General features: G+C 44.5%; 41 protein-coding genes, 2 tRNA genes and 1 pseudogene (1 of these 44 running past the window's edge). 27 read left to right on the top strand and 17 right to left on the bottom strand.

All coding sequences use genetic code 11. The annotated features are described in order from the left end of the window. The 3 genes from LZZ85_RS13160 to LZZ85_RS13170 all read right to left on the bottom strand — a co-directional run. Nucleotides 1-1,385: the 5' portion of a SusC/RagA family TonB-linked outer membrane protein gene (locus LZZ85_RS13160; RefSeq protein ID WP_237872416.1), read on the bottom strand. It extends 1,966 nt beyond the left edge of the window; the window shows 1,385 of its 3,351 coding nt (coding positions 1-1,385); it begins with the start codon at nucleotides 1,383-1,385; the stop codon falls past the left edge of the window. A gap of 350 nt (nucleotides 1,386-1,735) precedes the next feature. Further along, nucleotides 1,736-2,755: a FecR family protein gene (locus LZZ85_RS13165; protein ID WP_237872418.1), complete on the bottom strand. Its 1,020-nt coding sequence runs from the start codon at nucleotides 2,753-2,755 to the stop codon at nucleotides 1,736-1,738. Nucleotides 2,756-2,982: 227 nt separating this feature from the next. Then, nucleotides 2,983-3,567 (bottom strand): RNA polymerase sigma factor, encoded by a 585-nt coding sequence (locus LZZ85_RS13170; RefSeq protein WP_237872420.1) that lies wholly within the window; start codon nucleotides 3,565-3,567, stop codon nucleotides 2,983-2,985. Nucleotides 3,568-3,847: 280 nt separating this feature from the next. Between LZZ85_RS13170 and LZZ85_RS13175 the strand changes: the two genes are divergently transcribed. The 11 genes and pseudogenes from LZZ85_RS13175 to LZZ85_RS13210 all read left to right on the top strand — a co-directional run bounded on the left by LZZ85_RS13175 (nucleotide 3,848) and on the right by LZZ85_RS13210 (nucleotide 16,981). Beyond that, nucleotides 3,848-4,267, top strand: a complete 420-nt coding sequence (locus LZZ85_RS13175; RefSeq protein ID WP_237872422.1) for a hypothetical protein — start codon at nucleotides 3,848-3,850, stop codon at nucleotides 4,265-4,267. A gap of 434 nt (nucleotides 4,268-4,701) precedes the next feature. Beyond that, a complete protein-coding gene (locus LZZ85_RS13180) occupies nucleotides 4,702-5,529 on the top strand; it encodes a DKNYY domain-containing protein (RefSeq protein WP_237872424.1) in 828 nt (275 codons plus the stop codon). Between the two features lie 628 nt (nucleotides 5,530-6,157). Then, a complete protein-coding gene (locus tag LZZ85_RS13185) occupies nucleotides 6,158-8,494 on the top strand; it encodes a VWD domain-containing protein (protein ID WP_237872426.1) in 2,337 nt (778 codons plus the stop codon). 139 nt (nucleotides 8,495-8,633) lie between these two features. Next, nucleotides 8,634-8,884, top strand: a pseudogene (locus tag LZZ85_RS28810) (abortive infection family protein); the annotation flags it as partial. 1,243 nt (nucleotides 8,885-10,127) lie between these two features. Further along, nucleotides 10,128-10,721 carry a hypothetical protein gene (locus LZZ85_RS13190; protein ID WP_237872429.1) on the top strand — a complete coding sequence of 198 codons (594 nt, stop codon included), beginning with the start codon at nucleotides 10,128-10,130 and terminating at the stop codon, nucleotides 10,719-10,721. 140 nt (nucleotides 10,722-10,861) lie between these two features. Beyond that, entirely contained in the window at nucleotides 10,862-11,722 is an 861-nt protein-coding gene (locus LZZ85_RS13195; protein WP_237872431.1) for a hypothetical protein, read from the top strand. 6 nt (nucleotides 11,723-11,728) lie between these two features. Then, nucleotides 11,729-12,808: an ImmA/IrrE family metallo-endopeptidase gene (locus LZZ85_RS13200; protein WP_237872433.1), complete on the top strand. Its 1,080-nt coding sequence runs from the start codon at nucleotides 11,729-11,731 to the stop codon at nucleotides 12,806-12,808. A gap of 448 nt (nucleotides 12,809-13,256) precedes the next feature. Beyond that, complete coding sequence (locus LZZ85_RS13205; protein ID WP_237872435.1) at nucleotides 13,257-14,369, top strand: hypothetical protein; 1,113 nt, start codon at nucleotides 13,257-13,259, stop codon at nucleotides 14,367-14,369. Nucleotides 14,370-15,318: 949 nt separating this feature from the next. Further along, nucleotides 15,319-15,417, top strand: coding sequence for a transposase domain-containing protein (locus tag LZZ85_RS28815; RefSeq protein ID WP_432422769.1), 99 nt, complete (start codon nucleotides 15,319-15,321; stop codon nucleotides 15,415-15,417). Between the two features lie 401 nt (nucleotides 15,418-15,818). Next, nucleotides 15,819-16,031 (top strand): RNA polymerase sigma factor, encoded by a 213-nt coding sequence (locus tag LZZ85_RS28820; RefSeq protein WP_432422770.1) that lies wholly within the window; start codon nucleotides 15,819-15,821, stop codon nucleotides 16,029-16,031. A 164-nt stretch (nucleotides 16,032-16,195) separates the two neighbouring features. Continuing rightward, complete coding sequence (locus LZZ85_RS13210) at nucleotides 16,196-16,981, top strand: hypothetical protein (protein WP_237872436.1); 786 nt, start codon at nucleotides 16,196-16,198, stop codon at nucleotides 16,979-16,981. A gap of 106 nt (nucleotides 16,982-17,087) precedes the next feature. Here the strand turns inward: LZZ85_RS13210 and LZZ85_RS13215 are convergent, their stop codons facing one another. The 6 genes from LZZ85_RS13215 to LZZ85_RS13230 all read right to left on the bottom strand — a co-directional run bounded on the left by LZZ85_RS13215 (nucleotide 17,088) and on the right by LZZ85_RS13230 (nucleotide 23,333). Next, entirely contained in the window at nucleotides 17,088-17,975 is an 888-nt protein-coding gene (locus LZZ85_RS13215) for a DUF4145 domain-containing protein (protein ID WP_237872438.1), read from the bottom strand. A 315-nt stretch (nucleotides 17,976-18,290) separates the two neighbouring features. Continuing rightward, nucleotides 18,291-20,060, bottom strand: a complete 1,770-nt coding sequence (locus LZZ85_RS13220) for a DUF6119 family protein (protein ID WP_237872440.1) — start codon at nucleotides 20,058-20,060, stop codon at nucleotides 18,291-18,293. 244 nt (nucleotides 20,061-20,304) lie between these two features. Next, nucleotides 20,305-20,436: a hypothetical protein gene (locus LZZ85_RS28440; RefSeq protein WP_255724100.1), complete on the bottom strand. Its 132-nt coding sequence runs from the start codon at nucleotides 20,434-20,436 to the stop codon at nucleotides 20,305-20,307. Between the two features lie 171 nt (nucleotides 20,437-20,607). Continuing rightward, a complete protein-coding gene (locus LZZ85_RS28825; RefSeq protein WP_432422768.1) occupies nucleotides 20,608-20,799 on the bottom strand; it encodes an HNH endonuclease in 192 nt (63 codons plus the stop codon). A 39-nt stretch (nucleotides 20,800-20,838) separates the two neighbouring features. Then, nucleotides 20,839-21,387, bottom strand: a complete 549-nt coding sequence (locus LZZ85_RS13225; RefSeq protein WP_237872441.1) for a hypothetical protein — start codon at nucleotides 21,385-21,387, stop codon at nucleotides 20,839-20,841. Between the two features lie 395 nt (nucleotides 21,388-21,782). After that, a complete protein-coding gene (locus tag LZZ85_RS13230) occupies nucleotides 21,783-23,333 on the bottom strand; it encodes a hypothetical protein (protein ID WP_237872443.1) in 1,551 nt (516 codons plus the stop codon). A 150-nt stretch (nucleotides 23,334-23,483) separates the two neighbouring features. On the opposite strand from LZZ85_RS13230, the gene LZZ85_RS13235 reads away from it, so the two are divergent. Further along, nucleotides 23,484-24,575, top strand: coding sequence for a relaxase/mobilization nuclease domain-containing protein (locus LZZ85_RS13235; RefSeq protein ID WP_255724106.1), 1,092 nt, complete (start codon nucleotides 23,484-23,486; stop codon nucleotides 24,573-24,575). Between the two features lie 3 nt (nucleotides 24,576-24,578). Then, the gene (gene mobC / locus LZZ85_RS13240; RefSeq protein ID WP_237872445.1) at nucleotides 24,579-26,558 is read left to right on the top strand and encodes a conjugal transfer protein MobC; all 1,980 of its coding nucleotides are present in this window, start codon (nucleotides 24,579-24,581) and stop codon (nucleotides 26,556-26,558) included. A gap of 328 nt (nucleotides 26,559-26,886) precedes the next feature. On the opposite strand, the gene LZZ85_RS28830 is transcribed toward mobC, so the two are convergent. Further along, entirely contained in the window at nucleotides 26,887-27,198 is a 312-nt protein-coding gene (locus LZZ85_RS28830) for a sigma factor (RefSeq protein WP_432422771.1), read from the bottom strand. Between the two features lie 429 nt (nucleotides 27,199-27,627). Here LZZ85_RS28830 and LZZ85_RS13245 point away from each other — a divergent pair, with 429 nt between their 5' ends. Both LZZ85_RS13245 and LZZ85_RS13250 read left to right on the top strand, forming a co-directional pair. Next, on the top strand, nucleotides 27,628-28,317 hold the full coding sequence (locus LZZ85_RS13245) for an endonuclease domain-containing protein (RefSeq protein ID WP_237872446.1): 690 nt from the start codon (nucleotides 27,628-27,630) through the stop codon (nucleotides 28,315-28,317). Nucleotides 28,318-28,366: 49 nt separating this feature from the next. Continuing rightward, the gene (locus tag LZZ85_RS13250) at nucleotides 28,367-32,941 is read left to right on the top strand and encodes an AAA family ATPase (RefSeq protein ID WP_237872448.1); all 4,575 of its coding nucleotides are present in this window, start codon (nucleotides 28,367-28,369) and stop codon (nucleotides 32,939-32,941) included. Nucleotides 32,942-33,353: 412 nt separating this feature from the next. Here the strand turns inward: LZZ85_RS13250 and LZZ85_RS13255 are convergent, their stop codons facing one another. Next, nucleotides 33,354-33,506: a hypothetical protein gene (locus tag LZZ85_RS13255; RefSeq protein ID WP_237872450.1), complete on the bottom strand. Its 153-nt coding sequence runs from the start codon at nucleotides 33,504-33,506 to the stop codon at nucleotides 33,354-33,356. Nucleotides 33,507-33,650: 144 nt separating this feature from the next. Between LZZ85_RS13255 and LZZ85_RS13260 the strand changes: the two genes are divergently transcribed. Next, entirely contained in the window at nucleotides 33,651-34,634 is a 984-nt protein-coding gene (locus LZZ85_RS13260) for a hypothetical protein (RefSeq protein ID WP_237872452.1), read from the top strand. A gap of 120 nt (nucleotides 34,635-34,754) precedes the next feature. Here the strand turns inward: LZZ85_RS13260 and LZZ85_RS13265 are convergent, their stop codons facing one another. After that, a complete protein-coding gene (locus tag LZZ85_RS13265; protein ID WP_237872454.1) occupies nucleotides 34,755-35,027 on the bottom strand; it encodes a hypothetical protein in 273 nt (90 codons plus the stop codon). A gap of 616 nt (nucleotides 35,028-35,643) precedes the next feature. Between LZZ85_RS13265 and LZZ85_RS13270 the strand changes: the two genes are divergently transcribed. Further along, nucleotides 35,644-35,916: a helix-turn-helix domain-containing protein gene (locus tag LZZ85_RS13270; RefSeq protein ID WP_237872456.1), complete on the top strand. Its 273-nt coding sequence runs from the start codon at nucleotides 35,644-35,646 to the stop codon at nucleotides 35,914-35,916. Nucleotides 35,917-36,037: 121 nt separating this feature from the next. Here the strand turns inward: LZZ85_RS13270 and LZZ85_RS13275 are convergent, their stop codons facing one another. From LZZ85_RS13275 to LZZ85_RS13290, 4 genes are all read right to left on the bottom strand, one after another. Then, complete coding sequence (locus tag LZZ85_RS13275) at nucleotides 36,038-36,388, bottom strand: tyrosine-type recombinase/integrase (RefSeq protein ID WP_349291743.1); 351 nt, start codon at nucleotides 36,386-36,388, stop codon at nucleotides 36,038-36,040. Nucleotides 36,389-36,755: 367 nt separating this feature from the next. After that, a complete protein-coding gene (locus tag LZZ85_RS13280; protein WP_237872460.1) occupies nucleotides 36,756-37,346 on the bottom strand; it encodes a phage integrase SAM-like domain-containing protein in 591 nt (196 codons plus the stop codon). 308 nt (nucleotides 37,347-37,654) lie between these two features. After that, nucleotides 37,655-37,727, bottom strand: a tRNA-Ser gene (locus LZZ85_RS13285). A 55-nt stretch (nucleotides 37,728-37,782) separates the two neighbouring features. After that, nucleotides 37,783-37,856: transfer RNA gene (locus LZZ85_RS13290), tRNA-Pro, on the bottom strand. Nucleotides 37,857-38,003: 147 nt separating this feature from the next. On the opposite strand from LZZ85_RS13290, the gene LZZ85_RS13295 reads away from it, so the two are divergent. The 10 genes from LZZ85_RS13295 to LZZ85_RS13340 all read left to right on the top strand — a co-directional run bounded on the left by LZZ85_RS13295 (nucleotide 38,004) and on the right by LZZ85_RS13340 (nucleotide 47,396). Beyond that, nucleotides 38,004-39,269, top strand: a complete 1,266-nt coding sequence (locus LZZ85_RS13295) for a dihydroorotase (protein ID WP_237872462.1) — start codon at nucleotides 38,004-38,006, stop codon at nucleotides 39,267-39,269. A gap of 4 nt (nucleotides 39,270-39,273) precedes the next feature. Beyond that, complete coding sequence (locus LZZ85_RS13300; protein WP_237872464.1) at nucleotides 39,274-39,768, top strand: DUF4199 family protein; 495 nt, start codon at nucleotides 39,274-39,276, stop codon at nucleotides 39,766-39,768. Between the two features lies 1 nt (nucleotide 39,769). Beyond that, on the top strand, nucleotides 39,770-40,711 hold the full coding sequence (locus tag LZZ85_RS13305) for a glycosyltransferase family 2 protein (protein WP_237872466.1): 942 nt from the start codon (nucleotides 39,770-39,772) through the stop codon (nucleotides 40,709-40,711). Beyond that, nucleotides 40,711-41,838 (top strand): glycosyltransferase, encoded by a 1,128-nt coding sequence (locus LZZ85_RS13310; protein WP_237872468.1) that lies wholly within the window; start codon nucleotides 40,711-40,713, stop codon nucleotides 41,836-41,838. The genes LZZ85_RS13305 and LZZ85_RS13310 overlap by 1 nt, the downstream gene beginning before the upstream one ends. A 163-nt stretch (nucleotides 41,839-42,001) precedes the next feature. Further along, nucleotides 42,002-43,024 (top strand): GHMP family kinase ATP-binding protein, encoded by a 1,023-nt coding sequence (locus tag LZZ85_RS13315; protein WP_237872470.1) that lies wholly within the window; start codon nucleotides 42,002-42,004, stop codon nucleotides 43,022-43,024. 34 nt (nucleotides 43,025-43,058) lie between these two features. Next, nucleotides 43,059-43,631 (top strand): D-sedoheptulose-7-phosphate isomerase, encoded by a 573-nt coding sequence (locus tag LZZ85_RS13320; RefSeq protein WP_237872472.1) that lies wholly within the window; start codon nucleotides 43,059-43,061, stop codon nucleotides 43,629-43,631. A 156-nt stretch (nucleotides 43,632-43,787) separates the two neighbouring features. Further along, the gene (locus LZZ85_RS13325) at nucleotides 43,788-45,026 is read left to right on the top strand and encodes a DUF2264 domain-containing protein (protein ID WP_237872474.1); all 1,239 of its coding nucleotides are present in this window, start codon (nucleotides 43,788-43,790) and stop codon (nucleotides 45,024-45,026) included. Between the two features lie 74 nt (nucleotides 45,027-45,100). Further along, nucleotides 45,101-45,691, top strand: coding sequence for a hypothetical protein (locus LZZ85_RS13330; protein WP_237872476.1), 591 nt, complete (start codon nucleotides 45,101-45,103; stop codon nucleotides 45,689-45,691). Nucleotides 45,692-45,813: 122 nt separating this feature from the next. Further along, complete coding sequence (locus LZZ85_RS13335) at nucleotides 45,814-46,551, top strand: energy transducer TonB (protein WP_237872478.1); 738 nt, start codon at nucleotides 45,814-45,816, stop codon at nucleotides 46,549-46,551. A gap of 218 nt (nucleotides 46,552-46,769) precedes the next feature. Further along, nucleotides 46,770-47,396, top strand: a complete 627-nt coding sequence (locus LZZ85_RS13340) for a hypothetical protein (RefSeq protein ID WP_237872480.1) — start codon at nucleotides 46,770-46,772, stop codon at nucleotides 47,394-47,396. 192 nt (nucleotides 47,397-47,588) lie between these two features. On the opposite strand, the gene LZZ85_RS13345 is transcribed toward LZZ85_RS13340, so the two are convergent. After that, a complete protein-coding gene (locus LZZ85_RS13345) occupies nucleotides 47,589-50,405 on the bottom strand; it encodes an outer membrane beta-barrel protein (RefSeq protein WP_237872482.1) in 2,817 nt (938 codons plus the stop codon). Nucleotides 50,406-50,646 lie beyond the last annotated feature (241 nt).

Genomic DNA, 50,646 nt, shown 5'->3' on the forward strand with positions numbered 1-50,646 from the left:
GCAAGATCGAGCTGCAGTGTAAGATCATCACTGATCTTTGCATCGATATTTGATTGAAGATTGTAACGTTTGTAATTTCCACCGTTTCCGCTTTTCCAGATAGCTCCCTGGTCAACGAAGCCGAGGAAGCCGTAATATTTGATCTTATCGCTTCCGCCGCGTACAGAGAGGTTATGTTGTTGTTGTGGTGCAAATTTTCTGATCAGCAGGTCATACCAGTCGGTATTAGGGTATTGCGGATCGGTGCCATCATAGAACCGCTGAACCTGTTCCGCTGTATAAGGCGCACCGGCATCTGGCCTGCCTGAATTCAGCCATGCTTCTCTTGACATCTCGGTGATCTGTCCTGAGCTTGACATTTTTGGAAAAGCAGTGATCGCCTGCGCAGTATAAGAACTATTCAATGAAATAGTGGGTTTGCCCGATCCACCACGTTTGGTGGTAACCAGTATTACACCATTTCCAGCTCTTGATCCATATATCGCAGCGGAACCATCTTTCAGAATGGTGATCGTCTCTATCTGGTTTGGATCGATATTATTGAATTCAGTTTCTACTCCATCAACGATGATGAGTGCATTGCCAAATCCCCGGATGCTTAATGCAGCTGCATCAGCGCCCGGTTGTCCGCTTGATTGAAGAGAGATCAAGCCAGGAAGTCTTCCGGCAAGTGTATTCGCTGTGCTGGCAAGCGGTGCAGTGGTCAGTTCAGTTCCTTTGACCGTAGATACAGCGCCGGTCAGATTCGCTTTTCGTTGTTTACCATAACCCACCACCACTACATCATCCATCTGCCTGATCTCTGCTTCCATCTGTGCGTCCAGTTCGGAGCGGCTGCCAATCATAACTTCCAGTGGTTTGAACCCTGTACCGGTGATCAGCAAAACGGAATTCTCTTCCACATCGGGCAGCCGGTATTGACCCGCGTCATTGGTAACCGCTCCACGCTGCGTTCCTTTGATCGTGACAGAGATGCCGGATAATGGTTGTCCGTCTGTACCGGTGATCTTTCCCGTGATATTTTTTGTTGTATCGATCAGCGCTGAAGGCAACTGGGCAATACCCCGTTTTTCAATCACGATGATACTGTTCTTATTAACGGTATACTCAAACTTCGAGTTAGCAAAAAGAATGTTCAGCGTTTGCCGGAGTGTTCTTTTCTGCCGCGGAATACTCAGCGGCGAAGCCGATGCGACCTGGTTTTCGATGAAGGCAAACCGAAAAGGCGTTTGCTGTTCAATCTTCTTAAAGGCGGTTTTCAATGGTTCATTTTCCAACCCAAGCGTCAGAAAAGTTGAATCCAGTTCCTGGGTTTTCCCCGGAGAAGCAAACAGGATAGAGACCCCGGTAAATAAGATAGCACACAGCAAGCTCGTTAGTTTCATAACAAATGACCAATGGTTAAAGGTGGTGCATTTGACAGGGGATCGCCGCAAATGGCGTCCCATGGCAAGAAAATCCATAATTTTACAGCAGTTTTAAATGTTTACGCGAATGTTTGAAACAACCGGCTATTCTGATCTTCACTCAGAGTAGCCTTTTTTGTCACGCAGAGAGGTTAAAGGTTTAAAAGTTTAAAGGGTTAAAGGGTTATTAGTTTTAGCGTTTGATAGTTTAAAGGTTTTGCCGCTTATTCTTCCCGAAATAGTTCAAGTTTTATCGACTGTTGAGAGATCTCATTCAGGTTAAACTTTGAAACTATTAAACTATTAAACTTTTAAACTTCTCACCCCCCTCAGCGGCATCCTGCTCCTTTGATCGCTACTCCTCCAGCATCTTTCTGCCATGTGGCGCTGGTGAGCGTGCAGACAACGTCGAGCACTTGTTCAAGTCCGTTATCGCTCAGGAATGTTCCGGAGAAGCGGCAGTTGCGCATCGCTTCATTTTCAAAACGGATGGAAACGCCGTATCGATTGGCGATCATGATCGCAGCTCTTTCCCAGGTGATATCTTCAAATACGAGATCTTCAGCTTTCCATTGCATGATGTCCTTTACTTCCACTTTTGATTGCGATACTTTATGCGATTCAGTATTCACCATTATCTGATCGTTCTTCGTGAGCAGACCGAGCACTTTTTTGTTTTCCATTACCTGCACCTTGCCACTGACCACGGTTACGGCAACATCTTTTTCCCCGGGAACGGCTTTGATATTAAAAGAGGTGCCGAGTACCCGCGTTACAATGCTGCCTGTATGTACAAGGAAAGGTTTTTCCGGGTCATGCGTCACTTCAAAGAATGCTTCACCTACAAGATTTACTTCCCTGAACTCTCCATTGAACACTGGCGGGTATTCCAGCCGGCTGTTTCCATTCAGGGTGACTTTGGTGCCATCAGGCAGACTGATCACCTGGTGAGGATGGGTACCGGTTTCGATCTTATTGGCATTCGCCAGTTGTTTTTCCTGTTTTTCCTGCCTGAATAAAAAGAACAATGCAAATACCAGTAATACAGACGCGGCTGCTGCCACATACCGCGGCCATTTGCGGCGATAAAGCGGCAGGATCTTCGGACCTGTCTCGATCAACGCTGCCCGTTGCATTATTTCTTCGTACGTTTTGCCACTGTTCATTCGGGTTTCATTCCATTTATCCGGCGTATCACTGTCCCAATACCGTTTGATCTCATCAGACAAAAGATCATTATCAGATAACTCCGACGTCAATTGCCAGAATTCCTGTAGCTCTTCCCGTGAGCATTCATTGTTGATATATTTTTTAAAAAGTAATTGCAGTCTCAACGGATTTGAGGACATAGATAAAGTTTAATTATCTAAAGGACGTTGAAACGGATGGGGCAGGACTAGTGGGAGGGGAGGTTTTTTTTGAAAAGGCGGGACGTTTGACAGGTTTGGGAGGTTTGTCAGGTTTGATAGGTCCGGAAGTTTTAAAAGTTAGATATAATGATTAGGTCCGTTGTGAGAGATAAAGTACCGCGAACACAACTCTCTGAAACCTATCAAACCTGTCAAACCTCTCAAACCTACTTCGTCAGGAAAACCGCCACCAGCACATAAGTCTCAACATCGTTTGCCCTGAGGTGTTTTTTAATGCTTTTGATAGCTTCGATCATATGATTTTTGACGGTGTGGCGGGAAAGGTTGAGTTTCTGCGCGATCTCATCGTGGGTGAGTCCTTCTTCGCGGCTGAGGGTAAAGACCAGCCGGCGTTGGGGTGATAGTTGCCTGGCGGCATTGCGTAAGATCTCTTTGAGTTCGAGATCATGCAGCCGCACATCGGCGGGTATGCCGGTTCCCTGTTCCATTTCCCGCTCTATAGCTTTCTGGAGTTTGGCGTTGCGCGCTGCGATCCGGAAGAAATCCATCGATTTGTTGTAGCCGACTTTTTTCAGGAATGCATCCATATCACGGATATCGAGGATAAGCTCTCTGCCTGCCCATAATTTTACGAAGATGTCCATCATAAGTTCTTCGGCAACCTCTTTTGATTTAGTGATACCGAACAAGTGTGCAAACACTTTTTTGTGATAGCGGTCAAACAAGATCCGGAAAGATGGCTCATCTCCTTCAGCGATCTTTTTCAAGAGCGTGTATTGATCATCCTGCATGTGGCAAAGCAATTTGGAAAGTAAATGTAGGCAAATATAGTTATTCGGACGAGAGGAGCGAGGGTATGCTGTCCTGAACTGTCCTACCTATTTTTATTTAAGGCTTATTTTCAGCAAAGTTGTCAACATTCTGTGCTATGCTCAGGAAGACTAAAAACAAGATAGCCATTTGATTATTCGCGATCATAGCTTTTCTTCGCCGCCAGATTTTTTAAAATGTCTTGATCTGGATAACTTACAACACGTTTTACAATTGGCCGGTAAAGCAACGAATACTTTCATGAAAGCGCTCGGTAAAAACATACATGTAAGTAAGGTGATCGACAGTTGGGAAACTACTGAACTCATCGCCAGTCGGACTATCCTCCACCCAAATGGGTTCAACGGTTTTTTGCATTACCACGACAATGCGCATTCCAGTTTTGTACTCAGAGGTTGTGCGGAAAAGAAGATCTCACGTTATGAGCCAGCCAGGCTAGGTCACCTGGCCCCTGCGGGAGAATTGCATCAGATCACCAATGTCAGGCATCCCTCTTACCATGGCAATTTTGAGTTGCCACCCGGCTTTTTTTCCATCTATGATATCAGCTCTTCCACCATCGGCAAGGCGATTGATCATCATCCAGGTGTACGTTCCGTTATGCTGAAGGTCTTAAATTTTGTCGGTTTTTCTGAATTGGACAGGAGCGACAAGGCATAAAAATGAGACTGGAAATGAAAAACTGTTGAACGCGGACAAACCCTCATTTTCAAACTTTTCTTAATCCAAATCATTTATCTATAAACGAATCGGGGCAAAGAGATAGAATATAAATTGCAAGTTTTTTGTTTTGCTTGTTTGTTTTCATCCCTCATTCAACGAAAAGGATTAAATTTTTACTGATTGATACTTCCTGCCAGCGGTTGCTGTGCAAGCAGCAAATGCTTTGTATCTGCCATATCCTGCTATCTGCTAAGTAATGCGTTCACCAACTACTTTGTGCTGGCTGCAGTGATGATATCAGCATTACTTTGCATTTCAGCTGAAGAGCATAGCTATTCCGAATTAACTTATTAGCTCCGGGAATGTTTTCTTCTCTGAGAAAATAATCTTCGCAGGAAAAAAATAACAGAGTCAATATCATGTTTAAACTTATGAAGTGGCTTATTAAAACGATCTTGATACTGGCGGGTATTATTCCGCTGAGCCGTTGCAGTTCCGGGTACAAGCAGAAAGACGGAAAGCTGACTTTCAACGGCAAAGAATTGACCGGTGACGGTTGGCAGATCCTCAACACTTCATTCGCTGTAAATGACAGCATCATTTACTATAAAGAAAAAATTGTAGAAGATGCAGATGCAACTTCCTTTGAAGCGCTGGACGAACATTATGCTAAAGACAAAAATAATGTGTACTACTGCGAGGAATACAGGGATGGACAAACTTATTATACTACAAAAAAACAGACAATTGTCACCTTGGGAAATGCATCGCCCGCGTCGTTCCAAGTTTTGGGTGATAACTATGCCAAAGACCATAAACACGCATATTACAAGGATAAACCTTTTAAAGTAAGAGAACTCGCCAGTCTTGAAGTCGTCACAATGCGATTTGTGAAAGATCGATACGGGGTTTACCTTGATCAGAACCCCGTTAATAATGCAGATCCCAAAAGTTTTCGTATTCTAAACTCAAATTACGCGAGCGATACAAACCGTATTTATTACTATGGATATCCGAGTGACGTCCATAATGGCATTCACGAAATAAATTGCGACCGGCAAACATTTTCGTTATTAGCGTATCCGTATTCACAGGATAATAAATCTGTATATTACCTTTATACAAAAATCCCGGGTTCGGATCCAGCAAGTTTTGTTGCGTTGGAAAGTGGATATTCGAAAGACCGGGTAAATGTTTATAAAGATGGTAAAATAGTAAAGGGAGCAGAGCCTGTTACTTTCACGGTGCCTACCGAGTAAAGCAAGATTAAGCGAACTTTCATTAAATCTGCAACCATGCTCCAGGCGGGAAAATTATATAAAATGCATTGCCTGTTAGTGTCAAGCCTCGCGACTTGTTGGAAATTGTACGGGAAAACGACTTTCACAGATCCACCGCAAGAAGTGGCTATTTTTCCCTGATCTAATTTTCTATGTTCAATGGCGTTCAATACCTCGCCCGGAGCCAGGGCTGCTACTCGCTACGTATGTAATCCTTCACATTCCTTGTCCCTATCATATTGCTTTTTCATTTGCACCTGCTGTTTTGTAGTGGATTGCATCTTCAAAAACTGAAGTCGCTTGAGAGCGATCTCGTGTAATCCCAGTGATGTTGAGACTATGTAAAGACTCAACGCTTTTTAATAAGGACTCTGTTAATACGGGTCTTCTTGATAATATAATAAATATTAGCGTTTGACGAAGCTGAGATCGCCAGATTAACCCTGTTTTCCTCAGCAAGATTAAACGTTCTGCCGTCGCGACCGCTTCGTTAGATTGCCCTGAAGCATCGTCCTCAGTCAATTCACAAGGTTTTTTGTCCGGATTACTCAACCAGTGGACTCTTGAATGTATGTTGATAAGATCTTTGCGGGCAAACCTTATCAACATGAAAGTAAGAACCGGCTCACACAAGTTCAGGATACGCTTTGTTTTGTCCCTCATATTTCTGTCCTGTATCGCATTCCACGCTTGTACGAAGAAAGATGCTCCGCCGGAGAATCCGCCCATACCTCCATCAAAGCCGATCAGTCAACCGGATAAATATATCATCACGTCAGTAAAAGGCGCTGATAAGAACCTGGGTCTGCTGATCAATGATCCTCTTTCAAAAATGCAGTATGCCGCATTTGGATCAAAGGATGATCATGGTAAACCCGATACCATCTACCTGATCGTTGAAACGCATGCGGAAACGGGTGGTTGGCTATCGCATGAACTTAATGAAGACTATACGCCGTCTTCCACCACTACATCAACGGGTCATACCATCGAGTATGAGGATTTCGACAATAACACAAAGACAGGATCTGTCACTATCAAGAATACGGCAACAGGTGCCATCATTCACAATACCGGCAAGATCAAATTCAATGATGATGTCTGGAATAGTTTTGAACGAATAAAAGAGCTTAACAAGCAAAGGCCCGGTTTCCCTCCCCACTGGCAAAGTGAACTCGTTTATGTTGGGTCTGCGGCCTTTGGATGTATCATGGGCGTTGCGGGATTGAGTACGGGTAATCCACTGGCCCTCGGCTGGGGAATCTATAATACTTATCAGAACTGTAAATCTTTTGCAGAAGCTGCCAATAATATCCTGAATGGTCAGCCGGCTTTTGGTTGTATTTCTACCATGGATAACGTGAACGCCTTATCCGGTTTCGCCGAAACCATTTCGCAGGGAGGCGGCTTAGGTTCTCTTGCCACCGGACTGGTGCCTGCCATTATGAATTACGTGGCGCAAGATGGCGTAGCAGGTCAGTGTGAGGACGAAGATGAACCGGATGATCTGCTGCCTGCCGGGGGCGGCCAGGGAGATCCGCATATCTATACGCCGGATGGCAAAACCTATGACTTTCATGGTTTCGGAGAATTCATCGCCATGAAATCTCTTACAGATAATTTTGAAGTGCAGGTCCGCCAGGAAAAACTGCCCTACATCAAAGCCCAGGCAACAGTGAACCGGGGTGTAGCCGTGCAAACAGGGACCGACATCGTTTGCGTTACTGTTGCGCCGCAAAGACTATATATCAACAACCAGTTGCATGATTTCAATTTTCAGGCCCTTTCACTCCAGCAGGGCGCTTCACTCGAAATGAAACAGGAGGGGCCGTTCCCGATACTTGTCATCCGCTCGAAATATGGAGACCTTGTAAAAGTGAGATTGGACCAAACGTTCAATGGAAGCATGATCGATTACAAGATCCTTGCAGTGAAAAGCCGTGCGGGAAAAACAAAAGGACTGCTGGGAAATGCAGATGGAAACAAAGACAATGATCTGCAGTTGGCAAACGGACAAGTGATCGAATATTCGTTTGAGAATATCTATCCGGCTTTCGCCAACAGTTGGCGCATCACACAGTCCAATTCGTTGTTTTACTATGAACAGGGAAAGAATACATCTTCTCACACACAATTGGATTTTCCATCAAAACCCGTTGAAATAACAGCAGAGAAATTGGCTTGGGCGGAACAGATCTGCAAAACCGCCGGCGTTACACTGCAGCCTGCGCTGTGCAATTGCACGATGGATGTTGCCGTGTCTGACGACCCGGTGTTCTCCTCCTCTGCATTATGGGATCAGATCACGTGGATGCCTGGTTCAGCGCCCTTCGACATGCAACACACGGCACTGCAGGGCGATGCAAAATTGATTGATGGCCGGCTGCGGCTGACGCCAGCGACTGTATTTACTTCCGGGCAGGCATTTCATACAACACCGGTTACAGGTGATTTTGAAACAACGTTTTCATTCCGGCTTCCGGTTTCAGGCAATGGCGGCGCTGATGGCTTCGCGTTGCTGATCGCCAAAGAAATCCCGACCCTCAAGATCAACACCTATCCGGGCTCTGCAGGTAAACTCGGATATGAAGGTGTTCCATCATCGCTTGCCGTGGAATTTGACACATGGCCTGACGCAGGCGAAAATGGCAATCACGTGGCCATCCACACAAAAGGCATACAACCCAACAGCACGCATTATTCCAATGCTAAGGTTTATAATGGGAATATACCCGAAATTCAGGGGCTGGTAATTCACAAGGCGAAAGTGAAATATACAGGAAATAAGATCACCGTATGGCTTGATGGCAACCAAGTACTGGAATACAACGTGAATCTTTTCACTTCACTTGGTTTGTCAGATAAATTCTTCATAGGCCTTGTTGCTTCAACCAGTGGCTCTTTCCAGGAGCATAATATCCTGGAATGGAAACTTACCCAATAAATTCTCCCACAACAAGCCACGGCAAAACGGCAACGATCAACGTGTAAAGTAGGGACGGAATACAGAGTGTCATTCTGAATGCCTAAAGGCTTCTGAAAGTACATTGAAAGTGATTTGCAAAGAATAAAACTGGCAATATTGCACTACTGATACTGCGAGCAAATTGGTAAAGATCTGTCTGGACAACCAAATGATTCCATCATTTACCCAAACACAGTTCAATTCGATACAAAGTCTTCCTGAAAGTGGAATTGCAAGTATAGAAACAGGCTAGGGGGTCACGGACATGGCCAAGTTCCTAAAAAGGTTGAGGATGAAATAACGCGCTATGCCTTGAATCTTACAGGTTCTAATATAGTTTTTCTTGTTGAAGAAAGTGGAATAAGATAGTTATCAAACCCTGAAGTTTTTAAACAAAAAACAATAGGCGGACATTGTGCGCATGCCCGCTGTTCATAGTCTAGCTTACCTGTGACGATTCCCCAAACTCTCAAGCGTAGGAATATACACTCTATTATTTCAGCAACAAAGAAGGTTATATGGGATTAAGCGTTGGTGCGAGAATAATTTGGAGGCATTAAAAGAGTTAAGACCAGATTTTAACTTTAGTGCGTGGGTAGAGTTGGATGCGTATGCCCGACAGGCAGTCTGGCAACACCTCAAAGAGCATTTTTTCATTTATGTCACAGTAAATAGAAATCGGCTACGAGCAATTTTCTCTTTTTTTCGCGCTTTGAGTTGCAATCTCGACGGGTGTGACAATTCGTCTCGGTTCTTACGAAAAGAAATATCACACGTTCATCTGGGAATATCACTTTGCGGCATCCAGTGCATCATTACGACTAGATTCGAACTGGTCTCGTAATGAGTTATATATCAATTGTCTTCCATGACCATTTGCAAAAGACTCATGGAATGACTCAAGAAACTTTGATTTTTATGAAGAGCTAGTCAAATTTACATACTTTGACGCATTTTTTATTTTAAGAATCAGGAACGGAAGTTTCTGATAATAGGTTGTTTTCCTTAACTCCGTCTCTGTCTCAGTGCGCTGATAATCCTGATGGCTTACGATGCCTCACATGTTGTATAAGGAATGGTTTATCAGATTTAGTCAAAAATCCGATTCAATTTCTTTGTGAAAGGGGCGCGAAATTATATCGAATATTGCACAACTAGTCTGTCAGCACGGCTCAATCGCTACAATCGTTGTGTGTAGGCACCGGCTTATGAAAATCATTCTGCTTCCCGCTTTCGCTCCATCCCCCTCTGATTTTTTTATTCTGAATTAATTGGATGCATACTCTGGCATAATTACAGCAACAACAAGGCGGAGTTGGACCCAAGTGTTCAAAGCAGGGTTCACCAAAATGAGTAAAGCTGAAAAGCTTCAGTGGCCAAAATAATCGATAACATAACGCATCTGGTGTTATAGGTACCGGGACGGGTCTATATGGCTAATTGATCGGTAACTCCCTAAAGAATGTAAAAGGTGAATTGATCTATTGCGCATCTACAATAGTATGGATTGATAGTAATCTCAAAATAATCCACTCCGGTCTTTCTGGACTCTATATGCCGAAATGTATTAATATGTCACAGCGTTGCCGTATATTGAACGCAAACCTTAAATATGAAAAAGTCCATCATCTTAATTCCAGTGCTGACTTTTTTCCAATTAGCGGGAAAGGCGCAGACCCAGGTGCAATACCGGGAAATCAATTATCTCAGTGATGATGGGTTCACAGTCCCATTGAAAATTAAAGTCGGTACCCGTATGGCCATCAAGATTACCAATGTCAACAAGCGGTTAGTGGATATCGGAAAAGAAGTTAAGACTACCAATTTTCATGAAGAAGTGCCCAGCATTTTCGAGATGTTTTCCAAAATAAAAATTACAGCACCTGCGACTGCGGGAGCACCCGGAGCGGCTCCGGGAAGTAAGCCGTTTGCGAGACCTGCTGATATAACAGCTTCCAATATTCCTGATAGCCTGAAAGCTAAAATTGTTGAAGCTGGTGTCGTTTATGCAAAGTTGTCCGGCACGGTAAAAGATAGAGATGCACAGTTGAATAAATATGTGGTTCTGTATAAGATTTTTAAGACGGTCCTTGATTACCAGTTGACGCTTCAGGGGCTTCAGAATACCTGTGATCAGCCCTTTGATACCATTTTACACCTAGTAGCCGGAGAAACCATACGAACATTTTTCCTGTCAACATGCTAATGGAAACCTCCGATCGGACATTGTTGGGAGACTCTAATTATACGGTCAATAAAGGTATTTTGACCAGGTACATCAACGGGAAGCTCAGTGATGAAGATGATCTTTCGACAGCCATTTCAAACGATTTCCTTCCCAGTAAAATGGATGCACTAAATACAGAAGTGAGTGCGTACAATACCTTGTTGACGAACCTGCTTCAAAAACTTAAACCATCTCCAAGGTTTAACCCAAACGAGGAAGCAAAAAAAGTAATCGCCACTCTGAAAGAGACAAATCTTTCGGGAGACTTATCTGACCTCAAGCAAAAATATGCCAGTAACGATTTTGCAAAATTTGCTTCTAATGTAGAGGCATTTCGCACCACCGGAAAAAAGGACTTTTTTGCGACGTATAATTATTTTACCGTGAGCAATTGGACCTATTATGTTGACCCGAAAACTATCGAAGATGACTTGACCATCTTCTCTGTCAACATCACCCCAAAATCGGATGTTGCCTGTACGCCCTTTACGAGATCCTATGAGTTGCGGGTAAAAGCGAAAAGCGGAATAAAGCTTGATTTCAGTACAGGCCTGTTCGCGAATTTTGGTGGTAGCAAATTTATTGATCAATCGTATCAATATGACTCTGTGCCTGGACAACCAGATCGCTACAAAATAGTTCGCAATAAGGCGAAAAATAGTGTATTCCCTTCTATTGGCGCACTCATGCACATTTACAAACGATCCGGTAACGATGTAAATCTCGCGGGCGTGTTTGGCGTAAGTACCCGAGATCTTGATAAGATTAACTATCACCTTGGGGGCTCGCTGATTTTTGGAACAACAAGACGGGTTATTTTGTCCGTTGGTGCGACCTGGACAAAAACGACATTAATCAATGATAACTATTCGGAAGGTCAGGTCGTAGCTAAGGCAGACGCGCCCACAACAATACCTACTGACACCTTCAACCGTTTTGGCGGCTTCGTCGCATTTACCTATAATCTATCTGCAAAATAAAGTGTTATGAAAAAGGCTCTTCTCACGTTTGTTGCAGTTTTGGCTACCACCGCGCTTGTGATTGCACAAGACAGTTCTTTGATGGTATGTTCTTTTAATTGCACGGCTGATTACAAGACCCTTATTGAAAACTGTCTTTCAACCACCGTTCGACCAGTTATTAAGGCTCCGAATGTAAATCCCTATACCGAGTTCGATGCCATTATCAGACAAATAAAACTGACCAATGGAAACCCATATCCATTGGTATACCGGTTTAGTGCCTGTACGGAGGTGTGTAATGCTTCGTCTATGTTAGATAAAGAAAATAATCAGGTTATTTATTACAATCAATCCTTTCTGAATGAAATACGCGGAGAAAATGCAAGCAGGATGTGGGCGATCCGAAGCATTATTGCACATGAAATCGGTCACCATATCTATAATCATACAGATTCGAAAGATAGCTTAATAGATAATGCGGTTCGTCGCCAAATGGAAAGACGGGCAGATTTTTTCTCCGGCTACGTGATTAGTTTATTTTCAGATGCAACCGTAGAAAATGCGCTGGAGGGGCTTCAATTGCTAAATAATACAGATTATTTTCCGGCTGATGCTGCTCAAGAAGAGGGTGCACCTTATCCCATCATGGTGAACCGAATGGAAGCCGTTACTGATGGGTTTAATCAAGCAAGAGCGGGAGATATGAAAATTGCGTTCTTCGCGCAGATTGATAGTATAGCACGCGTGCTTAGTAAAAAGTACCGTCGGTCACAGATTCTACGCGTACTGGATCAGGAAATTTCGATGGGGGATTTTCAAGCGGCAAAACAATACATAGAGCAATACTTGACCGATCCGGAGAGTAAGATCAATCAGGATTTCCTCTTAAAGTACCGCTCCGAGTTGGAACAGAAATATCAGGAATATCAGAAAAGCGAAAGTCCGATCCGGCCAGTGAAAAAACTGGAACCAACTTCGGCCGCCGTTCTTCGCGAAATCATCCAGGAATCGGAGAGAATTAAAGCAAGTCCCCCAGAAATAAAGAAGCTGAAAAAAGAGCTGAAAAATATCGAACGTAGTGGTGTTGATGTAGACCTTCGGTAGCAGTAACGACTAATATTGGAGCTGTAGGGAGGTAAATAGGGGATAAAGAAAAGTTACCTATAAAGTGAAGTGTTCCTCATATATTATGAGCTGCCTTTATTGTTAGGGGTGATCGGCTTTTCGTGTAATTACTTTGCGAAGCATATCCTCTACACCGCAACACTTCTTGCAATTGTATTTCAGATACTGCAGGAGCCAACGCGTAAGTTTGTTTATTATTCAAAGAATCTGTCGATTGTTTCGATAGCATTGTATCATTCGAAGCAGTGCTTTGGCGGTTTTTGCAAACGCAACTTTTTTGCGTCGGACTTATGTTAGTGATCCTTTACGATTACTATATCGCAATCGTAGCGGGTTGAAGAAATATGGTGTATAGAAATCTTAAGTATCTGAATTAATAAATATATTTAGTCCGTCTCTTATTTCTAAACCACCTTTTGCCTTATCCATGGATAATATTTTTGAAATTGCCGCCAAGATTTCAACGCCACTAGGTCTTGGAGGACTTGCGTTAGCAGGAGTGATTTACGTTAGCTCCCAATTTGCAAATGGCAAATCTAACCAAAATGAAACAGTTGTTAAATACTTGTATCGCCTGGCTTTATTATGCATTTGCCTTGGTTTTGCTGGCTGGGTACTTCAGCTAGTTTTTCCTTCGAAAGCGAAAAAATTTGTAACAGTCAACCTCTATTTAGACAATCACCCAGCTCAGAATGTATTAATCAAAGGCAACAATCTTGAAGACAATAAATCAACTAATATATACGGATCGGTTGAATTGGAAATGAGAAAGTTCCCGGAAGATAGTTTGATACTTCTTACAATGCATTCGATAGAATTGAACATTGATACGACGATTCAAGCGAAATATCAACCTACCTTGAGTTTTTTTCTTCAACCCAGTTCCAGACCGGTCGGAAAGAAATACAAAATAAACTTGAATATTTATCAAAACGACCGGCCAGTAATGGGCGTAATGGTTAATATAGACAATGCCCGTGCATCTGGTACTAGTGATCAATTTGGTGCAGTGCAACTTGAGTTTGATAATGTTCCACCGAACACTCCACTCCATTTCTCGTTGACTAACAAAGACCATGGCATCGACACTACAATGGACATCATGTTTGAGCCGAGTATTGCCATTCATTTGAAGAAACCTATAAATGTGCCTTCTGGGCTTGTTCAAAAATCACCAGCATTTTATGAACACCTGGAAGAACTTGAAAACAGGATCTATCGAATGGAAGCTGTTATGAAATTTATCAATGCATCTCCCGCAGATAGTATGAAGCAGTATCATTCGCATGGCTTGAATGCGGTATTCAATGGAGCAAAGGGATGGTATCAGCCGGCATCTCCGCAATTTGCAGAAGTCCCGTTAACCGCCATTGTTAGTTGGTTTCGCACTAATGGGTATTCCAACACACTAGCAGACAAAATCCTATCCGAGGTGCGAGAAGCACCAGAACGATTGCAGACCAACGGCATCTATCGGTACAAGGAGACATCAGAGTTTATCCGTTCGATGAAAGCGTATCGGGCTGTTTTTGCCAAGTAACTCCTGACATGACTTAAGTTGGTAGATTGTACTGCACAGTCTCATTGTTTACTTAAGATGCAGATTTTACCAGCAAAGCAAAACAGGATCAGGGAGGTTGTTCATCAATGACGCTATTAGGTAGTATCCTTCAGCTTTTTTGATTACAGACGTCTTGAGCCAGGTCGGCCCTAAGGATCACGACATGATTCTACAATTTAGCGGCGTATTCAATCCTCACCTGCTGATAGCGGAGGATCGTGAAAGTTTTTTTGATTGGGGATAGGATTACATGAAAATTCCCTTCCAGTTTAATCGGACTAAAAGGCATATTTGCCTTCTCTTTTGCTGATTGAAAGATTTCGATAGCGAAAGCTCGACCTATTTGAGACTAAAGTCCCTCGGCGGAAAGACGAGCTTTATCTGCAAGAAGCTGCCGAATAAAAACGCTTTCTTGAATCGCATGGTGATTACTATTACGCAGCTTAACTATTCTGGAAAAAAAGCTGCGATGATGACGCCCTGGGAGAGTGAAGTGCTGCTTCCGACACTGGTCGTGGTGCACTATTCAGATAGTAAATGTGGCTTAGTATTTTTCATTGAGCCCATCCTCCCCGGCTTTTTAACACTAACAATTAACGAACCTTTCGCATTACTTTCCCTTCGGTCTTTTACGGCGCATTAGTTCCGCGATATTGCTGCATACTTTTTTGGTCACGCTATCCGTGCGTTCATAACTGCGCAAGCAACCTTTCTCGTTGACCCTCATTTGCCTTTGCCTGATTTGAAGGAGGTGCGGACGAAGGAAACTACCGTCACAATTGTTCCATCGATCGTATGGTCCGCTGACCTATTGGTCGAAATCGAGCAGACATCAACCGGCGAAATGTGGTTGGCAAGCTCTTTTCGGAACTCTTGAATCAAAGTATTTGCCGGTTTAAACTTTCATCGTATTTTCAGAACTCCTCGTATTGAGCCCTATGCCTGGCTGAAAGAAGTACTACACAGCATCGCAGATCACCCGGTTAATAAAGTAGTTGAACTTCTCCCACATCGATACAAAAAATAATCAGCTCTCAAAAGGTGTACTTGCCCGGATGCTTACCGTATTGCAATTTTTCTTAGGCAGTATAGTGATCACAAGGAGAGGAGTCGTGTCCTCTCCTTTTTTATGTGGAGCTTTGTGAAGGGAAGAACCGCGCAGGTTCAAATACGGTAACAAACGGGTGCGGAAGATAGGATCAGCGAAAAGCGATTTGGTTCAGCTGATCATTTCATCACAGCCCCGATCGCAATATTTTACGCATGTTACAGTGGTAAAAACAAGTGAGTGGTGAAAGTAACCGACCAGACCGACGACCAATTAGTAGACCGCCTGGGGCAGGGTGATAGGGAAGCATTTACCGAACTCTATAACCGCTACCAGCCCGTGCTACAAGCGTTTCTATTGAAATTTACCAAGGGCCAGACCTGACCGAAGACCTGGTGCAGGACATCTTTGTAAAGCTCTGGCAAAATGGGCTGCAATTGGGCGTGCGCAGTAAATTCTCGGCTTATCTGTATACCACGGTGCGCAATAAGGCGATCGACCACCTCCGAAAAATTGGAGACCGCGGAAAGCTGGCAAAAGGATGCCCGGGGACCCATGTCCGCCGTGGCGGGGGAGCAGGAGACCCGCGATAGTGGAAGGATCTTAACCGCTTGTGAGTAGTCCGTCAGTGGTTGTTTTATGTCTATTTTAGACAAAGACTTTTTTGCATTTCTAGCGTGTTTTTATTTGAACATTGTAGCAAACTTTCGATGTGTTTCCTTGCACTAATTGTTGGAGCGACTTAACTTTAGATACTATGCAGATAGCCTCCAGAGAGTTATATGAACTACTGAAATCAAAGGGGATTAAGTTTTTGCACCATGCGAATACCGTCCGAACCGCCTTGACTTTTATTCAGGAGGACGCGTTGCTTTCGAGAGCTTATGTAGAGGCGAACCTACTTGATCAAACGGAGCAATATTCCGATGGAGATGATAAGCGGCTAGGAATCTGGGACGCTGTTTTTGTAGATGGTTGGGATCTTCATAAAGAGTTTGGGCGAAATAATTATGGCCCGGTTTTATTTAAATTTCCGATCGAACTATTACTTGACCCCGCTTTCCGTTTCGTTCGGATAACAAAAACTAATCCGGCGAACTGGACAGGTCAAGAAACAAAATTTTTCAAAACTATCGAGGAGGTGAATGATAAGTATCTTATCGAAGGGAAGTTTGATCGCATGAAGGATGCTGGTGTAATGTTTTTAATAGAGAAGCCAGAAAAGACAATCACGTTATCTAAGTATTGCACGCAGATCATTCTGGATGACCCTGATATCGAAACGCTGGTGGATGGAGAGTCAAAGTCAATCTTCGAACGTGTGAAATCGACCTTAGAGGATGCCATCACCGGGTCGCCTTTGAAAGAGATTACCATTTCAAAACGACATCCCCATAATCCAACACATGGATGTTATTACATATACCGTACGATGTATCACAAGGATTTGGAAGAGTTTCATAAATTGTTCAGGAAAAAACAGTCAGCTGAAGAATCTGCGAAGGACAATAGCATAGCAAGAGATCCGGGGACAGAAAAGTAGATCCTTTGCAATATTTGCTTCGAATATTTATGACAAGTTTCTGATTAGCAATTATGTTCCTGTGTCGGTAAGTAACGAGATCGATTTTTTGATTTTCATTAACAACCTAAGCGTCATCCTTATGAAATCTAGCTAGAAGTTTAGAGCCGATCGATACGATGTTTTGTGAATCGATTATCGGGAAATGTGGCAAAGTGCCTATATAGTTGTTATATTGACGGTACCATTCTTCAATATCGCCGAGGTCGTCTGCAAGTGGCGGCGATAGTTGGAATATTTCCCTTCCATTTTCGTCGAAGCCGCCGACACCGTTTTGCGATAAGCGAACTTCAGTGCAGTTGAAATAATAGGCCGTGGTTGGTTGAATGGGATCTCCCGCAGCATATTGCGCGGGGATTTTAAACAGTGGTTTGTATACGAAATGATACCGATTCGGGGTTTGTTTATTGTTGAGGAAAGCTATCAAAAAAGCGTACACACTTTGTCTTTCTTTGCCCGGAATTTGCAAAGAAGCGCCGTGTTGAACAATCCTATTGAGTGCACTATTTAACCGGGATGTCTCGCGTTTTCTATCTGCCCTTAAATCCTTGTCTTCGTACAGGTCATTAATCAGTCCTGATGCTGCTGTAATATGCCAGGATATGATGCTTCCTCCAAAAGAATGTGCTTCGGGATGTGCAAAATGGTTACGTATGTAGCGAAGCTGGTCCAAATAGTCCGCTGATTCTGTTTCAAAATAACCATTCTCAAGGAACCACTGTAAATATCGTTTAAGGCTCCATTGAGCGGGGTTGGCGAATCCCGCTGTTGCTAGTTGTCGATATCGTTTCTTGAGTGCCAGCTCTAATGCGAATAGTGCTTTCATGCAAGCTAAATCGAAGAACTCATATTCGTAATAAGCTAAATCGACTAGTCGCTGAACCAATTTAAACACACCTTTTACATCGTCGTCTACAACAGGTTTTAGGTAGATACGTTCTGATACCTTTTTCAAGTACCTTTCATAGGATTGAATCTCGAACATCGTCCATCTGGGATCGGGGTTAGGAAGCATTGACTCGGGGATGTCAGTTATGAAGCTAAGATGTTACATTGGCATCCGACATGATATTCCTGATCGACAGAAAGATGCTCCACGTCATGGACAAAGCGAATTCGTTCTTTGCCGCACATCATCCAAGTTTCATAATTAGTATCGTCAGATGATTGACCATCTTCCCGTATGTCAAATACAGTAAGTAATATCCACCCCTTGTACGGTATAACTATCTGGTCACAACGTTTCATTTTGATCTGGTTTTGAAATGGCTTAAAATTTACCTAGCTGAACAATTTTGAATCCATAATTCAGTAATCGCAGCTCCTGACTTAATTCAATCAGCGAGTATTTCGCAATATTTGAATTAAATTTCTTTAAATCTGTCCTAAGTGAACGGGACTCCAAGGCTGTATCTACGAAAGCAAGGCAAAAGGTTAGTTTTGGCATCCGCGTTTGATTGAACAAATCCGTAATGCCCTTGCTGGGGAATTTTTGCGACGCAATGAGTTTCCTCATTTCGCTCTTTTTTCCTGGCCTTTTTGCGGTCTCCTCTAATTTTTCAAAATAGGCAAAGTCGCTCTGTACGGTCTCTCGGACTCGCTTGGCTGCTATTGAAATCTGTGCGGTCAAGTCGCGGATTGTGTTTTTGAATCCTTTCTTTACGTGTACGAAAATAATTTCATCCGGCGAATATAAAAGTATGTCACAGCATTCAATATTCTCCGGGGTGACGGTGTCCAGCACCAAGGTTCCTGGTTTCCCTATATACGATTGGTTAAACACATCTTCGTCTTTACTAGTGTCAAATTTGTTCGTTAGCAGGCTTTCATCCCATGCGTCTTTCAAAATTCCATCGCACTGAATATTTAGATCATTAATAAAGCTCGGCTCAATTCTATACCAGCTTTCATCAATGTGAAAATATGAACGGCCATTAACGGTGATTTCACCATTCAAATGATCAAAGATCGACGCAAAGGAGACCCGCGTGCCTGCTTCATTGAACGAGCCTATTTTTCGCATTAATACGAAATGTTTAAATTGGTAAACATCTTCATCTTCTATACTTTTTTTCTCTTTCAGTTTATTGATAATTGTATTCCAAGAAGGTCTGTGAAAAAACTCAATTGATTCACTTGCGCTTAAATCTATTACATACTTTTCGGCAGTCAGATATTCCTCCATTTTTTCACTGCATATTTCAAAGTCTGGAATTTGGCCTGCTTTATAGTCGGCGTATACCTGTAGTATGAGTGCCTCATCAAGTTGTTTCACCAATTTTTCGAAGCGCTTACCGCGTAAATGAACTACCTTGTTGAGGGTGAACTTAGCATCCTTCCGCTGTATCAGTTCGATTTTTTTGATCAGGTTCAATAACTCATCAAAGTTGATCGCCTTATTTATCTTGAAAGAAGATTTGGCCAGACACCCAGCATTTTCTTTTTTAATATCTGTCTTTGAAAACCCAAATGATTTTATCAAATGCTCCCGGTTCAACTCTGCCTGCACCTGTTTAAAAATTTGACCAAAGCTGTTTTCGTCACTGAATCGCTGGTCCCCACGATAGAACCTGCTTTGCCCCATGACGATACCCGTTACCCCGCGTTGTTGTATTGAACGAATGACCCTGCTATCTCTTTCAAAAAGCTTAACGATTATTTCCAGGCCAAAATCTGGTTTTGTAAACCGTTCAATTTCAAAGCTGCCGTATCCGCCGGCAATAGCATAAATACGTTTTTTGTAAGCGATAAAGCCAATAAATGAGTAAATGTTATTGTTTGCTTTCAGAATGCGATCTCCCTGATCAATAATCGGAGAAAGAAACTTTAACCAAGTAGGAGGATAAAATTTATGAAATTGATAAAAATTTACCGTGTAATCTCCAAATTCCTGTTTATTTAAGGTTATTTCGCTTAGACTAATTCCTTCTTCGTTTAAACGCCGGATAATTTCTCCTATAGTATCGTTCTCGTCGAGTTTCTCAAATTCTTCACGTTCGATTTCGTAAATAGTAACCGGAAGCCTGTTGGAAAGAGCCATAATTATGAGATAAATATTATAAAAACCGAATTATGCTTTTGAAAGCAGTGTTTTAACCTATTTGGGATAATTTCAGCACTCTCGGAGTGAGAATTATTAGTGAATCTCTAACTCTATGGTCTTTGATTTTTGCCTCTTCAGAGATTTTATTAGCCTTCCCAAAAATAGTTGTGATCGCTGAATCAAGGGGACTGCTAGCTGTCATTCAGGATTTTGATTCGCGTAGGTTGAATAGCTGCGTTCATTAAGCAGTTTTTCGGTAGTACAGTAAATTCTTATTAGCCGATTTGATCGTGCTGATGGCAATCATATACCTGTTCAGTAACCTGGAAATAACACCTACCGGCGAAGGAAAAAGATGTTCCTGCAAGTTCATAGTTAAGGAGTTGGTGGACAACCAAATTATTAAAAAGGATTTGATTGTGCAAGTAGTGGCCATTTTTGAATACTTATAGTGTGAAATGAATTATTCTGGTCATTTTGTACGTTGGGTGGACTTTGCAATACGCCTTGCAATAAAAACTTTTTCGAATATTTCAACAAGCCTTTATACAAACCAAGGTGCATAAAGCCTACCTTCCCCAGTGTTTCTGTTCAGCTTTCGCATATTACAATCCTTGCAAAGCAACTGAATATTGGTCGGGTCATTCGTTCCAAACAAATCCAAGGGAATAATGTGATCAAAATTCATAGATCCCAATGTATTGATGACGCCGGATAGGTCAGTTGAGCAGAACACGCAACGCCCTTTATCTCGATGAAAGATGGCCTTTTTAACTCACGCTGGAATTGCAGTTCTTCGAATTTTTCCTCCAATTGTCAAATCAGCTTGTTTGAAATGAAATTCCTGAAAGTTCTTAGCGATTACGGCGTTAAACTTTTGCAGTAAGTTTCTGTTTGAAAACAAGATGAAAAATATCTCTTCATACAATCGATCAGTAAGAAGAATAAAATTTTTTCGGTTACGCCTATACCAATTTATCACCGTCAGTTCTGTCGTCGCCGGGTAGTCTTGCTCGTTATATTTGATTCTCAAAAAATCAATAGGAATACCGTATTGACTGAACTGATCCTCTAAAAATGTCAATTCCACTACATCCTCGATCACTGTCTCCGCCATCCTGAGAAAATAGTGGTCATAATGATGAAGGAAGCATTTTCTGATGTAGTGATGCAGCAGCGTGTGTCGGTTGAAAACCATTGCTGGTTGCCTCAACGTTATTCGTTGTTGTTTCGTCGTATGGAAAATCAGTGGTACTCCAAAATCAATACCATCTTCTATAGTTGAAGCGATCTTATACACCTGGTTGAATGTAAATTCTTTCACTATGCTTGATTTATCTATTTTAAGTCATTACAATCACGATTAAAAACGTACCTGCTCAGTTATTCATACTTTGATCCTATTTCGGTCCATATTTGTCTTATGCTACTTATATAGCTCAATTCACTTTTAACTCCCTATCTGATCTGCCGGTTATGATCTGATAGAAGGCCGCTACGCAGCGTTGATTGATCCAGCCGATCAGACCTGGATAACCAGCCGTCGAACAATTAGTTATTATACCGATTTGTGCTATCGTTTGTGACAAAAAGCCTGAAAGTAAATCTGCATAAGCTAAGTATCCAAACCATAGAAATTGAACGCTGATGAAAAGTATTAGTTCATTTTGATACTATTGACATTGGAGTGTTTTCCGGATAGCCGATTCCAACTCAATTTCAGGAATAGACATTATAAACAAAGTGCACCAACTTTTTAATGCTTACTCCAAACTGATGTCCTGATTCATAATAAGACATCTCGATTCCTGGAAACGTGTGCACTATCCAAGTGTTGGGAATGAAATGCATCTCTGGCGTACAGATTAATTTCCGATAATCATCCACGATATCTTTCTTTTTATTTGGATTAACGAGAATGATGTATCCCGTCGCCGATAAAGACGTAAGATATCCCAGGGTTTGTTTAGGTAATTCCGCTTTATCCGAGTTCCACCATCCTTTAAATTCGATGGTCTTTTCTCCAAAAAATACGTTGGATATTTTCAAGTCAATTCTTCCGTTTCCTTTTAGCGGTTCGGCGTCAATTACGGCCTCTGGATATCGACCGGCAAAGAACGTTTTAAACCAATGCCTGAAATCTCCTTCTCGTTCAGCGACACCTTGTTTTATGTTTCTGATGCATTCGGTAGCTTCATCTTGCTTTTCTAATTCGATCATTCCGTCCAAAACATCTTTGATGAAATTGTTTATTTTTGCATTTGCCTTTTCAAGAATGGGTTTGAGTTTTGTGATAAAAACATCTTCAGCTTTCAGCCAGTCCGCCAGAAGCGACCGGTATTGTAGACTATCCTGACTTAGGGTATCATCATATTTTTTAAGTTCAAGTTCCCGATCAGCTAATAATATGTCTAGTGCTATTTGGTCTGTGTCACCCAGTTGATTTGTTTTATGTAATTCAAGGGCGTTAATAGCCTTTATCATGTTTTTCGTAGTCTTGACCAGAAAGTTTTGCATGTCCTTTACTTCCATGATTTGCATTCCTACCAATCCGGTATATCGATTGCTTTTCTTGGGTCCTTTCAGCACCGGCATTTGATTTTCAAAATATGGCTTTATGTTCTTAAATACGTATAACTGGAATGGGAAAATTGATAGCCACTCTTTATAGCAGCTGACCACAGCTCTCAAATCCGGTTTGTTCAATTTGTCGTGTGCACCCTCGTTTTGGATATGCAGGAGCAGCTTTGATTTTTTCTCTTTTGGAATTTTGGCTATATTATTCAAATAGAATTTCAAGTCATCAATATAGCGTCCGAGACCTACCGGAGCTCCATAACCTTCGGGTAGTTGTCCGTAACTACTTAATGTATAGTCAATATATTCTGTAATTGCTTCATACCAATCATTCTGGTCAATACATGTCGTGATGCAGTGGCACGTGTAGACGTGTGTGAGCATACACTTGATAGGAATATAGTAAAAATTGCTTTTTTTAAACCATGGTGCTTTCTCGAGCTTTTTGTGATTTTCACAGCAACCAGGAAATCGGATAAAATCATTTAAACAATTTTCCATTGTTCTACGATGATATTCACAACAATAAGGAAATTCAAACTCTAGTTTAAATCCAGGCAGAGGATTTGTTTTGAATTCTGCCATTTGGAAATCTTTATTGGAGAGCTCAAAGAAGTAGTCTTTTTCAGGGTCGAACTGAATATAGGCGTCAATGAAAGCTCCGGGGTTGATTAAGTTGATGACTTGTTCCATGTCCTAAAGATACTTCCGGTTTTAAAGATTTTTCGCAGAAACGCTATATAGAGAAAAGCTCGCGACGGAGTGCGGTGAATCAAGGAAACAATAGTTAAATCTAAAACTTTTTTTCGATAAAAATAATCGCAAAAGGTCAAACTGAATATCCTGAATGAAGCGGCAGGGACCAATGCGCTGCACATCTTTTTAGGTTTCGATCCATCGGAAAAAATAGCTGACGAAATCCAGATCGAAATAGCCCGGCGATACATGCGCGGGATTGGTTTTGGGGATCAACCATACCTGGTTTACCGGCATGATGACGCAGGCCATCCGCACCTTCATATTGTCACCACCAATATCCGCTTTGACGGCACGCGGATCGATTTGCATAATCTGGGCCGAAATGCATCTGCTCAAACGCGTAAGCAGGTAGAAGAGGAGTTCGGACTCGTCAAAGCAGAAGGCCGTGGCCAGCAGGCACAACCAATAGAACAGTCGATTCAAAGGCAAAAGGCGCAATATGGGAAACGCCCTACAAAGAGTGAGATCACAAGGGTGTTGAGACTGGTTATAGATCAATACGAATACAGTTCACTGGAAGAATTGAACGCTATTCTTGGGCTGTATAATGTAGTGGCTGATCGGGGAAGTCCGGGAAGCAAAATGTTTGAACAGGAGGGATTGGTATTTCAGCTGCTCGATGAACAGGGGGAGAAAGTGAGTGCCAGCATAAAAGCCAGCGCGCTCTATATGCAACCCACGCTGAAGAAGCTTCAAGCAAAGATGAAGCGCAATACCGAGTTGAAGAAGCCGCACGCAAAACGCGTTCGGAGTGCCATTGATTTTGCCCTGCTAAAAAAGAAGGCACCCGACCTAAATTATCTAGTGGGAGCGCTCGCCAAACTGCAGATACAAGTATTGTTCAGGCAAACGGGCGAAGGATTTATCTACGGGATGACGTTCATCGACCATCAGTCAAAAGTGGTGTATAATGGGAGTGATCTCGGCAAAAGCTACAGCGCCAAGAATATTCTGGAAAGATGTCAATTACCGGCCTGGAAACGCCCGGTATCACTACGGCCTGAGAGAAAATGGTTACCGCCTTTGCGATCGCTCAATCCGTTGACTTTATTCATTGATTTAGGTCGAATGGTGACGGAATGGATGGCCCCTGAAGTTTATAGTAGAACGTTTGTTGTGGACGGCATTCCTTACGCTTATCGAAAAACGAAGAAACGAAAGAGATTGAAAAAGTAATGTATGAATACAGGAGAGAATGAACAAGCGTTGCGCAAGATTATGGACCTGACCAGGCTTGGGAGCATTTTGGTATTAGGTTTACATTTTTATTATGAGTGTTACCGATTTTTTGTTTTCCTGGCATGGCAAACTACATTGACAGATCGCATCCTGACCAATCTTGTGCACACGGGTTTGTTTCGCCAGTTTGCGTATGCAAAGGCGCTGGCGCTGGTATTGTTGATCATTTCCCTCCTCGGCGTGAAGGCGAAGAAGCAGGAGAAATTAAAGACCAAAACGGCAGTATCTTATTTGCTGGTGGGACTGCTGTTATTTTGGTGCTCGGGTGCATTATTTCAGTGGGAGTTGAACGACTCAACGCTGACAATCGGCTATCTGGCGGTGACGAGTGTTGGTTTCTTACTAATACTCACCGGAGGAGTTTATCTGTCTCGGATTATCCGGACGCACCTGAACGATAAGGATATTTTCAACCGGGAAAACGAGACCTTTCCCCAGGAAGAAAGGCTGCTGGAAAACGAGTACTCCATTAACCTTCCTGCAGAGTATTACCTCCGTGGCAAAAAAAGAAAGAGCTGGATCAACATCATAAATCCTTTTCGGGGGGTGCTGGTTATGGGTACGCCAGGTTCCGGAAAGAGTTATTTCTTTATAGAGCACGTGATTCGCCAGCATATTCGTAAGGGGTTTGCGATGCTGGTTTATGATTTTAAATTTGATGATTTGTCACGGATAGCTTACAACACTTGGTTACATAATCAGGGAGCCTATGAGAATCCCTCAAAATGCTATTTTATCGATTTTGAACGTATTATTCACCGGTGTAACCCGCTAGAGCCAGCATCAATGAATGATATCACGGATGCGGCAGAAGCAGCTCGGACCATTTTACTTGGTCTAAACCGCGAATGGATTAAAAAGCAAGGTGACTTCTTTGTGGAATCGCCTATCAATTTTCTCACGGCGATCATTTGGTATCTCCGTAAATACAATGACGGCGAGTTTTGCACATTACCGCATGTAATCGAGCTGATGCAAGTCGATTATGACCGGTTGTTTACGATCCTTCGAACCGAAAAAGAAATTGAAGCCCTTATCAATCCTTTTGTTTCTGCCTACCTTAATGATGTGATGGAGCAGTTGGAAGGCCAGATTGCAGCTGCCAAGATCTCCATGGCGCGGCTAGTGTCTCCGCAACTTTATTATGTGATGTCAGGTAATGATTTCACCCTCGACATTAACAATCCGGAAGAGCCCAAAATTGTTTGCCTTGGTAACAACCCGCAAAAGCAACAAGTTTATGGCGCAGTGCTGTCGCTTTATGTTTCCCGGCTGATTAAAACCGTCAATAAAAAAGGAAAACTGAAATGCAGCATGGTGTTTGACGAATTTCCAACCATCTACCTGAACAACATTGACAGCCTTATTGCTACGGCAAGAAGTAACTTGGTTGCCACTACGCTGGGCATTCAAGACTTCAGCCAGTTGAAAAAAGACTACGGAAAGGATCAAGCAGATGTGATTATGAATATAACGGGGAACGTTGTTTCAGGGCAGGTAAATGGTGAAACTGCGAAGCATCTTTCTGAGCGGTTTGGTAAGATCATGCAAGATCGAACCAGTCTTTCGATTAATCGAACAGACACCTCAATTAGCAAATCGAAACAATTGGATACAGCTGTTCCTCCGTCCAGAATCTCTTCGCTGAGTTCAGGTGAATTTGTAGGTATGATTGCGGATGAACCACGGCTACGGATCGAACTTAAGAGTTTCCATGCGAATATTCTGCAGCCAATATTGCACAAAGATCAAAAGGAGTTCGCTATTTCAAGTGCGAGCGCGGTCGGGAAGCAGGCCGATGATGCCGCGATTCGATCGGTATATCTTCAATTGAAACAGGAAGTGGAAGGGTTGGTTGATTCGGAAGTTGAGCGAATTATTACAGATCCTGTTTTATCGATAAATTTAATAAAGAAGTGAAAATATCCTTTTCAAATATTATTCAGCGGAAGGTCTCCCTATTTACCTCAAAACTCGACTTTCTTGAATTTATCCCATTTTGGCAGGGATAGGTTTCAGTAGTATGACCCCAAATCCTGTGCGATCTCTAAAGGATCGGAAATTTCTTTGTTGTTTGGCCAGTCCACAGCATCAGGCCAGATGGAAGAAACTGTAGAAGGCCACGCTCGATAGCATTTTTCTCAACAGGACCAGCCCCCGTGCCTTCTGGTTGTATACCGTGCTTTCAGTAACATTAACTGCATTGGCGGTTTCGTCGGTGCTCTTGTTCTCCAGATAGGACATACGATCACCTTGCCGCATTTTTCCGGTAGCTGGGCGATCGCATCCATCGCCTGACGGTAGGTTTCCACATAGAGCTTTCCTTGTCGATGCCTTCCTGCATGTAGTGCAGCTCCACGGCCAGGAGCTGTAGGGGACGTGTGTTCCTGATATGCTTGAAACAGGTGTTGCGGACGGACATGTAGAGAAAGGAACGCCAGTCCTCCACACGGGACTTTAAGGGATTGCGCTGAAGTACCTTGATAAAGACTTCTTCCACCAAGTCTTCTGCCCGATGGCTGTCCCCACCAGCCATGTGGCATAGACACACAGGGCGCATGGTAGGTATGGTCGAATTCACTTTGGCGCATGTGGATCAGCGTTACCGCTATTTTGGCGTAGGGCTAAAGATAGGGGTTCCGACCTGAAAGGGCTGTCCCGCCTGCACCTGCTGCGGATTTAGCGACACCAGGCCTGACATTGCTGATAGCAGAAAGATCGTGGGTTTTCAAATGCCTGTTTTGAACGCTAACGCAATTAACGGGATGCTACTAATGAGCGGTTATTTTTTTGGGATGCGCTATTGATAGTGTTTTTTACTTTTTGCATATTTGTTTGCAAGCGTGCTAATTTAGATGACGGGACCTGGCGGATTGTCGGTGTTCCGCTTTTTTTGCAAGATCCACAAGTCCAGCGCTGTGGAAAATTAGCTACCAGACCTCCCGAACAATTTGTTGATCTTTATTGGTATCGAACTAAAAGAAATTTCATGTCAGATCAACAGACAAACAGCGGTAAAACCTATTCGACCTACACGGGCGATTTTTATTGGGATATCAAGGGAAGGCCTCAGACCGAAGTATGGGGTATTATCCGACAGCTCTACATGGAACAGCTGCCAAAGATGATAGTTGCACATGAAAGGAATAGCAGCTCATGGAGCGCCCATGACCTGGTAGACTGGAGGGCGACCTTCAGCCCCATCGAAGTCATCGCTTGGGACCTGATCAAATCGAGGCCCAACCTTGTACTTTATCCGCAGTTTCCAGTCTTCAATTATTTTATAGATTTCGCAAACCCCTTACTCAAGGTGGGACTGGAGCTGGATGGCAAAGAGTTCCATGATAATGCAACAGATAGGGAAAGGGACCAGATGCTGGCCAAATATGGTTGGAAGATCTACAGGGCTTCCGGTTCCCTGTCCATGAAGGATATCGAGCTGCATGAAGCGTTTCCGCATACAGGCGTGCGCACCGAAGCCGAACGGACAGTGTATCTCAGCGAATATCAAAAGTGGATGTCTTCTTCATTGAATGGCTTGTTGGAGGCAATCTCGATTTATTATTTCAATAAGGTACATGATGAGTCCCTTGACTTGATCATCTTCCAGACATTGCAGGATAGTTCACATACTGGGAAACAGCTGATCAGTCTAACGGAGCTGACAGAGCCTTTCTGAAAGGATACCGAAAAAGTTTGATTGAATGGTAATGTAGTCAATATAAAGAATGGCCGAACTTATTTATGAAACCCAAATGATTGGATTCTCCAGTGAACCGAAGCCGATGGCCATGGAGAATAGGTCATTCCCCTATAACGGGATCAGCGACCGGAGATTTGAAGAACTGTTGTTCAGCGTGGTCAAGGTCACCTTGGATCAACAGCCTTTTAGGGATTTCGACAAAATCGCATTGCTCAACGGAGTCCGGGAAAAAGGGCGGGACTGTGTACTGTACCGGAACAACAAGCAGTATGGACTGATTCAATGCAAAAAGTATGATCAGTTATTGAGCATTTCCATGCTTGGCGCAGAGATCATAAAATTCGTCCTGTACAGTATCAAGTATCCCGAGCTGATCCACGACAGAAATGATTTCACCTATTTCATTGCGGTATCAAAGGGATTTGCGAACGAATGCCATGATTTTATAAATAATTTTAACGACAGGATACTAAATGAGCCACGTCTTGCCAAATGGCTTTCAGATCATTTGGCAAGTGGCTCGCTTTCCTCTCTTGAGCTAAGGGAGTGCCAAGGGGATATCGATGAGATCCTGTCGAAGATCAAGGTGCGCCCAATATTGCCACAGGACATCGATCTATTGTTGTCGATGCCACAGGCTTCACACCTCGTCCCGCTATTCTTTCAGGTGAAGGTCATAGAGATTCCCGTCGGCGCCTCAAGCCTGCCCAATAATACCAGCGAAGTCCTTGGGAGGGAAAGATTGTTGCAGGAACTTGGAAGGGCTTCGGTAGCCCTACGCTCCGAAGCGAACGAATTCGATGATATTCCCGATTCGCATATCTGGCGTAATGAAACCGACAGGTTGCTAAAGTGGATCAATGCTCCCAAGGATCTGGACAAAAAGGATCGTCCTATGAACATCTGTCTACTTGCTGGCAATGCGGGCATGGGAAAGACGGTAATATTGAAAGATCTCTATGAGAGTTTGCATGAACAGGAGCTTCCCGTGCTCGCACTGAAGGCGGACAAGCTCTATACGGGAACAATACAGGATCTCCAACAAAAACTTCATCTCTCGGTTCCGGTGTTTGATTTTCTGGATCAGTGTGCGGCAAATTTTGAAAAGACCATATTGCTCATCGATCAGATCGATGCCCTTTCGCAGTCCATGTCTTCTGATCCCATCTACCTCCAGGTGCTGCGGGAAGTGATCGACACATTCGGATACAGTGACAGTTTCGATATCGTTATTTCTGTAAGGATTTTTGATCTCCATCATGACCCCAATCTCAGAGCCTATAGGCAAAAGCATTCGGTCCTGGTGGAGAAGCTTGGAAAGGAACAGGTGTTGGAGCAACTGCAAAAGATCGGTATTGAACAGTCTACGATCAGCGGAAAGCTACTTGACTTATTGTGTACGCCCAATAACCTCAACGTCTATGCCCGCATTGCCGGACAGGTCCAGTCCTCAGCAGCAATTTCGACACTGTTGGGTCTGTACACCGAGCTGTGGAAGCAAAAGCTGATTTTTGTTCCACCGCAGACCATGGTGGCACAAATCAGGGTTCGGGAACTGTTGTACCGGATGGCCAATGACATGTTCAGTTTCCAGCGGATCTCGCTCAGCGAGATAGGTTATCAGGATATGGCCCGGGAACTGGATTACGTGAAGAGCCATCGGCTGGTCAGATCGGAAGCAGGTCAGCTCCAGTTCTTCCATCAGACTTTCTATGACTACGTATTTGCCAAGTGTTTTGTCGAGCAGGATGGAGATCTTCCGACCTACATCGTGTCGCAGGGGCAGTCGCTCTTCATACGGTCGGCGGTCAGCATGATCATCAGCTATCTCCGGGAGTTTGATTTCAACAGGTACATAGGGCTGCTAAAACATCTCTTCGGCGACACGAAAACTGCTTTCCACATCAAGCATCTATTGGTTTCGCTGCTTGCCTACCAGGAGCAGCCAACAAGTGCTGAGTTCCAGTTGATGGCACAGGTTGCGGGAAAGTCCGTCGTACTGTCGACACTCTTCCTCCTTAAGGCCGGGGCAGGGCCTTGGTTTGATTTTGCACGACAGAATGGATTGTTGGCCATACCCGGCAGTGCAGACGATACAGCGGTGATGGATGTGGTGATGCCAGATGATGAAGGCACCAAGCTTGCCTACCTGGACTATAGAAGGAATGTCCTTTCATTGTTTGTCGCCCGGAATCTTGGGGATCGGGATGCCAACGCATGGCGTTTTTTGCATCAGATAGTTGATGCCAATGTGCTGTGGCATGTGGCACTATATCTCCTGGACTGGGGAACGCCCCAGGCCAAACAATTTGCCGAAAGGCTGGGCGGCCTTCGACCGAAAGACGTCAATGTTTATGGGCATGTACTTGAACAGCTTTTGCATTCTGCGCCGGAATTTGTCTTCAACAAAATGCTGGATGAGCTCAGGGAAGATACTACTGAAGATAAGTCCGCCGCCAACCGGTACAGGGACGGCACCCTGATGGAAAAACTCATAGGGATCATTCCGGGGAAGATGATCGATGGACTTTTTGCAATGATCCTGCCCAGGATCATTGGCGATGCATATGACAGTGGTAGCGCCCTGAAGAAAGATTATACATTTTCTGCCGTGCTTCTCTATGACGAACATCTTTACGGCAGAGAATATCTCTATCGCATACTTGCCCAATGTCTGAAGAATGCAGCCGGGAAGCAGGACCCTGCTTTCTACCGCTTTCTGCAGCTGAATGGCCGTTCGGTATATAAATCGGTTTTGCGCCTGTTGATCTTCGCTATGAAAGACCATCACGCGATCTATGTCCATGAGATCTTGGGAATGTTTAATTATCTGATGGATCATGACGCTCTCCCTGCCGGGAGTGATTTCGCCGGGGAATTCCGGTCGCTGTTTGCCCTGGCTTTTCCGCAAATGTCCGCAGACCAGCAGCAAGGTGCCGTGGAGCGGATCATGGCGATGGTGATACCGCACGAGTCTTATGTCTACCGACATGGCGACGTGCCCCAACGGGTGACCAGTGTAGGGCTTGGCAAGTTCGTAATGTTGCAGCTGTTGCCCTCAGGATATGTTTCAGCAAGGCCACAGTTGAAAAGAACTTTTGCCGAACTAAAACGACGTTTTCCATCCTATCACGAACTGCCGGTGTCTAGTGTGACCGCTGGGATCGTGCAGAATCCGATTCCGCAGCAGTCTGCGGAAAAAATGACCAACCAGCAATGGATCGAGTCTTTCAGGACCTATAACTCCGATGAACGTAATAGTCGGAGGCACTTTTTGAAAGGCGGATTATTTGAGCACGCCAATGCTTTTCATGATATTGTGAAGAGAGTTCCCTCTACAGAAAAAGTGGAGCTGATATCAATTGCGATCGCCACAGCGGACATTGATCCAACCTATCCCATCCACGGGCTTTTGGGGCTGACAAAGGCCGGGTATGATCCGTTAGTGGTGTTCTCGCTGTTCAAGCGGATATTGCTGGAATTGGAATACAGCGCCGACACCATGCCCTGTATTTTGATAGCAGGCTATCTTGTCAGGCAGGCAAGGGTGGATATCGAGGTAATAGATTTCCTGTTGGCGCAAACGGTGGTTATTCCTGGCCAGCAAAGAGTGCTCGCTTCGTATCCCGTCGGAGAAACGAGCATTAATGGTCTGGTGACGATGGGAATCAATTCCTATCATGGCAGCGCCATCCACGAGCTTACCCTACTCAGGGACAGCCGATATCTCGACAGGATAATGGTTCGGCTTGAAGAAATTTTTAAGGAAGGGCCAGATGAGTCGAAGGCTTGTGCTCTGTTCGAATTTGCCCAGCTCAATCACCTTGACACCGATCGGGCATTCGCTTTATTTGCCAGGGCTCTCAACGCAGAGGAGAACATCCACGTCCTTGCAGCGGGGATCTGGTCTTTGCAGTACATGTCCAACCATGACTTTTCCCAGCTAAGGCCTATGTTGGAAAAATTGGTGTCGGCCGATAACCTGGGCCGGGAGGATGCCGATAGATTGTCTGGAATAATACTGGTCCATTACCTGAAAGACAGCCAGGGTGCGGACATGCTGTTATTTACGCTTATGGAGCATTCTCCGGGGGCTTGTACCGCTATCCTTAGAAACCTGGTCAAATTTTACAATAACCCCAAGTACAGCAAGGAACAGATGAACACTGTTCTGGTCAGGCTTGCGGCGTTGGGCGACCTGTCACCGGACTCAAAATTCAGGATAAGGTTCAACGATATGGGCGCTATCATGCTTTCCGATATCGAAACATTCCTTGATGCCTATGTTGGCGGAGACAACTTTATGTTGACCGAGGATTTTGTCTCCTACCTACGTGATAGTACCGTTGTTGCACCAAAAAAATGCGCTACTATTTTTTTAAGGGCATTTGCAACTGGGCGGAGAGCTCCACGGTTGGGACGGGAAATATTGAATGATGAAGTTACGAGGCTGATCGTGGCATGCCTGCGGCTGATCAATGGTAATGATCCACAGAGCGAGACTTTACGGCGGGAGCTGATGGCAGCTTTCGACCTATTGCTGAGAGATTTCAGGTACCGTGTCAATACCGACAGGATTTTTGAGGAGCTGTCTGATTGACGACAGATTGGATTTGCCGTTCCCTGCGGTCGGGGTTTACGTTGCAATTCCTCATTACGTTCCATTGCATTGCGAGATTTACACGGCCATCCCTAGCGCTACGGGTCCAGTGTGCTGTTTGTTCCAAGCTTGCTGCTGATGCAACAAAGTTCGGCAAAGCCCTGCGGAGCGGCCAAAAGCCGCGACATAAACACAGCCCCAGCCACATATCTGCATTTATTCCGCTTGTCCTTTTGGCCTGCTGGGCCTTTTCCGCATGGGCCCCATAATTCATCCACTTAAAATGGTGATCATGGAGGTTTCATTCAACTTCTCCGAACATAGCGTAGCCGAAATCGAACTCGTTTACCGCACCAAGGTAAGGCATCCTTGGTGCCCAAGGTAGACTCGCAAAGTTCCTACCACGTGCTGATCAATCAAGATCGTCCGCTTCTTCGTCGCCAACAAACCTTTTGGCGTAGTATACCGATGCCTGATGATAAATGCGGAAGATGATCACAAAGCTCTCGTTGTTCCCCATGGAAATGGGAAAATGCAGGCTTTGCACAACATTGGTCGTATTCATCGGCTTTCGATAGCTGGGATTTATTAATCCAAAAAAACGCTGAATCTTTTGAAAGAACTATTTGATGTTAGTTGCCAATGCAGCAACGAAAGATTACATTCGATAGGCAATCAAAACCTTATTCACAACAACAACCGTTCTACCATGAACTCCCACCTGCTCTATTTTCCATACATCAATGTTCCCGACACGGGATGGACCTATCGTGCCATTTTATACTATGACAGCATCAGCTCCATCGTACCACAGGAGTACCACTGGGGCGATGAGGAATACGAGCCCTTTATGCGAGAGCTGATCAATCATAACCTGGTGGTTCCACTTGATCCCATGAACCAGATGGGCGATATTGCGATGGATGTAGCCAGAACACTTGTCAACTATATCCATTTACCAGAGTACGACCTTCCCCGTAAACGGGACGCGTTCCAACAATTGAGACACCATCCTGCCCATGTTCCGGCACGTATCAGCACGCAGAAATTTATGCATGAGCTGTTCTATCAATTGGAAAAGGAAGCACTTGCCTATCGTTACAGATCCAGATTTTATGATGTTGAACCTACGTTGGCCAGGTTAATGATGCTCCTGCTTACCAACCGTATTTCGCAACGGCATAACCTTAGCCCGGTTACCGACGACGGCAGGCACTTGGGCGTGCGGTTTGTGAACCAGGTAGGAGTGCAAGCGCCAGAAGTATTGAGACGGAGAGACAATCTTCTGCAGGGCATCATGCCCGGGCCGCAATTTATTGAACTGAGCAAGCTATTGGAATTTAAGATGAAATACCAATCTGAGCTGGAAGCGTTCAGGTTTATGGTAGAAGACATTGCACTGGACGAGCGCTACGATAATGAACACCTTTTGGAGAACAGGATAGGACATCTCAACCTCCTACGGGAACAACTTACCGCCCGCATGACAGAGGATAAGTTCGGAAAGATTGCTGGAACTACCCTGTCAATAGGAACAGATCTGCTGGCCGCAACTGCATCACTTGACCTTGGGGGTGTGATTGCTGTTGGCAAATCTATAGCGGAGGGTGTAAAGGGTATGCGTAGCAATCCGGAAAACATTTTCGATGCCACCGGCCTCAAATACTTGGCACTGGCGCATAAGCACCTTTGAGGATACGCATAGCGTATAAAATATGGGCGAGGTAAACTTTGATAATTACCGCAGCGGATTACTGAAGCGTGTAACTGTGTCTGATCCCTTATCAAGCCCACTGTGCTCAGGGCCGAAGCCCTAAAACAAACTGAGCTGAATCTTTGCATCCTGATAGGCAATGATATCGGCCAGGGTCTTGTTGATCACGGGGCTGGTTGTAGTTGAGCCTATCCTTGTTACCAACCAGTTTGGTGAAGCGTTCCTTGATACCGGCAAGATCGGCGTTGATGGCGGCCTGTCGTAAAACCGGTAGATAAAATCATAGCCTCCATATCGATCCCGTCGCAGCAACAAATGGTCAGGATAGCTTTCTGCGAGAATCAGGATCGTCCATAGTTCTTCTCTCTCCATTTCAACGGCTATCTTGATAGATTAACGGGAAAGGAGCGCCGTTAATCATTTGGTATGCGATCGATAACAATAATCGGTCTCAGTTGTCCGACAGATGGGAGAGAATTGTGGCGTTTCCCTGCGGGACCGCCATTTTCATAGCAAGTACTCATGCCCTTTTTGAAAATATTACTCTGCTTGTTAATAATGTTTCTAGTGGTTTTTCAAGATGTAAAGCCATGAATTTACTGTAGCGTTTGGTCAAGTCATTACCTGCTTGCAATTCTGTTAACTCACGAAAGCATGCTTACAAAGTTTAATGGATGGGTCATTTTTCTTACATATGTTGACAGTTCCTTTGTAAGATTCTCGAATAGATATTGTAATCCATTGAGTCGCGCTCGATGCCAATATAAATGAGAGAAATTGAATAGAGTAGGAGTTAGGGGATATTCCCCTCAGGAACCGAACTACTAATTCTTTCAGAACCGATTTCCTTTTTCATTTTCTTTCTATTGTAGATATTCATTTTATCTCAAATCCATTACATCAAACCTCCGTTCCCTCATCCACAACTTCAAATTTTGGATAGGTGATCCCCTCGAAACTTTGTTATATTCATTTAAAAATTGTGAGTATGGAAAGTGAGACAATAACAAAGGCAGACTTTGATCAATTCAAGCGCGAGCTAAAAGAAGAGCTGGGAGTGATACTTAGAGCTGTTATCCCACCATCAAAAACCAACATCTCAAAAGGGCTAAAAACAAAAGAAGTTCGAACTCTATTTGGCTGCTCTACTAACAAGCTAGTGGCTTTGCGGATTGCTCGCAAGATTAGAACCAAGAAGATCGGAGGTACTGTTTACTACCATCCTGAGGATATCAAACGAGTGTTAGAAGACGGTTTTTAATGCTTGTAAAAATGTGATGGAACTTCTGATCGCGTAGATCTGTGATTTGAAGCCGATAAAAAGGCGCTCCTTGCGCAGCGCCTTTTTTTGTTCTTGGACTTCAAATCACTCATTCAGCCTCTTAGGCACTGGTCTGCATCAAACCGTCCACACTCAGGCCGTGATCTTTAAACCGACTCAATTTTCCCGATCTTCCCGCTTGCCTCGCTATCCTCTTTTCTAACTGATCATCCAGCTCGATTGTGTCTTCTTCCACTTTCTCCTGATCGATCTCAGTAGAAATAAGCGTAGTAGTGATTTTCTTATGTCCCAGCATCATTTGAACAGTTTCGATCGGTATCCCATTTTTAATTGCAATGGCAGTAGCAAACGTATGTCTGGCTACATGAAATGTAAGCTTCAGTGTTACGCCACAAATTTCCTGAATAATTTTCAGCGCCCGGTTCACCTGTTGATTTGTTAGATAGGGAATATCCTATTCGATCCATCAGGCTGCGAAATATTCCAGTATTTCTTCAAAATTATTTCTGCGCGTTTTAAAATAAAGGCACAGCGCACATTCCGTCAGTTTTCGTGCGGTAAATAGTGCAAGCGATTCTACCATCATCCGATTCCTCGAAGTCGTCTTTTGTTAATTTCATAGCGTCTATGTAGGCGAGGCCGGTATAACATGAGTACAAAAAAAGGTCTTTCACCAATTGTAGGGTAAGATCGATGAATGGCTGCCTATCATCGCAATGACAAAATGGATTTTCAGCTTTTCAGGTTTTTTCCTTTTCACTCCGCAGCTATACTTCGCAACCGGGCTTGTTTGAAGCCACCTCATTTCAGTGGCCCATTCAAATGATGCGCTTGAATCGTTCCAAATGCTTTCCTAGTCCGTTTCCTTTACAAGGGCTATTCGGTTTTATGGGATTATCTCTCACGAACATCTCAAACTTTGTCATCATTTCTGTATCCAGTTGAGATAGGTACATGCCTGCGAATTTTTCATCGATAAAACGCTCCACATACCTTACAGTGGTATTGATATTCTTGAAATGACCATACTTCAACTTCGGTTCCCGATACTTTTTATAATCGGAGAGGAGATCTTCCATCTTTTTCCCTTTTAACTTTCTCTGCACACCCAGGTAAGATGATTTAACGGAAGCTGCTGTGATCACGTTTGGCTCATGTTGAAGGTCGCGGTATTTTTGCTTGATCTGCGATTTGATGAGGTCCAAGTTTTCGTTAATGGATTTGGCTTCGATACCTCGGCCATTCACTCTCTTTTGACTGTAATTCCAATCTTTCACCAACACTTTGTTCTTCGTAGAAACTTCCGCAAGTTCTCTATCGATAGTAATGATCACATAGATGAATCCAAATTTCTTGTCCGCTTGGCATTTTTTAATGTGGCACTCCACACTGAATGTTGCTGTTAGCATAACTTTTTACGTTTTAACTGTTCACGAAATGGTTGAATCACTCTTCACTGAAACCGGTAGATGCACGTTCGAATCCATTTCGCATCTACTCAGAACGTTTCAAAATATATAACACATCAGGCTGATAACGAGATTCTTACAAGCATTTTCTTGAGTACAAAGTCTGCGCCACAAAGACTCATGGAATGACTCAAGAATCTTTTGCTATTATTTGATATAAACGATAGGAGATTTAAAAGAAAAACCTCGCAAACGTCTAACATTTACGAGGTTTGATTGAATCTGATAACATTTGACATGCTATCTTGTCGGGAAGACTAGATTCGAACTAGCAATTTCTTGCACTCCATGCAAGTGTCCGCCGCGGGGGACTACGTCCCTCAGTATATTTTAAAATGAAAAAGACCCTTGATCATCTCAAGAGTCTTCTTCCAAGTCGGGACGACTAGATTCGAACTAGCGACCCCTTGCACCCCATGCAAGTGCGCTACCGGGCTGCGCTACGTCCCGAAAAAGACTCCAAACAGCCGAAACTGCTCAGAAGGGGAATGACGCCTAACCACTTCGCTCTCAAAAGCTCAGCAATCCGGCGGGGAGCAAAAGTAAGGCTTTTTAGCATTTTTCCGTACCAAAAACAACCTTTATCTTCGCACCTTAATGAAAATCCTCATTAAGCAAGCCCGGATAACTGACCCGGCTTCAAACTTCGACGGACAAACAGCAGACATCTTTATTGCAGACGGCGTGATCAAGGCGATCGGCACCCAGTCGAGCGAGCAGGCTGACCAGGTGATCGACCTCCCAGGCCTTCACGTGTCGCCAGGTTGGGCAGATACCTTTGCCAACTTCGGCGACCCTGGATACGAGTTCAAGGAAACCCTCGAATCGGGCTCAGCAGCGGCTGCCGCCGGCGGGTTCACCGATGTGCTCGTGATCCCCAATACCAATCCCTGCGTCCATAACAAAGCCAACGTAGAGTACCTCGTGCAGAAAAGCCATACCCTGCCGGTGACGGTGCACCCGATCGGGGCGATCACCCGGAACACGGAAGGCAAGGAACTGGCCGAAATGTATGATATGAAGAACAGCGGCGCCGTGGCTTTCAGTGATGGGACAAACCCGGTACAATCAGCCGGACTGCTCGTGAAAGCCCTCCAGTACATCAAAGCATTCAACGGGATCCTGATCCAGGTGCCCGATGATAAAAGCATCAATTCGCATGGCCTGATGCATGAAGGTATTATGTCCACCAGGCTCGGTCTGCCGGGCAAACCAGCTTTGGCGGAAGAATTGATCCTTTCCCGTGATATCAAACTGACGGCCTATGCCGGTTCACGTTTGCATGTGACAGGGGTAAGTGCTGCTGCTTCGGTTGATCAGATCCGCAAAGGCAAGAAAGAACAGACCGATATTACCTGCTCTGTGACGCCTGCGCATCTTTTCTTCACCGATGAAGATCTCAGCACGTATGATACAAATCTGAAAGTGAATCCTGTGCTGCGTACGCCGGCTGACCGCGATGCATTGCGCAAAGCAGTGGAAGACGGAACGGTGGATTGCATCGCCTCACATCACCTCCCGCATGAATACGACAGCAAGGTGCTGGAGTTCGAATACGCAAAGAATGGTATGATCAGCCTGGAAACGGCTTTTGCTGTTTTGACTACTGCGATGCCTTCTGTGCCGGTATCACGGTGGGTGGAATTACTGTCGATCAATCCACGCCGCATCTTTGGATTGCCTGCGGTATCCATCCGCGAGGGAGAAAAAGCATCCCTGTCTTTGTTTGATCCGAAAGCAAAATGGACAGTGACGGAAAAAGATATTCAATCAAAATCAAAAAATTCGCCGTTCATTAATAAAGAACTGACAGGTAAAGTGCTTGGCATTGTTCATAAGGGGAAGGCAGTTCTTAATAAATAGAATCATGAAGAAAATCAGTCCGCTTGTAAAAGGAGCGATCACCGGTGGAGTAATGGTGATTGTGGCATCGCTCTTGCATTACACGAACGCTTCGATGAATACAGGTTTGCAGTACCTTAGCCTGTTCCTGTTTGCCGGTGGTATCGCCTGGACGCTGATCGATTATTCAAAATCGCCGGAGTATACCGGCAAGTTTGGAGATATTTTCCAGCAGGGCTTTAAATGTTTCGTGATCATCGCGCTGGTGATGATCACTTACCTGAGCATTTTTATTAAAATGAACCCAAAGCTGAAAGAAGAACATCTTGCAGAGTACAGAAAAGAGTTGGTGAAGACGGAGACGAGCCGTACGCCTGCGGAGATAGACACGATGATCGAAACAGCGAGGAATGGTTATATCACCTCCATGGTGTCGACATCCGTTTTTCAATACCTGTTGCTGGGATCCGCCGTAACCCTTGCAGGAGCCGGTATTTTATTAATCAGAAAGAAACAATAGCATGGATATATCCGTTGTCATCCCTTTATTGAATGAAGATGAGTCCCTGCCGGAACTGACGGCCTGGATCGAAAGGGTTATGCAGGAGCATCAATACTCTTACGAGGTGATCTATGTCGACGACGGAAGCACGGATAATTCATGGAGTGTGATCGAAGAACTGCGTGCAAAGAACCATCACATCAAAGGGATCAAATTCCAGCGCAACTATGGGAAATCTGCAGGATTAAATGAAGGCTTCCGCGCTGCACAGGGTGATGTGATCATTACCATGGATGCAGACCTGCAGGACAGTCCGGATGAGATCCCTGAACTCCGCCGCATGATCATCGAAGATAAATTCGATCTCGTTAGCGGATGGAAGAAGAAGCGCTACGATAATAAGTTCACCAAGAACCTTCCCAGCAAATTGTTCAACGCCGCAGCAAGACAAATGAGCGGAATTATACTGCATGACTTCAATTGCGGCCTCAAATCCTATTCACGAAAAGTAGTGAAGAGCATTGAAGTGTATGGAGAGATGCACCGCTATGTACCTGTACTGGCGAAATGGGCAGGGTTCCGGAAGATCGGAGAGAAAGTGGTAGAACATCGTCCACGCAAATACGGCGTAAGCAAATTCGGATGGGATCGTTTTATCAATGGATTTTTGGATCTGCTGACGATCTTCTTCATGGGTAAATTCGGCAAACGGCCGATGCACTTTTTTGGATTCTGGGGAACGATGTCTTTCTTACTGGGAACCGGTGTATCTCTTTACCTGTTCATCTCCAAGCTCATTAATTATGAGTATCCCCTGACCAATAAACCCGGTTTCTATTTTGCGATTGCCGCAATGCTGATCGGTGTGCAGCTTTTCCTTGCGGGATTTTTGGGTGAACTGATCTCCAGAAATTCAGCAGGCCGCAACTCCTATCTTATAGAAACCAAAGCCGGTTTATAATGGCAAAGATCGTGATCATAGGTCCCGCACATCCCTTGCGCGGCGGGTTGGCTACATTCAACCAGCGGCTGGCAAAGGAGTTCAATGACCAGGGGCATAGCTGCTCTATTTACTCTTTTTCCTTACAGTATCCCGGGTTTCTTTTTCCCGGAACAACGCAGTACAGCGATGAACCAGCACCGGAAGGACTGGAGATCCATTCTGCGATCAATTCCATCAATCCGCTGAACTGGCTGCGTGTCGGGAACAGGTTGAAGAAGCTGAAGCCGGATGTGATCGTGGTACGTTACTGGTTACCCTTCATGGGACCTGCTCTGGGTACTATCCTGCGCCGGGTAAGAAAAAATAAACATACACGCATCGTTTGTATCGCCGATAATGTCATCCCGCATGAAAAACGCCCGGGTGATAAGCAGTTCACCAGTTACTTCGTGAAGAGTGTCGATGCTTTTGTAACGATGAGTGAAAAGGTGATGGCCGACCTCCGTGTGTTTGAAAAGACAAAGCCAGCGCAACTGGTGGAGCATCCGTTGTATGATAATTTCGGTCCGATCATTTCAAAAGAAACGGCGCGGAAGAAACTCGGTCTGCCGGTTGAGGGGAAGATCATTCTTTTCTTTGGATTCATCCGGAAATACAAGGGGCTTGACCTGTTGTTTGAAGCAATGGCGGAGCCGTCCATCAAAGCTTCCGGCATTAAGTTACTGGTGGCAGGAGAATTTTATGAGGATGATGCTCCTTATAAAGAACAGATCAGCAAATTGGGCATAGAAGATCAGTTGGTCTTAAAAACGATATTTATCCCGGATAGCGAAGTGCAGACCTATCTCTGCGCTGGCGATGCGGTGATACAGCCTTATAAGAATGCAACCCAAAGCGGAGTAACCCCATTGGCGTATCATTTTGAGAAACCGATGGTGGTAACGAATGTGGGAGGGTTGCCAAGACTGGTGCCGAATGAGGTGTCTGGACTGGTGGTGGAGCCGGATGCACAGTCGATCGCTGAAGGGATACTGCGGTTTTATGAATTAGGCGAGGATTACTTTATTCCTCACCTTCGTGAAGAGAAACAGAAGTACAGCTGGGCAAGGTTGACTGATGTGGTATTGAAGCTGTCTCAAAAATGAATGGCGTAGGAGTAACGCAAAGAGCGCCAAGATGCGCGGAGTGCGCAAAGAAACTTTAGAAGGTATTGTATTTCGTTGCGCACTCCGCGCATCTTGGCGCTCTTTGCGTTACTCCTACGCAGATCTGATTTAAAACAGTCAAAAGAAAAATCATCCTGCAAAAATGATATTCAGAAGTAAAGCTCCATTACGCATAGGACTAGCCGGTGGCGGCACAGATGTCAGCCCCTACAGCGATCTGCACGGAGGAGCTATTCTCAACGCTACGCTGTCATTATACGCAAACGCAACGATAGAATTATTGCCCGAAAACAAGATCATTCTCCACGCAATGGATCGTGATGAGCAGGAAGAATACGACTGGGCAACATCATTACCGATCAATGGAAAGCTCGATCTCCTGAAAGGTGTTTACAACCGCATTCAGAAAGACTACGGCATTCCGGAGAAAGGGTTCCGCCTGTCAACCTTCGTCGATGCGCCCGCAGGATCTGGGCTCGGCACATCATCCACCTTAGTGGTGGCCATTATTGGCGCCTTCACTGAGATGCTGAAACTTCCACTTGGAGAATATGATATGGCGCATTACGCTTACGATATCGAGCGGAATGATCTGAAGCTGGCGGGAGGAAAGCAGGATCAGTATGCAGCAACATTCGGCGGGGTGAACTTTATGGAGTTCTATGGTGATGATAAAGTGATCGTGAACCCGCTTCGCATCCGCCAGGAATATTTATTCGAGCTGGAAAATAACCTGTTGCTTTATTACACGTCCACAAGCCGCGAATCCGCTGAGATCATCAAAAAGCAAAGCAAGAACGTTGTCGATAAAAAAGGGAGCTCTATTGATGCCATGCACCAGTTAAAAGAGCAGGCACAGCAAATGAAGGAAGCTTTGCTGAAAGGAAAACTCGCACAGATAGGAGAGATCCTTGATTTCGGTTTTCAGCAGAAAAAGCAAATGGCGGAAGGGATCAGCAACCCGCTGATGGAAGATATTTACACTACGGCAAAAGCGGCAGGTGCCACAGGAGGGAAAATCTCCGGAGCCGGTGGTGGCGGATTCATGATCTTCTACTGCCCCGCGAATACGAAATATAATGTGATCAAACAATTAGAACGTTTTGGTGGGAAGCATCGCCACTATCAATTTGTAAAGCACGGTCTGAAGACCTGGACGATTTAAATAAACCTGTATCCTGATTCAATACTCCATTACAATGAGTAAAATAACAGACCTTATTCAAGCTTCGATTGATGTAAAGCAGCAGGTGCTGGCAGATGAGAACCTGCTTCGGGTTATTCAGCAATCTGTCGATCTGATCACAGACGCATTCAAGAAGGGCAATCGCGTTTACTTCTGTGGCAATGGCGGCAGTGCAGCAGATGCGCAACATCTTGCGGCGGAGTTCTCGGGGCGTTTTTATACAGACAGGAAAGCGCTGCCGGCAGAAGCATTGCATTGCAATACCTCGTATCTCACAGCGGTGGGAAATGACTATAGTTTCGACCTGATCTATGCAAGGCTGATCGATGGGATCGGCCAGGCGGGGGATGTGTTGCTGGGGCTTTCGACATCAGGGAATTCAACCAATATCGTCCGCGCGTTTGAGAAAGCGAAGGAGAAGGGAATGCATACGATTGGGTTTACAGGATTGACGGGTGGACAGCTGAAAGCAGTGAGTGATCTGCTGATCAATATTCCTTCTGCTGATACACCGAGGATACAGGAGAGTCATATACTGGCGGGGCATATCATTTGCCAGTTGGTGGAAGAGAATATCTTTGGATGAGGCTGGCGTAGAAGTATCGCAAAGGACGCAAAGGAAACGCAGAGGGCGCAAAGGATATCTTTGCGCCCTCTGCGTTTCCTTTGCGTCCTCTGCGATACTTTAAAACCAACGTGTAAAAATCTTTTCCTATCTTCCTGCCTCTATAAACCGCTATCAATGTTAAGGAACACTTTAGCTGCCGTATTTATCTCGCTCATCACATTTTCTGCATCTGCTCAAAAGAAAAGATCACAACCTATACCGGTCCAAACAGACCGTCAGTTCTGGCTTACAGAAATGGATAAAATGTGCCGTCCTGTTTTATCAGCACTCGCACATGACAGCCTGCGCATCCTCATGCCGAAAGTTGTATCCAACCGTTCAGACAATCCCGAAAGCAGAACGAAAGTGATGTATGTAGAAGTCCTTGGACGTGTACTAAGCGGCATCGCCCCATGGCTGCAATCAGAAGGCGGCAGTACAGCTGAAATCGCATTACGTGATCAATACCGTGCATGGACACTTCAAGGGATGAAACATGCGCTGGATAGTACATCTAAAGACTTCATGCGATTTGATATCAGCGGTCAGCAACTAGTAGATGCGTCCTTTATCGCTTACGCTTTTGTTCGGGCGCCCTGGCTTTGGGAACATCTCGGTGCGAATGAAAAGGCGCTGTTGATGAAATCTATCAGGTCAACACGCCAGTTCAGGCCGGTATTTTCCAACTGGTTGCTGTTCTCCGCAATGAATGAAGTCTTTATTGCGCAATATGGCAATGATTGGGATGTGATGCGGGTGGATTATGCCTTGCGGCAGCTGGAACAATGGTATGTGGGAGACGGTCTTTATTCTGATGGCGTAGTGTATGCCAATGACTATTACAACAGCTATGTGATACATCCTTTTCTCGCAACCATTGTAAATGTGATCGGAAAGAAGACCAATGCCTATAATGCGATGGCAGATAAGATCAAAAAAAGAAATGAACGCTACGCAGTGATACAGGAAAGATCGATCAATACGGACGGAACTTTCCCGGCGATCGGACGTTCGATCATTTATCGTGGTGCAGCTTTTCATCACCTGGCAGATATGGCCTGGAGAAAAGCGTTGCCGGCACAATTGAAACCAGCACAGGTACGTGGCGCGTTAACGGCAGTGATCCGGAAAACGCTCGAGAGCCCGACTACTTATAAAAATGGCTGGTTGTCGATCGGCCTGTATGGCGAGCAACCGGATATTGCAGACTCTTACAATAACCAGGGAAGTATGTATCTCTGCACGGCGATATTCCTGCCGCTTGGTTTACCGGAAACTGATCCATTCTGGGCGGATCCGGCGATGAAATGGAGTGCGCAGCAGATCTGGAGCGGAGAGAATTTCCCGAATGATCATAGTGCGGACCTGAGATGAGTGACCGTTGACCGTTGTCCGTTGTCCGGTCCAGGACGTTCGTGTATTATGCCTCAAATCCTGATAACCAACAAATGAAATCAGCATCGATAGTACATGCTTTTGCTTTATTAATGGGTGTTGCTGTGAGTGGATGGGCAACGGCGCAGCCTCAATCTTTGCCGGAATCCAGGCGGGATGTCGATGACTGCACCATAATGAATACTTATACCAAATCTCATTTTTTTCGGGAAGGTAGTGTGGAGGCCTTCCAGTATGATGCTGTTAAGAATGATTCGATAAACAGTCATATTTTATTAGTAACCTCATACGGACAAGTCAGAGGCATTGAAATGCTTCATTTAATCGTCGACTCTGTGAGTAGCGGTAATGTAAAGTTCACCAGAAAGGATTTCAGTGTCCTCAGCCGGAGAATAAACTTGTCTGACCAGTCACTTGTAAATTTCTTTGAGACAAATGAACCCGAAGGCTTTTATTTCGGCACATGCAAGCATCACATTGACCATGTCACGCAAACCCTGGTCATATCAAATCCAAAAAAGGACAAGTGGATTGAAGTAACAGCAATGGACATATATTTAAAAGACCTGTTGGAGATGAACAAGGGTTTTGAATCTTTAAAAAATATTGTAGAAATGCTACAGTATCTCAACCCCCATTTTTAAGCGCCAATAAGACGAAATAATTCGTTTTCGCTTATTTTAATATTTGCATCAACCGGATCGTACAACTACGATTGTTTAAGCGAACGAAAGCCGTTTATTTGTTACCTGATCAAACTTCATCAATGAACATAAAGCATCTTTTAATCGCGAGCCTGGCAATCGTAACCCTGAATCTTTCTTCTTTAGCCCAAAGCTACCTGCCAGACAGAATCATTCCATTTACGTACGATCTTGTTGTTCAGTATAAAAAAGGATTGTATGGTCTGAAAGAAGCGGGTGCGGAAGGAAAGGAGATGCTCCCTGCAAAATATCATTCATATACGATCCATGATTTCAATACCTCGCTTGGTATTTCTGTCATAGAGTTTAATGGAACTAAACTCGCAACAAAATATTTTACATCCGGCAGGAAAGAGATAACAGATTCCATATATAAGGAGCTTGTACATGCACATAATTTTAAAGAACAGATTGCCGGCACCGTCAGCACGCGCAATTCTTCACCGGACACGGATACCTCTAATTCCAGCGCATCCGATTCGGTAGCGGAAAATGCCACCTTTGCAAAAGTTCAAACTGATCCATGGTTCAGATCTGGACAAAAAGATGCCGCAACGTATATTAACGAAGAAATAAACAACGCAAAGAAAAATTCACCCGTTAAAGACAAAGGCGTCGTTACAATCAGCTTCGTTGTTGAAAAGGACGGATCAATATCAGCGCCTTCCGTAACAAAAAGTTCTTCCGACGAACTTTCAAAGCTTTCGCTTGGCATTCTTCAGAAAATGCCTGTATGGCAACCAGCCGTTCAGGGCGGACGTGCAGTGCGTGCATTACATAAATTGAGTTTTGAATGGTGATACAGCAAATCCATCTGATCCTTCGACAAGATAGAGAAAGGACTTTGGAAGTTTGAAGGCCTTATAGTTTTAAGGGTAAAACCTCAGTATCTCATCTATTAAACACTTAAACCGTTAAACTCTTAAACTTTTAAACCTTCCCCCGGCTGATCAGAGTAGAGTTAATGATTAAACATTGATAATAATGTGTAACTTGGCGAACCTAAATCAAATCAGGCATGAGATCTTCAATTCTTCATGCCGTTAACACCAATTCAAGTATGAAAAGACGTAATCTTGTTTCTTCGTTGGTCCTGATAACAGGACTTTTTTTTGCTGTATCCATGGTATCCTGCAGTAAAGATGGCGCTGATGGTCCTGCTGGTGCAGCTGGCCCCGCCGGCCCGGCTGGTCCTGCAGGTCCTGCTGGTCCTGCTGGCTCCGGTAACGTAATCTATTCTGCATGGCTTGATCTGGCATTTAAGCCCGATACCATTCACCGCGTAAATGGCACCATTGATACGATAGGCTATTATTCAAACCTTGACGTGCCTAAACTCACCCTGGCATTGCTGAGTACCGCGGATATAAAAGTGTACGCCAATTTTAATAACGCTACTGATCCTGTCATTTATCCGTTGCCTTACAATTCCCCAAGCGGTGTTTACATCGAGTTTGCGGCTTCCACGCAAAAGATCACTTTCTATTCCAATGTAGACGCTGGTACCGAATTTGACAATAATGGGAGGAAATATTTCCAATACAGGTATATGATCGTGCCCGGAAGCACAAGTGCAAGATCGGCATCTCCGGTAAACTGGTCCGATTATACTGCCGTAAAAGCGTATCTCGGATTAAACGACTAAAAGAAAGAGGCTGTCTTCACTAAGACAGCCTCTTTCTTTATTGGTTCAACTGCAAACCTCCATAAAATTATACATTTACGATACTGCTCTTAAAGATCAATATCCAACGCTTAAGCAATAGCCTGTACCTTCCGGCTTTTGCTATACAAAGATATTATACTGTTGATTAGTAAGTGGCCCTGCGCCGATTGCTTACATCCTGCTCCGGTTGCCACCACCACCTTGCCTCGACTGCCGACCCTGCGTTGCAGGCGTAGCCTTATTGCCTCCATTCCCTCTGCCTCCACCAAACTTCTGCAACCTGTAATTGAATGAAATCAGGAAGTATCTCGCCAACCTGTTACTCCTGCTATCAATGATCATCGTTTCATCAATCGTTCTTGAAATGCCTGTATTCTCATTGAACAGGTCAAATCCCTGTACGCGAACTGTTGCCAGCTTATTCTTCAGGAAACGGTATTCTGCATATACATTCAGGATAAGCGGATTCGCATTCACATTACTGCTGAAGTTATAGTTGATCACCTTGGAGAGATCATATCCCAGTGTCAGATCCTTGAAGAAATAGTTCTTTCCATTAACGCCGAGGTTTAATGTCCGCGCTTTTGTTGTATTCGTATAGGTTGAATATTTAGTGGTGGTTCGGTAGATCGTATAATCTGCTGTCACGCCTGCATCCATCACATCATTGATATCAACACGCAGCGTTGTACCGGGTCGAAGATTGAGGTTGCTTCCGCGGTTACGCTGGTTATCTGTATAGGAAATATTATTGCTATAGCTGGCATTGAAATTGACCGTTGCAGTAAACTTCCTGTTGAAGAAGGGTTGCGTATAGGAGCCATTTCCATTCACGTGATAAAAACCATTTGTATTCAGGTACGAAACGGTGCGGCCCGTACCAGATGGATTGTTCACACGGCTGTTCACGATCTTATTATCTGTTTGGTCGAATGATACATTGGAAAATAAGGAACGTCCTGATTTGTTATCAAACTTGTTATACTGCAAGCTCAGTCTCCTGGTCAGTTCCGCACGAAGATTTGGATTTCCTACCACGATATTGTTCAGGTTGGAACTGTCCACAACGGGCTGCAGCTGCATAAAATCCGGTTCGCGGCTTTGCCCGCCATAGGTAAGCGTTAATGAATGACTCCGTGCGAAATTATATACGAACCGGGCCGATGGGATCCAGTTCATATTCCGGAAATTGGTATTGATGTCCTTGCCAACTGACTGTCCGCTCAGGGTGGTTGGTTGAGAGATCACCCCGATCACATAATTATATTTTGTAGAGTTTCCCTTCAGGCTTAGTCCGATCCTGTTGGTGACAAACTGATAATCGAAATGGTTGCTTTGGACGGGGTTAAGGTTTTGTTCGCCTGTCAATGGATCCACATCATTTACGCCGCGCTGGTTCTCTGTTGCGGAGCGGTTCCATTCATAGTTCAATTCAAGTACAGTACGGTTATTGCCGGTCTGGCTGCCAAGCGGCTCAGTATATGATACACGTGCAGTGGTACGTGTATTGCGGTTGGTGATATCAATACGCTGTTGCTGGATCGTATCCGCGACGATCACCGGGAAAAAGGTGGAGTCGGCATTCGTGTAATTGTTGCGGATATTTTGCAGTGCATCCCTGTAAGAGTAGTTGAAGTTTCCGCTGATGTTCAGGTTGCGCCCTTTTTTGGGAAACTTGTGATTGAATGTCAGATCAGTTCCTGCATTTGGCGCTGTGGCGCTGTTTTCCGACCGGCTGTCATTCAGCGTATAATAACCTTTTTGACTGATGGAAGAGTTGCTGACGCTTTCGGAAGAAGAGGAAGAAGTGGATACAAATGGAGAGATCTTCAGATAGTTCATTGAATCGATCTTGTATTCCATATTGAAAGTAACCCGGTGGTTATAATTGGAAGAATGGGAATTGCTGTTCCGTTCCGTAAAGCGGATATTCATCGGGTTGAAATCCTGCGTTTGGGATGTACTGATATTATCAGAGCTGCGGGAAGAGAAACTGTAGCTTCCGTAGACGGAGATCTTTTTTCCCCAGGTATCGCGGAAATTCAGGCCGGCAGATCTTGTCAGGCTGATCCCGTTACCGCCGCCGCCACCGCGTTCGGAACCACCGAAGTTCGCGCCACGGGCACCGCCGCCGCGCCCACCGCCATTAAAATTGAACGTATTTGCATTGGTGTTGTTGATGGAGCCGATAAAGGAGATCTGCCGTTCGCCGTTGAAGACATTCGCAACAAGCGATCCTGCATAGCGGTCATCCGTACCTGCGGCAACTGTTGCACTACCGAAAGTGCCTTTGTTCTTATCCTTCCGGATATTGATATTAATGATCTTTTCCGGCTCACCGGATTTGATACCGGTAAGATTTGCCTGGTCGCCATAATCATCAATGATCTGAATATTGTCAATAATATCAGCCGGAAGGTTTTTTGTGGCCGTCTGAACGTCTCCTCCAAAGAAGTCTTTGCCATTGACCCGCACACGGGCCACTGGTTTTCCCTGTGCCTGGATCTGGCCATCTGCGCCGACAGTAACGCCCGGCAGTTTTTTGATGACATCTTCCACCGGTGCTCCCTCCCGTACCTGGTAAGCGCTTGCCTTGTACTCGATCGTATCTTCTTTGACCGTGATGGGGTTCACCGATTTGACGATCACTTCTCCGAGCATGGAAGGCTCAGGCGCCAATTGAATAGAACCAGCATTGATCGTTCCGCTTACAACCGCATATGTCTTAGAAAAAGGAGTAAAGCCGATGTTTGTTATTTCAAGCTTGACAGAAGGAGAGGAGATACCTGATCTGCGGAGGGTAAAACTCCCGTCTCTGTCTGTAACAGCACCTGCGCTGTCTTTTCCCGCCAGCAATTTAACGGACGCACCGAAGATGGGTGAACCGGTGGAATCAGTAACGACCCCTTTGATAGAAACAGTCCTCTGCGAAAAGGCAGTCGTGAGAAAGATCATTCCAAGAACAAGAAAAACAATATGGCGATACATGCAGGATGGTTATGAAGTTTAGATGTTATTTATGTGCTATACTTTCGCCGGCCGGCGTGATTTTTTCCCGTTTGATCAGAAAGTGTTTAGCGTTAATAGTTTAATTGACAAATAAATTTTGTTTACCGTTGTTGTTCGACCGAATAATTTCTTGATAGCTTGATGGCGTAGGGGAACGCGGCGGACGCGGCGATACGCGACGCGCGCGGCGAATACAAAGTCTGCTATGGCTGTTTTCGCT

It is taken from the genome of Terrimonas ginsenosidimutans (assembly GCF_022012415.1).
GTDB lineage: Bacteria > Bacteroidota > Bacteroidia > Chitinophagales > Chitinophagaceae > Terrimonas_A > Terrimonas_A ginsenosidimutans.

Bases quoted from the DNA above. Each gene is read 5' to 3' on its own strand.
- LZZ85_RS13165 (WP_237872418.1), bottom strand. From the start codon at position 2,755: ATGTCCTCAAATCCGTTGAGACTGCAATTACTTTTTAAAAAATATATC.
- LZZ85_RS13170 (WP_237872420.1), bottom strand. From the start codon at position 3,567: ATGCAGGATGATCAATACACGCTCTTGAAAAAGATCGCTGAAGGAGAT.
- LZZ85_RS13175 (WP_237872422.1), top strand. From the start codon at position 3,848: ATGAAAGCGCTCGGTAAAAACATACATGTAAGTAAGGTGATCGACAGT.
- LZZ85_RS13180 (WP_237872424.1), top strand. From the start codon at position 4,702: ATGAAGTGGCTTATTAAAACGATCTTGATACTGGCGGGTATTATTCCG.
- LZZ85_RS13185 (WP_237872426.1), top strand. From the start codon at position 6,158: ATGAAAGTAAGAACCGGCTCACACAAGTTCAGGATACGCTTTGTTTTG.
- LZZ85_RS13190 (WP_237872429.1), top strand. From the start codon at position 10,128: ATGAAAAAGTCCATCATCTTAATTCCAGTGCTGACTTTTTTCCAATTA.
- LZZ85_RS13195 (WP_237872431.1), top strand. From the start codon at position 10,862: ATGGATGCACTAAATACAGAAGTGAGTGCGTACAATACCTTGTTGACG.
- LZZ85_RS13200 (WP_237872433.1), top strand. From the start codon at position 11,729: ATGAAAAAGGCTCTTCTCACGTTTGTTGCAGTTTTGGCTACCACCGCG.
- LZZ85_RS13205 (WP_237872435.1), top strand. From the start codon at position 13,257: ATGGATAATATTTTTGAAATTGCCGCCAAGATTTCAACGCCACTAGGT.
- LZZ85_RS13210 (WP_237872436.1), top strand. From the start codon at position 16,196: ATGCAGATAGCCTCCAGAGAGTTATATGAACTACTGAAATCAAAGGGG.
- LZZ85_RS13220 (WP_237872440.1), bottom strand. From the start codon at position 20,060: ATGGCTCTTTCCAACAGGCTTCCGGTTACTATTTACGAAATCGAACGT.
- LZZ85_RS28440 (WP_255724100.1), bottom strand. From the start codon at position 20,436: ATGAACTTGCAGGAACATCTTTTTCCTTCGCCGGTAGGTGTTATTTCC.
- LZZ85_RS13230 (WP_237872443.1), bottom strand. From the start codon at position 23,333: ATGGAACAAGTCATCAACTTAATCAACCCCGGAGCTTTCATTGACGCC.
- mobC (WP_237872445.1), top strand. From the start codon at position 24,579: ATGAATACAGGAGAGAATGAACAAGCGTTGCGCAAGATTATGGACCTG.
- LZZ85_RS28830 (WP_432422771.1), bottom strand. From the start codon at position 27,198: ATGCGCCCTGTGTGTCTATGCCACATGGCTGGTGGGGACAGCCATCGG.
- LZZ85_RS13245 (WP_237872446.1), top strand. From the start codon at position 27,628: ATGTCAGATCAACAGACAAACAGCGGTAAAACCTATTCGACCTACACG.
- LZZ85_RS13250 (WP_237872448.1), top strand. From the start codon at position 28,367: ATGGCCGAACTTATTTATGAAACCCAAATGATTGGATTCTCCAGTGAA.
- LZZ85_RS13255 (WP_237872450.1), bottom strand. From the start codon at position 33,506: ATGAATACGACCAATGTTGTGCAAAGCCTGCATTTTCCCATTTCCATG.
- LZZ85_RS13260 (WP_237872452.1), top strand. From the start codon at position 33,651: ATGAACTCCCACCTGCTCTATTTTCCATACATCAATGTTCCCGACACG.
- LZZ85_RS13265 (WP_237872454.1), bottom strand. From the start codon at position 35,027: ATGGAGAGAGAAGAACTATGGACGATCCTGATTCTCGCAGAAAGCTAT.
- LZZ85_RS13270 (WP_237872456.1), top strand. From the start codon at position 35,644: ATGGAAAGTGAGACAATAACAAAGGCAGACTTTGATCAATTCAAGCGC.
- LZZ85_RS13280 (WP_237872460.1), bottom strand. From the start codon at position 37,346: ATGCTAACAGCAACATTCAGTGTGGAGTGCCACATTAAAAAATGCCAA.
- LZZ85_RS13295 (WP_237872462.1), top strand. From the start codon at position 38,004: ATGAAAATCCTCATTAAGCAAGCCCGGATAACTGACCCGGCTTCAAAC.
- LZZ85_RS13300 (WP_237872464.1), top strand. From the start codon at position 39,274: ATGAAGAAAATCAGTCCGCTTGTAAAAGGAGCGATCACCGGTGGAGTA.
- LZZ85_RS13305 (WP_237872466.1), top strand. From the start codon at position 39,770: ATGGATATATCCGTTGTCATCCCTTTATTGAATGAAGATGAGTCCCTG.
- LZZ85_RS13310 (WP_237872468.1), top strand. From the start codon at position 40,711: ATGGCAAAGATCGTGATCATAGGTCCCGCACATCCCTTGCGCGGCGGG.
- LZZ85_RS13315 (WP_237872470.1), top strand. From the start codon at position 42,002: ATGATATTCAGAAGTAAAGCTCCATTACGCATAGGACTAGCCGGTGGC.
- LZZ85_RS13320 (WP_237872472.1), top strand. From the start codon at position 43,059: ATGAGTAAAATAACAGACCTTATTCAAGCTTCGATTGATGTAAAGCAG.
- LZZ85_RS13325 (WP_237872474.1), top strand. From the start codon at position 43,788: ATGTTAAGGAACACTTTAGCTGCCGTATTTATCTCGCTCATCACATTT.
- LZZ85_RS13330 (WP_237872476.1), top strand. From the start codon at position 45,101: ATGAAATCAGCATCGATAGTACATGCTTTTGCTTTATTAATGGGTGTT.
- LZZ85_RS13335 (WP_237872478.1), top strand. From the start codon at position 45,814: ATGAACATAAAGCATCTTTTAATCGCGAGCCTGGCAATCGTAACCCTG.
- LZZ85_RS13340 (WP_237872480.1), top strand. From the start codon at position 46,770: ATGAGATCTTCAATTCTTCATGCCGTTAACACCAATTCAAGTATGAAA.
- LZZ85_RS13345 (WP_237872482.1), bottom strand. From the start codon at position 50,405: ATGTATCGCCATATTGTTTTTCTTGTTCTTGGAATGATCTTTCTCACG.